At 48.3% G+C, this 57,671-nt stretch carries 57 protein-coding genes and 1 other annotated feature (1 of these 58 only partly in view); of the genes, 11 read left to right on the top strand and 46 right to left on the bottom strand.

Annotation, left to right across the window (positions count from 1 at the left end; all coding sequences use genetic code 11):
- Positions 1–949: the 5' end (the start) of an endonuclease MutS2 gene (locus C7R91_RS27510; protein ID WP_047070998.1), read on the bottom strand. The gene continues 1,409 nt to the left of window position 1, outside the view; the window shows 949 of its 2,358 coding nt (coding positions 1–949); its start codon is at positions 947–949; its stop codon lies off the left edge, out of view.
- A gap of 243 nt (positions 950–1,192) precedes the next feature.
- On the opposite strand from C7R91_RS27510, the gene C7R91_RS27505 reads away from it, so the two are divergent.
- On the top strand, positions 1,193–1,567 hold the full coding sequence (locus tag C7R91_RS27505) for a phage holin family protein (protein WP_047070996.1): 375 nt from the start codon (positions 1,193–1,195) through the stop codon (positions 1,565–1,567).
- A gap of 96 nt (positions 1,568–1,663) precedes the next feature.
- Here the strand turns inward: C7R91_RS27505 and zapA are convergent, their stop codons facing one another.
- From zapA to pheS, 3 genes are all read right to left on the bottom strand, one after another.
- Positions 1,664–1,939 carry a cell division protein ZapA gene (gene zapA / locus C7R91_RS27500; RefSeq protein WP_007728510.1) on the bottom strand — a complete coding sequence of 92 codons (276 nt, stop codon included), beginning with the start codon at positions 1,937–1,939 and terminating at the stop codon, positions 1,664–1,666.
- An 82-nt stretch (positions 1,940–2,021) separates the two neighbouring features.
- On the bottom strand, positions 2,022–4,445 hold the full coding sequence (gene pheT, locus C7R91_RS27495; protein ID WP_047070994.1) for a phenylalanine--tRNA ligase subunit beta: 2,424 nt from the start codon (positions 4,443–4,445) through the stop codon (positions 2,022–2,024).
- 15 nt (positions 4,446–4,460) lie between these two features.
- Positions 4,461–5,495, bottom strand: a complete 1,035-nt coding sequence (gene pheS, locus C7R91_RS27490) for a phenylalanine--tRNA ligase subunit alpha (protein WP_047070992.1) — start codon at positions 5,493–5,495, stop codon at positions 4,461–4,463.
- Between the two features lie 457 nt (positions 5,496–5,952).
- On the opposite strand from pheS, the gene C7R91_RS27485 reads away from it, so the two are divergent.
- A complete protein-coding gene (locus C7R91_RS27485; protein ID WP_047070990.1) occupies positions 5,953–6,672 on the top strand; it encodes a DUF2225 domain-containing protein in 720 nt (239 codons plus the stop codon).
- 87 nt (positions 6,673–6,759) lie between these two features.
- Complete coding sequence (locus C7R91_RS27480; RefSeq protein ID WP_047070989.1) at positions 6,760–7,110, top strand: hypothetical protein; 351 nt, start codon at positions 6,760–6,762, stop codon at positions 7,108–7,110.
- Between the two features lie 65 nt (positions 7,111–7,175).
- Here the strand turns inward: C7R91_RS27480 and C7R91_RS27475 are convergent, their stop codons facing one another.
- A complete protein-coding gene (locus C7R91_RS27475; protein WP_047070987.1) occupies positions 7,176–7,991 on the bottom strand; it encodes a TrmH family RNA methyltransferase in 816 nt (271 codons plus the stop codon).
- A gap of 4 nt (positions 7,992–7,995) precedes the next feature.
- On the bottom strand, positions 7,996–8,649 hold the full coding sequence (locus C7R91_RS27470; RefSeq protein WP_007728524.1) for a potassium channel family protein: 654 nt from the start codon (positions 8,647–8,649) through the stop codon (positions 7,996–7,998).
- A gap of 171 nt (positions 8,650–8,820) precedes the next feature.
- Here C7R91_RS27470 and sspI point away from each other — a divergent pair, with 171 nt between their 5' ends.
- Positions 8,821–9,057: a small acid-soluble spore protein SspI gene (gene sspI / locus C7R91_RS27465; protein WP_047070986.1), complete on the top strand. Its 237-nt coding sequence runs from the start codon at positions 8,821–8,823 to the stop codon at positions 9,055–9,057.
- Positions 9,058–9,105: 48 nt separating this feature from the next.
- Here the strand turns inward: sspI and C7R91_RS27460 are convergent, their stop codons facing one another.
- The 10 genes from C7R91_RS27460 to C7R91_RS27415 all read right to left on the bottom strand — a co-directional run bounded on the left by C7R91_RS27460 (position 9,106) and on the right by C7R91_RS27415 (position 19,309).
- Positions 9,106–10,236 (bottom strand): GerAB/ArcD/ProY family transporter, encoded by a 1,131-nt coding sequence (locus C7R91_RS27460; RefSeq protein ID WP_047070985.1) that lies wholly within the window; start codon positions 10,234–10,236, stop codon positions 9,106–9,108.
- A gap of 13 nt (positions 10,237–10,249) precedes the next feature.
- The gene (locus C7R91_RS27455; RefSeq protein ID WP_047070983.1) at positions 10,250–11,410 is read right to left on the bottom strand and encodes a Ger(x)C family spore germination protein; all 1,161 of its coding nucleotides are present in this window, start codon (positions 11,408–11,410) and stop codon (positions 10,250–10,252) included.
- Entirely contained in the window at positions 11,403–12,563 is a 1,161-nt protein-coding gene (locus C7R91_RS27450; RefSeq protein WP_047070981.1) for a GerAB/ArcD/ProY family transporter, read from the bottom strand. Before C7R91_RS27450 ends, C7R91_RS27455 begins: the two co-directional genes overlap by 8 nt.
- Positions 12,560–14,098, bottom strand: coding sequence for a spore germination protein (locus tag C7R91_RS27445; protein WP_047070980.1), 1,539 nt, complete (start codon positions 14,096–14,098; stop codon positions 12,560–12,562). Before C7R91_RS27445 ends, C7R91_RS27450 begins: the two co-directional genes overlap by 4 nt.
- Positions 14,099–14,223: 125 nt before the next feature.
- Entirely contained in the window at positions 14,224–15,504 is a 1,281-nt protein-coding gene (gene kynU / locus C7R91_RS27440; RefSeq protein WP_047070979.1) for a kynureninase, read from the bottom strand.
- 94 nt (positions 15,505–15,598) lie between these two features.
- Positions 15,599–15,982: a DUF1294 domain-containing protein gene (locus C7R91_RS27435; protein ID WP_047070978.1), complete on the bottom strand. Its 384-nt coding sequence runs from the start codon at positions 15,980–15,982 to the stop codon at positions 15,599–15,601.
- 3 nt (positions 15,983–15,985) lie between these two features.
- The gene (locus C7R91_RS27430; protein WP_047070977.1) at positions 15,986–16,603 is read right to left on the bottom strand and encodes a DedA family protein; all 618 of its coding nucleotides are present in this window, start codon (positions 16,601–16,603) and stop codon (positions 15,986–15,988) included.
- Positions 16,604–16,721: 118 nt separating this feature from the next.
- On the bottom strand, positions 16,722–16,862 hold the full coding sequence (locus C7R91_RS29855) for a hypothetical protein (RefSeq protein WP_236697898.1): 141 nt from the start codon (positions 16,860–16,862) through the stop codon (positions 16,722–16,724).
- 40 nt (positions 16,863–16,902) lie between these two features.
- Entirely contained in the window at positions 16,903–18,681 is a 1,779-nt protein-coding gene (locus tag C7R91_RS27420) for a B12-binding domain-containing radical SAM protein (RefSeq protein WP_047070976.1), read from the bottom strand.
- Positions 18,682–18,802: 121 nt separating this feature from the next.
- On the bottom strand, positions 18,803–19,309 hold the full coding sequence (locus C7R91_RS27415) for a MogA/MoaB family molybdenum cofactor biosynthesis protein (protein WP_047070975.1): 507 nt from the start codon (positions 19,307–19,309) through the stop codon (positions 18,803–18,805).
- Between the two features lie 176 nt (positions 19,310–19,485).
- Between C7R91_RS27415 and C7R91_RS27410 the strand changes: the two genes are divergently transcribed.
- Positions 19,486–20,928 carry an aminotransferase-like domain-containing protein gene (locus C7R91_RS27410; RefSeq protein ID WP_047070974.1) on the top strand — a complete coding sequence of 481 codons (1,443 nt, stop codon included), beginning with the start codon at positions 19,486–19,488 and terminating at the stop codon, positions 20,926–20,928.
- Between the two features lie 86 nt (positions 20,929–21,014).
- Positions 21,015–22,361: a TrkH family potassium uptake protein gene (locus C7R91_RS27405; RefSeq protein ID WP_047070973.1), complete on the top strand. Its 1,347-nt coding sequence runs from the start codon at positions 21,015–21,017 to the stop codon at positions 22,359–22,361.
- Between the two features lie 72 nt (positions 22,362–22,433).
- Here the strand turns inward: C7R91_RS27405 and leuB are convergent, their stop codons facing one another.
- The 10 genes from leuB to C7R91_RS27350 all read right to left on the bottom strand — a co-directional run bounded on the left by leuB (position 22,434) and on the right by C7R91_RS27350 (position 32,929).
- A complete protein-coding gene (leuB, locus tag C7R91_RS27400; protein WP_047070972.1) occupies positions 22,434–23,528 on the bottom strand; it encodes a 3-isopropylmalate dehydrogenase in 1,095 nt (364 codons plus the stop codon).
- A gap of 79 nt (positions 23,529–23,607) precedes the next feature.
- On the bottom strand, positions 23,608–25,146 hold the full coding sequence (locus C7R91_RS27395; RefSeq protein ID WP_047070971.1) for a 2-isopropylmalate synthase: 1,539 nt from the start codon (positions 25,144–25,146) through the stop codon (positions 23,608–23,610).
- A 57-nt stretch (positions 25,147–25,203) separates the two neighbouring features.
- Positions 25,204–26,226 (bottom strand): ketol-acid reductoisomerase, encoded by a 1,023-nt coding sequence (gene ilvC / locus C7R91_RS27390; RefSeq protein WP_047070969.1) that lies wholly within the window; start codon positions 26,224–26,226, stop codon positions 25,204–25,206.
- A gap of 56 nt (positions 26,227–26,282) precedes the next feature.
- Complete coding sequence (ilvN, locus tag C7R91_RS27385) at positions 26,283–26,789, bottom strand: acetolactate synthase small subunit (RefSeq protein WP_047070968.1); 507 nt, start codon at positions 26,787–26,789, stop codon at positions 26,283–26,285.
- Position 26,790: 1 nt separating this feature from the next.
- Positions 26,791–28,527: a biosynthetic-type acetolactate synthase large subunit gene (ilvB, locus tag C7R91_RS27380; protein WP_047070966.1), complete on the bottom strand. Its 1,737-nt coding sequence runs from the start codon at positions 28,525–28,527 to the stop codon at positions 26,791–26,793.
- A gap of 673 nt (positions 28,528–29,200) precedes the next feature.
- Positions 29,201–30,340, bottom strand: coding sequence for a sulfate adenylyltransferase (gene sat, locus C7R91_RS27370; RefSeq protein WP_047070965.1), 1,140 nt, complete (start codon positions 30,338–30,340; stop codon positions 29,201–29,203).
- Positions 30,322–31,023, bottom strand: coding sequence for a phosphoadenylyl-sulfate reductase (locus C7R91_RS27365; RefSeq protein WP_047070964.1), 702 nt, complete (start codon positions 31,021–31,023; stop codon positions 30,322–30,324). Before C7R91_RS27365 ends, sat begins: the two co-directional genes overlap by 19 nt.
- A 174-nt stretch (positions 31,024–31,197) precedes the next feature.
- Positions 31,198–31,431 carry a hypothetical protein gene (locus C7R91_RS27360; protein ID WP_047070962.1) on the bottom strand — a complete coding sequence of 78 codons (234 nt, stop codon included), beginning with the start codon at positions 31,429–31,431 and terminating at the stop codon, positions 31,198–31,200.
- 169 nt (positions 31,432–31,600) lie between these two features.
- Complete coding sequence (locus C7R91_RS27355; RefSeq protein ID WP_047070961.1) at positions 31,601–31,840, bottom strand: hypothetical protein; 240 nt, start codon at positions 31,838–31,840, stop codon at positions 31,601–31,603.
- Positions 31,841–32,014: 174 nt separating this feature from the next.
- Complete coding sequence (locus C7R91_RS27350) at positions 32,015–32,929, bottom strand: R2-like ligand-binding oxidase (protein WP_258183175.1); 915 nt, start codon at positions 32,927–32,929, stop codon at positions 32,015–32,017.
- A gap of 192 nt (positions 32,930–33,121) precedes the next feature.
- Between C7R91_RS27350 and C7R91_RS27345 the strand changes: the two genes are divergently transcribed.
- Positions 33,122–33,808, top strand: coding sequence for a helix-turn-helix transcriptional regulator (locus C7R91_RS27345; protein WP_047070960.1), 687 nt, complete (start codon positions 33,122–33,124; stop codon positions 33,806–33,808).
- A gap of 87 nt (positions 33,809–33,895) precedes the next feature.
- Here C7R91_RS27345 and rplT read toward each other — a convergent pair whose 3' ends face one another.
- From rplT to C7R91_RS27295, 10 genes are all read right to left on the bottom strand, one after another.
- Entirely contained in the window at positions 33,896–34,255 is a 360-nt protein-coding gene (gene rplT / locus C7R91_RS27340; protein WP_047070959.1) for a 50S ribosomal protein L20, read from the bottom strand.
- 91 nt (positions 34,256–34,346) lie between these two features.
- Positions 34,347–34,544 (bottom strand): 50S ribosomal protein L35, encoded by a 198-nt coding sequence (gene rpmI / locus C7R91_RS27335; protein ID WP_047070958.1) that lies wholly within the window; start codon positions 34,542–34,544, stop codon positions 34,347–34,349.
- Positions 34,545–34,574: 30 nt separating this feature from the next.
- Positions 34,575–35,078 carry a translation initiation factor IF-3 gene (infC, locus tag C7R91_RS27330; RefSeq protein ID WP_035291699.1) on the bottom strand — a complete coding sequence of 168 codons (504 nt, stop codon included), beginning with the start codon at positions 35,076–35,078 and terminating at the stop codon, positions 34,575–34,577.
- A 263-nt stretch (positions 35,079–35,341) separates the two neighbouring features.
- A complete protein-coding gene (gene moaA, locus C7R91_RS27325; protein WP_047070957.1) occupies positions 35,342–36,361 on the bottom strand; it encodes a GTP 3',8-cyclase MoaA in 1,020 nt (339 codons plus the stop codon).
- Between the two features lie 206 nt (positions 36,362–36,567).
- A complete protein-coding gene (locus tag C7R91_RS27320) occupies positions 36,568–38,622 on the bottom strand; it encodes a methyl-accepting chemotaxis protein (RefSeq protein ID WP_047070956.1) in 2,055 nt (684 codons plus the stop codon).
- A 147-nt stretch (positions 38,623–38,769) separates the two neighbouring features.
- Complete coding sequence (gene thrS, locus C7R91_RS27315; RefSeq protein WP_047070955.1) at positions 38,770–40,683, bottom strand: threonine--tRNA ligase; 1,914 nt, start codon at positions 40,681–40,683, stop codon at positions 38,770–38,772.
- Between the two features lie 60 nt (positions 40,684–40,743).
- Positions 40,744–40,980: a binding site (T-box leader), on the bottom strand.
- A 25-nt stretch (positions 40,981–41,005) separates the two neighbouring features.
- Entirely contained in the window at positions 41,006–41,926 is a 921-nt protein-coding gene (gene ytxC / locus C7R91_RS27310) for a putative sporulation protein YtxC (protein ID WP_047070953.1), read from the bottom strand.
- A gap of 179 nt (positions 41,927–42,105) precedes the next feature.
- Positions 42,106–43,212 carry a cyclic dehypoxanthinyl futalosine synthase gene (gene mqnC / locus C7R91_RS27305; RefSeq protein ID WP_047070951.1) on the bottom strand — a complete coding sequence of 369 codons (1,107 nt, stop codon included), beginning with the start codon at positions 43,210–43,212 and terminating at the stop codon, positions 42,106–42,108.
- Positions 43,213–43,358: 146 nt separating this feature from the next.
- The gene (locus tag C7R91_RS27300; protein ID WP_047070950.1) at positions 43,359–43,583 is read right to left on the bottom strand and encodes a hypothetical protein; all 225 of its coding nucleotides are present in this window, start codon (positions 43,581–43,583) and stop codon (positions 43,359–43,361) included.
- Between the two features lie 128 nt (positions 43,584–43,711).
- Complete coding sequence (locus C7R91_RS27295; protein WP_047070949.1) at positions 43,712–44,143, bottom strand: hypothetical protein; 432 nt, start codon at positions 44,141–44,143, stop codon at positions 43,712–43,714.
- Positions 44,144–44,332: 189 nt separating this feature from the next.
- On the opposite strand from C7R91_RS27295, the gene C7R91_RS27290 reads away from it, so the two are divergent.
- Positions 44,333–44,899 (top strand): YqaA family protein, encoded by a 567-nt coding sequence (locus C7R91_RS27290; protein WP_047070948.1) that lies wholly within the window; start codon positions 44,333–44,335, stop codon positions 44,897–44,899.
- 51 nt (positions 44,900–44,950) lie between these two features.
- On the opposite strand, the gene C7R91_RS27285 is transcribed toward C7R91_RS27290, so the two are convergent.
- From C7R91_RS27285 to C7R91_RS27275, 3 genes are read right to left on the bottom strand one after another with little or no spacing between them, the layout of a single operon-like run.
- The gene (locus C7R91_RS27285) at positions 44,951–46,762 is read right to left on the bottom strand and encodes an acyl-CoA dehydrogenase family protein (protein ID WP_047070947.1); all 1,812 of its coding nucleotides are present in this window, start codon (positions 46,760–46,762) and stop codon (positions 44,951–44,953) included.
- Complete coding sequence (locus tag C7R91_RS27280; RefSeq protein ID WP_047070946.1) at positions 46,759–48,330, bottom strand: class I adenylate-forming enzyme family protein; 1,572 nt, start codon at positions 48,328–48,330, stop codon at positions 46,759–46,761. Before C7R91_RS27280 ends, C7R91_RS27285 begins: the two co-directional genes overlap by 4 nt.
- Positions 48,327–48,743, bottom strand: a complete 417-nt coding sequence (locus C7R91_RS27275) for a MerR family transcriptional regulator (RefSeq protein ID WP_047070945.1) — start codon at positions 48,741–48,743, stop codon at positions 48,327–48,329. Before C7R91_RS27275 ends, C7R91_RS27280 begins: the two co-directional genes overlap by 4 nt.
- 168 nt (positions 48,744–48,911) lie before the next feature.
- On the opposite strand from C7R91_RS27275, the gene C7R91_RS27270 reads away from it, so the two are divergent.
- The 3 genes from C7R91_RS27270 (at position 48,912) to C7R91_RS27260 (ending at position 50,262) form a co-directional block, all read left to right on the top strand.
- Complete coding sequence (locus C7R91_RS27270) at positions 48,912–49,334, top strand: cell wall hydrolase (protein ID WP_047070944.1); 423 nt, start codon at positions 48,912–48,914, stop codon at positions 49,332–49,334.
- Positions 49,335–49,366: 32 nt separating this feature from the next.
- Complete coding sequence (gerQ, locus tag C7R91_RS27265; protein ID WP_047070942.1) at positions 49,367–49,819, top strand: spore coat protein GerQ; 453 nt, start codon at positions 49,367–49,369, stop codon at positions 49,817–49,819.
- Positions 49,820–49,944: 125 nt separating this feature from the next.
- Positions 49,945–50,262 carry a hypothetical protein gene (locus C7R91_RS27260; protein WP_047070940.1) on the top strand — a complete coding sequence of 106 codons (318 nt, stop codon included), beginning with the start codon at positions 49,945–49,947 and terminating at the stop codon, positions 50,260–50,262.
- On the opposite strand, the gene C7R91_RS27255 is transcribed toward C7R91_RS27260, so the two are convergent.
- The 7 genes from C7R91_RS27255 to C7R91_RS27230 all read right to left on the bottom strand — a co-directional run bounded on the left by C7R91_RS27255 (position 50,259) and on the right by C7R91_RS27230 (position 57,657).
- Positions 50,259–51,401, bottom strand: a complete 1,143-nt coding sequence (locus C7R91_RS27255) for a DUF2087 domain-containing protein (RefSeq protein ID WP_047070939.1) — start codon at positions 51,399–51,401, stop codon at positions 50,259–50,261. The genes C7R91_RS27260 and C7R91_RS27255 overlap by 4 nt on opposite strands.
- Before the next feature lie 116 nt (positions 51,402–51,517).
- Positions 51,518–51,994, bottom strand: coding sequence for a PilZ domain-containing protein (locus C7R91_RS27250; protein ID WP_047070938.1), 477 nt, complete (start codon positions 51,992–51,994; stop codon positions 51,518–51,520).
- A 77-nt stretch (positions 51,995–52,071) separates the two neighbouring features.
- On the bottom strand, positions 52,072–52,245 hold the full coding sequence (locus tag C7R91_RS29540; RefSeq protein ID WP_162837754.1) for a hypothetical protein: 174 nt from the start codon (positions 52,243–52,245) through the stop codon (positions 52,072–52,074).
- Between the two features lie 90 nt (positions 52,246–52,335).
- Positions 52,336–53,586 (bottom strand): GNAT family N-acetyltransferase, encoded by a 1,251-nt coding sequence (locus C7R91_RS27245; protein WP_047070937.1) that lies wholly within the window; start codon positions 53,584–53,586, stop codon positions 52,336–52,338.
- Between the two features lie 147 nt (positions 53,587–53,733).
- Positions 53,734–55,170 (bottom strand): MDR family MFS transporter, encoded by a 1,437-nt coding sequence (locus C7R91_RS27240; protein WP_047070936.1) that lies wholly within the window; start codon positions 55,168–55,170, stop codon positions 53,734–53,736.
- Positions 55,171–55,319: 149 nt separating this feature from the next.
- Positions 55,320–55,955, bottom strand: a complete 636-nt coding sequence (locus C7R91_RS27235) for an NUDIX hydrolase (protein WP_047070935.1) — start codon at positions 55,953–55,955, stop codon at positions 55,320–55,322.
- Positions 55,956–56,082: 127 nt separating this feature from the next.
- Positions 56,083–57,657 carry a glutathione ABC transporter substrate-binding protein gene (locus C7R91_RS27230; protein ID WP_047070933.1) on the bottom strand — a complete coding sequence of 525 codons (1,575 nt, stop codon included), beginning with the start codon at positions 57,655–57,657 and terminating at the stop codon, positions 56,083–56,085.
- Between the last annotated feature and the right edge of the window lie 14 nt (positions 57,658–57,671).

The raw sequence follows: 57,671 nt of genomic DNA, 5'->3' as shown, positions 1-57,671 counted from the left end.
CGACGACTTCTCGTGGAATGAGGGGATGACGCGCTTTTCGCATGTTTACGTATCCGCGATCATTGATGCGTGGACAAATCGCCTTCATGCTCCAGGCAAGCTGAGCTTTGGCAAACATAAAATCGAGCTCTGTCAGTGCTTCTGTATTCTCGACCAAAGCCTCTACCGCAAAGGATACTTGCTCCGTCAACACATACAGAATGCGCTCCACTTCACGTTCCTCACGCAGGCGAAGCTCGCGAAGTTTGTTGTTCATCTCGACGATTACTTCCGGCTCGATAAAGAGCGTCGCCCCAGATGCCGACTGATCGTGAACAATTCCACCAAAAACAGAACGATACTCTTGCTTTACCGGAATGACGAAACGATCCCCACGAATCGTAACGATGTTTTCCATCAGCATTTTTTGGTAAGTAGACGAGCGTGTCATTTGATCGAGCTTTTCGCGAATGCGCGACTCGAGTTGTCTAATCTCCTGACGTACCTGACGCAGTTCAAGACTCGCGCTGTCCAGAATATCGCCGTTTTCATCAATACAGCGGCGAATTTCGGTTTCCAACTCGCGCAGGCCTTCGATACGCTCTGCCTGCTGTTGCAATAATGGCAGCTCGTGATCTTCACACATGTCGAGCAAAAACGTTTTGAGCCTGCGTCCGGCCATTACGGTGCTTGCGATATCCAGCAATTCCATAGGGGCGAGCATGGCGTTCAATCTGGCGCGTTGTACGGGCCCGCGGATATCGCGAATGCCTCCGAGAGGCACGCTGCCTTTTAGGCGTAACACGGTTGCTGCTTGTTCTGTCCCTTGCTGAGCGGTTATCACTTCATCCAAGCGTAAATAAGGAACAAGCTCTGCCGCTTTTTCTTTTCCATATGTGCAAGATGCCTTGTCAATCAACAGGGCGACTATTTTATCGTATTCTAACGTCTTTAAAACCCGTTGTTCCACTGTGCTCCTCCTTCTTTATCCAGCGGCGACCGTTGTACCGTGCGGGCGGGAGCGACGGTCTATACCGGCAATCATTACGATCTCCCCATTATAGCATGGCAGCGGAGCTTAGAAAACTTGGGCACCAGATAGCACCGGACAGGCACCACCGGCGAAGGATAATTTTACACGTTTTCGTTTGGCATAGTCCGACTCTTAGCGTGAGAGAATGAAAGGTGAAACAACCCTAAAGGAGGAGTACACTTGACGATCATGCGCCATATCGTTCGCTTTATCGTCGCTGCCGTAGTCCTGATGTTTGTCGGCTTTCTGGTCCCCGGCTTTTCGGTTAGCAGTTTTTGGACTGCACTGCTCGCGGCCGTTGTCATCGCACTAATTGGCTGGGCCGTAGAAGCCATTTTCGGTGATCGAATTTCGCCGTACAATCGTGGTATTATCGGCTTCTTGGTCAGTGCCGTCGTGATTTATCTCACTCAGTTCATCGTCTCCGGCTTCCGCGTAACGATTCTTGGAGCGCTTCTGGCTTCCTTGGTGATCGGGATCATCGACTTGTTTATCCCGATCAAAACCCATATGGATTTGCGCAATGGAGATGCCAGGAACAAGCAGGAGACATAGGCTGAATACGCCAAAGAGCCATCCCATTAAAAACGGGGTGGCTCTTCTCATTTTACCCACAACGTGAAAAGAGAGGCATTTAAGCCCCTCTTTTCCTTAATCTATCGGTTTAGCCTTTGCCTCTTCCTGAATGATTTTCAGCAGTTCTTCGTACTCCTGACGCAAGCGGAAGTATTCATCCGCGATATTGACTGCAGAAAGCACGGCAATTTTGGCAGTATCCAGTCGATGGTTGCCGTTTGCGATTTCGTTCATCTTGTCATCAACGAAACCGGCCACCATGCGTATGTGATTGACACTTGCCTTGCCACTGAGCCGGTATTGTTGGCCAAAGATGTCCACCGTCAAACGATTTTTCCCATCACCTTGCACGAGAGGTACCTCCCTACTGCGACCTTTGCTCTACATTATCCTTTTTTAGGTTACTGAAAATGTCAGATTTCGTCAAGCTGTGTTACATGCGCAGTTCAGCACCTGTGTTGTTTTTCAGAGCTTCGATGACAGCAGTAGTCACTTGTTGAATCTCTTCGTCCTGCAAGGTACGCTCTGCGTGACGGAATACCAGGGCAAATGCCATGCTCTTCTTATCTTGGGCAATACGCTCACCCATGTATACATCGAACAAGGTTACGGACTCAAGCAGCTCGCCTGCCGCTTCACGAATCGTTGCTTCCAATGCACCAGCAGCTACACTGCGATCGACAACGAGAGCCAGGTCACGCGTTACCGCCGGGGACTTCGGCAACTGATTGTAATGGCCTACCTCGGCAGCGACATCAATCAAAGCAGCTACATCAAACTGGAATACGTACGTTTCGGACAGATCATACGCTTTTTCTGTACCCGGATGAACTTGCCCCAGATAGCCCAGACGTCTTTCTCCTACCCATACTTCTGCGGTACGACCCGGGTGCATACCTGCGATGTCCTGTACAGCTTTGTACTCGGTAGCTTGGATACCCAAACGAACGAGGAGTGATTCCACAATCCCTTTGGTTTGGAAGAAATCAACAGGCTGCTTAGCGCCCATCCAGTTTTGTGTGAGCAATTGTCCTGTCAATGCACCCGCTACATACAGACGCTCTTCCGGGAGCTGCGTGAGTGTTTCTTCCTGCGTCAAGAACACACGACCCAATTCGAAAATCGCGACATCGTGGTTTTGACGGTTTTTATTATATGCGACTGTTTCCAACAGGCTTGGAATCAAGCTTGTGCGCAGAACGCTATGGTCTTCACTCATTGGCATCATGAGCGCAACAGGGTTTACTTTTTCCTGATGTAGACCCGCTACTGCCTCGACACGATCTGGATGAACCAGCGCATAGGAAATCGCTTCATTCATACCAGTACCAATCAAATGATGACGGATGGTACGGCGCAATTGCTGTTCTTTTGTCAACTGTCCTTGTGTGGTCGAACCAGAAGGCAAGCTGGTCGGAATATTGTCGTAGCCATACAGACGTGCAACCTCTTCCACCAAATCCTCTGGCAGCGTAATATCGCCCCGTCTTGTTGGTACGGTTACTGTCCATTTGTCGCCCGCTACTTCATAAGGGAATTGCAGACGCTCAAAAATCGGCGATACATCAGAAGCCGACATGTCGGTTCCGAGATGCTGATTGATTTTTGCAAGCGTAACAGAAACAACAGCAGGCGCAGCTTCGCTTACAACAGCAGAGCTGATTCCTTTGGATACCGTTGCCCCAGACAATTGCTGAATCAGCGAAGCGGCGCGCTCTCCCGCTTCCTGTACACGCGCTTGGTCAACGCCTTTTTCCCAACGTACGCAGCCTTCTGTACGCATGCCGAGCATACGAGCTGTGCGGCGTACGGTTTTTGGCGTGAACCAAGCTGCTTCGAGAATGATTTCACTCGTCTCACCAGTGATTTCGGAGTTTGCTCCTCCCATTACACCGGCGATCGCCAAGCCTTTGGTCTGGTCGGCAATCAGCAAGGTTTGCTCATCCAGCGTGCGCTCTTGATCGTCCAATGTCACGAGCTTTTCGCCCTCATTTGCCAATCGAACGACAATAGAGCGATCAGCTACCTGCGTCGCATCGAAAGCATGCAGCGGCTGACCGTACTCGAGCAGGACGTAGTTTGTTACGTCTACCACGTTATTGATCGGACGAATTCCCGCTGCCATCAGGCGATTTTTCATCCATTGCGGCGATGTCCCGATTTTGGCGTTGGTGAAGTGACGACCGTGGTATTGATAGCTTTCATTCGTCGCTTCGATCTTGACTTGGATCGGGTTGTCGCCGCCGTTTTCGGTCAGCTCGATTTGTGGAAATACCACTTCTTTGCCCAAGATAGCGGCTACCTCGTAAGCAACCCCCAGCATGCTCAAGCAATCCGAACGATTCGGCGTCAATCCCAACTCCAGCACATAGTCATCCAAGCCGAGGTACGAAACGGCATCCATTCCGATTTCCGCATCCGCTGGCAGAACCATAATGCCCTCTTGCTGATCCTTTGCCAGAAGCTTGTCGTTTAAGCCCAATTCTTTTGCAGAGCAGATCATCCCTTGGGATTCTACACCGCGCAGCTTGGAACGCTTGATGTTCAGACCACCTGGGAGCTTTGCACCGATCAGGGCAACAAGAACTTTTTGTCCCTTGTCTACGTTTGCTGCTCCACAAACGATTTGCAGATCTTCTCCTTGTCCTGCATCAACGACGCATACGTTGAGACGGTCTGCATCTGGGTGTTTGCTGCGTTCTTTTACATAACCGATCACAACACCGGATACACCTGCGTTGCGCGATTCAACTGCGTCTACTTCAATCCCACTGCGAGTCAGCTTTTCAGCCAGCTCCTGGGGCGTCGTTCCACTCAGATCGACGTATTCAGATAACCATTGGTACGATACCTTCATCTTTGCCTCTCCTCTCTAGCCTCGATTGAACTGACGCAGGAAACGAACGTCGTTGGTATAAAAATGGCGGATGTCCTCTACCGCGTATTTGAGCATCGCAATTCGTTCTACACCCATACCGAATGCAAAGCCGCTGACTTCCTCAGGGTTGTAGCCGGCCATTTCCAGTACGCGCGGGTGTACCATACCAGCACCCAAAATCTCGATCCAGCCTGTTTGCTTACATACACGGCAACCTTGACCGCCGCAGTTGAAGCATTGCAGGTCTACTTCAACGGAAGGCTCCGTGAACGGGAAGAAGCTTGGGCGAAGACGAATTTGCTGGTTTTCCCCGAACATTTGACGGGCAAACGTCAAGAGGGTACCTTTCAAGTCACTCATCCCGATTTTTTTATCAATCACAAGACCCTCGATCTGCGTGAATTGGTGGGAATGTGTCGCATCGTCATCATCGCGGCGGTACACTTTACCCGGACAAATCATTTTGAGTGGGGTCTTGCCTTCTTTTTTCAACATCGTACGTGCTTGCACAGGAGATGTCTGCGTACGGAGCAGTAGTTCTTCTGTGACGTAAAACGTATCTTGCATATCGCGTGCCGGATGATCCTTCGGCAGGTTCAGCATCTCGAAGTTGAAGTGGTCCATTTCAACTTCAGGACCTTCTGCCACTTCAAAGCCCAGGCCGATGAAGATGTCTTCGATCTCTTCAATGATCCGAGAAAGCGGGTGCATGGTGCCTGCTGGTACTGGACGTCCTGGCAGTGTCACATCGATCGTTTGAGAAGAAAGCTTTGCATTCAGAGCCGCCTCTTCAAAAGCTTTTTGTTTGCCGGAGAACGCTGCTTCCAACGCTTCCCTTACTTCATTCACCAGTTGACCGACAACTGGACGCTCTTCTGGGGACAGGCTGCCCATGCCGCGCAGAAGTTCTGTCAACTCGCCCTTTTTCCCCAGGTATTTGACGCGCAAATCCTGAAGTTGTGCGGCTTCTGTCACTTGGCTGATTTGGCCCAGTGCGGACTCTTTCATTTCTTGCAACCGAGTTTGCACTTCGAATCGCTCCTTTATTTCTGTTTTGGAAAAAGAAAAACCCGCCCCTCAAAAAGGGACGAGTTACTTTTTTCTCGCGGTACCACCCTTGTTAGACAATTCACTCCCAGCCTGTGACAAATCCATGACAATATCACTAGTGGAAAGAGACATTTGTCTCACTTCAGATCATTGGTAACGGGTATGACCCGGCTGCTCCTACTGCGCGAAAAGCGGTTCAGAGTGCGGCTTTGGAGTGAATTCGGCAGCTATCATGTTAAAGATGCTCGCAGTCTGTGACATCTTCTCCCTGAAAAACAGATAGGTCCTGCGTACTAGTCTCCGTCATCGCTTTGCGTTATAATTGTGACGTAAGGAAAATTATAGCGCAACAGAAGAGAACTTTCAATTCTACAAATGTTACATATCAAGAGAGTGTTTTCATGTGTATGTTACCCATTCGAAAGGGGATTTTGACATGATTGATAATGTTTCCGCCCTTTACGATAAGACAAGCAGCTGCCGTCATTGCCAAGCGACCTTTTCGACCAAAAGAATCAGAAGCGGCACGTTGACGATGGTCCATCGCGACAGCGATTTTTATACCACTTTTAAAGAGCAATCTTTAAATCCCATTTTATATACCGTCAATGTCTGCCCTGAATGCGGCTTTGCTTTTACGGATCAATTCCGGGACAAGCTCGCCCCCTGGCAAAAACAAATTGTGGATGAACAAATCTCCTCGAAATGGAAGCCAAAAGATTTTGGCAAGGTTCGACATGTACCAGAAGCCATCGTCAGCTACAAGCTCGCCATTTACGCAGCTGAAATAACGGATCAGCCCCATTCCGTAAAAGCAGGTCTGTATTTGCGCCTTGCATGGCTTTATCGACTCGAGAAAAATGTCGCGGAAGAAATGCGCTTTATCGATATGGCCGTGGAAGAATATGAACAATCGTATATTCATTCTGACTATACACGCGGTGACAAGGAAATGACCGAAGTCCGCTTGCTGTACTTGATTGGTGAGCTCTATCGCAGACTCGAAAAGTTTGACTTAGCCATCAAGTATTTCGGCAAGGCACTCGCCTTTCGCAACCACACCATTGAGAGCGGCATTATCCGGATGGCGCAAGATCAATGGCAACTCGCGCGTGAAGAGTATAAAGAGAAAAAGAACGAGCAAAAGATCGGCTAGACATGCCGATCTTTTTTCTATGCGATAATTGCAAAAATATGGTAAAAATAGTATATTTTATCTATCTAATACAAGGGAGTGATTCTTGTGAAGAAATGGAATCTTATCGCTTCAAGTCTGCTGGCCATTCCGTTGCTTTTGGCAGGACAAGCTGGTGCCAGTGCTGCCGAAGTTTCGAACAAGCCATCGCAGGCAGTGGTTGCCATGTCAAGTGTTACAGAAGTCAACATTAACCTGGACATTTACCAAAATCCTATTTATGACAGACTCCCAGGCGGCAACCATACGAATCTCATCTCATACGAGTCGACACCGGGTGGGATCAGCATCGATTCCCGAGGCCGAGTAATTGCATCGTCTCCAGGCTACTATAGAGTTGATGTCTATTCCGGTGGCATTCAAGTGTATATATTCCATTTTAATGTAGGCCCTATGTAATCATTTCCGTGGGTCACACAAACAAAGCCGATCATCCTTATTCTCAAGGATGTCGGCTTTACCTATTATCTTCTTTTGCGCTGTGCCTCATAGACGAAAATTCCTGCCGCGACTGCCGCATTCAGTGACTCCGCACCGCCGTAGAGGGGAATGTGGACGAATTGATCGGCTTTGGCAAACATCTCTTTGGAAACGCCTCTACCTTCATTGCCGATGACCAATGCCGTCAGGCCAGCATAGTCAGCCTCGTCATAGGAAACACTGTTTTGCTCCAAAGAAGAGATCAGAACTCGCCCTCCCTTTGCCTTCCATTCATCTGCCGTCTCGACTAACGATTGCGTAAAGACCGGGATGCGGAACAGTGCCCCCATTGTGGCCCGTACTACTTTTCCATTGTAAATATCGACACTGCCACTCCCAAGTACGACACCATCGACTGCTGCCGCTTCTGCTGTGCGCAAAATCGTACCGAGATTGCCGGGGTCTTGTATTTCATCCAAAAAGAGGAGCAGCAAGCTTCCTTGTTCCTCTCTCTTCTTATCTACCCATTTCGCCCAATCTGCTGCTGTTTTTTTCACTTCGGCCACAATTCCTTGCGGTGACTTCGTTTCGGACAGCTTCGCCAGCACTGCCTCTGATGCAGCAATGACCTGAACAGCTTCCGGATGATTAGCCAGAGCACGTTGGCAGGCTGGGTCCATGTCACGCTGCTGATCGTAAATAACCGTGACGACCTCCGCCCCGCTTTTTAACGCCTCCTCTACCAGATGCGCCCCTTCCACGAGAAAACGCTGCTGCTCTTCCCGTCCTTTCCGGGACAGCAACTGGTGCAATCGCTTTACCAGAGGGTTTTGTACCGAAGAAATGATTTCATTTGTCATAAACCTATGCCCGCTCCTCAAATTCGCGTAAGTCTTTGTTGTTCCCGATCACCACAAGCACGTCGCCGTATTGGATGACTTCATCCGGGCTAGGAGCGATATTGAATTTATCTCCGCTTTTGATGGCAATAACGTTGACCTCGTATTTTTTCCGAATATCCAGTTGTCGCAGATTTTGACCGACCAGCTTGGACGACACTACTACCTCCGCCACACTGTAATCCTCTGCCAGCTCTATAAAGTCAAGTACGTTCGAAGAGATCAGATTGTGGGCGACCCGAACTCCCATGTCACGCTCAGGGAATACGACACGGTCAGCTCCCACCTTGTACAATACTTGTCCATGGCGCTCATTCTGTGCTTTTGCCACGATCTTTTTGACACCCAAGTCTTTCAGCGTCAATACCGTCAGGATGCTCGCCTGAATATCGACCCCAATGGCCACGACGACTACGTCAAAATTACGGATGCCGATTTCCTTCAAGGCACGTTCATCCGTAGAATCAGCTGCTACCGCGTGCGTTACATACTGAATATTTTCGTTAATACGCTCCTCGTTCTCATCTATTCCCATCACTTCATAATCCATCTCGTACAGCGTTCTCGCCACGCTAGAACCAAAACGTCCCATCCCGATAATGGCAAATTGCTTGGACATGTTAATCTTCTCCTTTACGGAACTTACCAATAACAAGCATTATAGCACAACCAAAACATCCCCCACAAAACGGTCATAAACGTTTTGTACGAAAAGCATGGTATGCACAAATCCACGTTTACAAATACTATCTCTTGAATTCATTCTCACAAGAGAGGTGCAAGCACGGTCATGAACATTGCCTCACTCAATTTACGTCAAGCGATCATGTACAAAATGCAAGGATCAGATCCAAACGCAGTGGAAGAGACCATCAGTGATGCCATCGCAAGCGGTCAGGAGAAGACTCTCCCGGGATTAGGCGTTTTGTTTGAAGTTCTGTGGCAAAACAGCGATGCTTCCTCACGCCAATCCATGATTACGACTATCGCGGAACACTTGCCTGAGCAAGCTGAAAAACCGATCTAACCACATCTTCTTCAAAAAAAGCAAGCTACAAAGGGAGGGACTCGTTACTTATGTCCCTCCCTTTTCATTGTTTACTTCTCGAACATTGTTGAACTGATTGCGTATGAATTGGGTAATTGCTAGCAAGATGGGAATGAAAATGGTTATCAAAAGCCCCACGGTAGTAAATTGCTGTGTAAAAGAAAACAACTCCACTATATTTTTCGGCACTAATGTTAGGAAAAATAGTGGCACCATGGTCACAATCGCGGTGATTTGCTGAAAACGAAGACCTTTGCGAAACAAACGTCGCAATGAAAAAATCGTCGCGTAAAGCATATTCCCGATCGTTGTAAATACGGAAGCAACCCAAATCGCAAGAAAAGCGGACTCAAAGCGCTCTAAAAACCAGCCGGTTTTCTGCGTTACCTTGATCAATTCAAGCGTAGGCCACACCAGCCTCTGCAATTCTTCATAGCCAAATACAGCAATGCCTGCAACAACTGTAATCACATAAACGATAAGGGCAAAGCTCATCCCTGTCATGCTAGCCACCCCTAACCTTGCCCCAGGAATAGCGAAAGCAAAGTAAACCATTAACAACTCATACCCGGTGTAGAGCGTATACGTATTTAGCCCCGTTTTCATAACGTTTGTCCATGACTCTATTTGGAATGGCAATAAATTGTACCAATCTGCGTTCATTAAAGAGACCAGCGGAATCAAGAGAGACGGCAACAGGAGGAAAGGAATCAATAGCTCATTTACTCTTGCCACAACTTCAATCTCATGACAACAAAGAAATACAACCAGCAATAGCAGCGTGATGATAACGGCCTCTAACGGGGTATTTGGCAATACAGAGGTCACGACAACTTCCCCGAACAATCTGGCTGTTATTCCCGCATTGAAAAACTGATAGAGTATGAATAAAAACACACAGATGGCACCTAAAACAGTACCAAATATCCGTGGCATAAATTCCACAAAGGTAGTACCTGGAAACTGCTTGCCTAAATACACAATAGCCGCCACTGCCAAGGATGCTAGCAAACAGCCTAAAATAGGACTGATCCACCCCATTTGATGGAGAAGAACAGTAGACGTTCTCGGGATAGTGAGTATGCTCACCCCAATCATCGAACTGATCATAATGCTCGTAAGTTGCCAGGTACCAAAATTTCGTTGCTGATTCTCCATAATGATCGCTCTCCTATTGCATTTCCATACCAAGGCGCCGCAGCTTAATTGTGTATTTAACGCGAACCGGAAAATCCCTGAAATCTTCCTTCCAGTTATGCTTCTTCCAGTATTCATGGTAATGCTTTGCACGAAGGGTGAGACCCAGCTTCAAAATGTCGCTATTGTACTGCTTTTGCAATTGGAGCAAGAGCTTTTTTGCGCGTTCTTCCATTTCTTTTTTGATAAGCGCCTGCATTTGGACAATGAATTGCTCTGGCGGGATTTTCAGGTCTTCTGTTAATTCGACGATATCCCCTTGAAGCTCGCAATGGTAGGTAGCTGAAAAGGACTCCGATCCCTTTGATTTCGTATCCCCCTGCTCTTGAATCATCAGCTTTTTTTTCACAAAGTGCGGACGGAAGCTCACATAACCCTTTTTGGTATTCGGTAACGGAATGACAATGTCTCCACCTGGTTTTTCATTGCGCAGTTGGATCAATGCCCATGACTGTACGCGATTCAGTATCCCCACCATCTTGTTTCCGCGAAACACTGCAACCCCCTTCCAGCTCACCTCTTTTTTGGTGGCCTCTACATAATTAAGAAACGGCTCCATGGTTACATTGGAGGTCTGATTGAAATAGTCACCCAACGTTTGGTCGGGGATTCTCCCTAATTTCATTCCATTCTCGATCAACCCCATCAAGAAGACGACCGGAATTTGCTCCAGCCCCGGCTTAATTTCCAGCAGAGTAGAGGCCTTGCCTTTTACGACGATCGGCCACAAGAGACGCCGTATTTGCGGTTCGCGGCGAAAACTGTCCATAATATCGTGAATCCCCTCCTTGGCGATCTCCTCACTCAAGGCGAGAACTCGCGTATGTCCAAGAAACAATCGTTGGTTCAATCGCATTTGCAGGTTGTTGGTAGCATCTGTTACCGTTCGTCCCGTGGCGCTCATGATTTTGACTGCATCCGCATTGCTTCCTCCCCCCTGCCCGCTGCTACCCGCGATTTTGATCGGAATTGGAATTTGGACGGTCATTTTAAACAAATTTTCATCCTCTTCTGCCTGATCGATCGCAATCGCCAATACTGATGCCCGCTCTTCCAATTCACGCCTGTCCCAACACCCGGTCAATAGGCACATACAGATGAAAAACAGAGTAAAGCACCTCAGATACTTACCCATCGACATCCTTCTCCTCCCGTTTGGACATCATGTCACGGATGAGTATGACTACCCAGTAAACGACAGGGATGAGCAAATTGATGAACAAGCTAGACAACCCCAACAACGAAGCTACTTGAAATACCTCTGGGATGTTTTGCGGTATAAGGGAAAAGTAGAACAAAGGGACGAGCAGGACAGCAGCCATGATTCTTTGAAACCAAATTCCTTTCCGAAACAACTGTCTCAGTGAGTAAACGACGACGTAAAACGCATTTGCTACCGTAGTGAAAACAGCCGAAACCCACACCGCCAAAAAGGCCGACTCCAGCCGTTCTAAAATAAATCCAGGTACCTGCGTCGTTTTGACCAATTCTAGCGTCGGCCACGTCACCCTTTGTAGTTCTTCGTATCCGAATACCGAGATACCAGCGACAACAATTAACATGTAGAGCAGTGCGGCAATTAAAAGACTGTAAAATCCAGCCAATTCCTTGTTCGTGTTTTTCTGTGCATAGGCGAAAAAAACGAACATAATTTCAAAACCGGAATAGGAATAGATCCCTTCGTATACCCCCTCCGCCATCGAACGAATCGACACATGATTGATTGGCAGGAGATTCCCAAATTCCGCTTTTTGGAACGACGCAAGCGCGATGAATAGCAGTGGCAAGATAATAAAGGGAAACAATAGCTCGTTTACGCGGGCGACCACTTCCACCTCATGCATGCACAAAAAGAAAATTAGCAAAAACATTGTCAAGAGCATGGCTTCCAACGGAGTCTGCCAAAGAACGGATGTCACAACCACTTCACCAAAAACCCGAGAAACGATTGCCGTGGAGAAGTACAGGTATACCAGATAGATACTAATCCAAGGAAGGCTGAATACTTTGCCCACCCAAGGCCGACTGGCGGAACCCCATACCTTGTGACTATATTCAATGAATGTTTCCCCCGGGTATCGCTTGCTCAATTTGACAATTAACCATAAGGAAACAAACGCACCTGCTGAGCCAATCAGAGGTGCTATCCAGCCTGCCTCGAATAATTTGGAGCTGGTGGTACGAGGAAGGGTCAAAACGCCGACACCGATCAAGGTACTTGTCATGAGACAAATTTGCTGCCACATCGATAGATTTTGGTGCCAGCTGTGCCCCTCGTTCCGGCTCATTTTCGGTTATCCTCCTCTCTCATTCGCGTTTTATCTTGAACATGAAACATCATCGGTCTTGTTTTCAAAAGATGATGAGGAGCCCTTATGAACATGTCCTTCATTCCCGTCAGGTTGAGCGGACTAAGTGGGGACATATAGGGTACTCCAAACGATTTCAGTGAAGACAAGTGAATGAGGATTACGATCAAAAACAGCATAATACCGTAAAGACCAAACATCCCCGCCAAGAACATAACCGGAAAGCGGAGCATGCGAATGGCGATTGCTGCACTGTAGCTAGGTGAAGCGAACGAACCTATAGTTGTTACAGCCACGATGATCACCATAACAGGACTGACAAGCCCAGCTGTTACCGCTGCTTCCCCTACGACGAGCGCCCCAACAATCCCGATCGTAGGACCTATTGGCCCCGGCAGCCTGACGCTTGCTTCCCGCAAAATCTCGATGGCTAACTCCATAAACAAGGCTTCGATTAAAGAAGGGAAGGGAACAGTGGATCGTCCTGCCGCCATCGCAATGACCAGCCGAGAAGGGATCATCTCCGGATGGAATGAACTAAAGGCGATATAGAGAGACGGGAGCAGCAAGGCGATGCTGATACTGATAATCCGAATCAAACGGATCAAGGTGGCAATGTAAAATCGCTCGTAATAATCCTCTGGACTCTGATAAAACTGTGAAAATACAGCCGGAGCAATCAATACGAACGGAGTCCCATCTACCAGAATGCCTACCTTCCCTTCCAAAAGATTAGCCACTACTTTGTCAGGGCGCTCCGTATTTTGAATCTGCGGGAATGGGGACCATCTCCGATCCTGGATCATTTGTTCGATATAGCCGCTTTCCAGTACAGAATCCACATGAACACTCTCTATTCGTGCAATCACTTCCTCCACCATCGGAGGATACGCAATGCCGTCGACGTACATAACGTAAATGTCAGTCTGTGTTCGTTCCCCAACAACCATATGACGCACTCTGAGATTGGGGTCCTTCAAGCGGAAGCGGATCAGCGCTGCATTCACGCACAGCGTCTCACAAAAACCATCGCGTGGCCCTCGAACGACTGATTCCGTCTGAGGCTCTTCCACTGAACGCCTGTCCCAGCCTCTCGTGTTATTCAAGTAAGCGTTTTGACATCCATCGATGATCAGTACCGCACATCCAGACAAAATATTTCGGACGATCTGCCTCAGTTTGTCTGTCAAATCCAGCTCATTTGTCGCCGGATCATGATAGGTGATATCGGGAGTCGTCATATAGCGAATAATAAAATCACTGATGACATTGCGATCCACCATGCCATCTATAAAAACGATAGCGGCTTGAGCCTTCGACTTTGTTTGAAAACGACGAACGACGAGATCGTCACACTTTCCGAACTGCGCTTCAATCAATTGAATGTTTTCTTCCACATTGGTCGTGAGCGTGACATCCGAGACGCTTTCCATGCTCTTGTTGGTATATTGCTCCAACGCTTTTGACTGAAGGGCTTCTTTTCTTTTTTGCCATGCTTGAAAAAACTGGCTCATCCTGCTCACCCTTCCATGGAATGTAGCCTGCCTACAGGTACGGATAGTGTGCCCAATAATGGAAAGGAAATCCCGTTAAAGAGCGTGTTCAAAAAGAAAAACAGGTCCAACCTAAGTCGGACCTGTTACGCAACTACCTCGCGCTTGTTTTCAAATTTCTCGTAGCTCTTCTCTAGCATGATCGTCTTTAAGATCTGGACACTTTCCCAAACCTCTGTGTAGGTCGTATAGAAAGCAACGGGGGCTAACCGGATGATGTTTGGCGCACGGAAGTCAGGAATAATGCCCGCTTCCTTCAAAGCCTTGCATATACGTATGGCCTCGTCGTGCTCAAGGCTGACATGCCCGCCTCGGCGTTCATCCTGCTGTGGGTTTGCAATCGTAAAGCCCATGTCTGCCAGCTCCACGTCGATCAAATCCATCATGAACCGCGTTAAGCCGAGCGACTTGGTACGAAGCTTTTCCACGGACACCTCCTGGAACATTTCCAAAGAACCAAGCAGAGGGGCGAGACTCAGCATATGTGGGGTACCAATCTGGTAAGCGCCCGCACTTTCACACGCATCAAGCGTATGGTCCATGTCAAATTGCTTATCCTTTTTCGAGCTGAACCATCCCGCCAATCCAGGTGTCCTGCCAAAATGCTTGCGGTTGACATATAGACTGCCCACACTTCCAGGCCCTGCATTTACGTATTTGTAGTTACACCAGTACGCAAAATCCACTCCCCATTTGCTGAAGGAATGTGGGATCGCTCCTACAGAATGACATCCGTCAAAACCAATTAAAATGCCTCGCTCATGTGCGGCTGCTGTCAACCGTTCGATATCGAGCAGCTGGCCGCTGCGATACAGGACGGTCGGGAGGACAAGCAGTGCTACTTCATCTGTCATTGCATCGATAATATCCTCTTCTTCGATCAAGCGACCATCTCTTGACGCTACCCGAACCAAATGCTCTTCCGGGTCCAGCCCATGGAGCTTCATTTGACTCTGGAGTGCGTATATATCGGTAGGGAAATCCAGTTCGGTAGCAACAACCTTCGTCCTCTTCCCAACCGGATGATAGAAGGTAGCTGCCAGCTGATGCAGGTTGATCGTCGTAGATCCCGTGACGATCACTTCCTCGGCGCTTGCCCCTACAAGTGCTGCGCTCATCTCTCCCAATTTCTCCGAAAAGAAAAACCACGGATGATTACCCGTTGTCCAGCCTTCCACACCCAGCTCCTTCCAAGCCTGCATCATATCCATGACGCTCTTTTCCGCTCTTTTTGACATGAGCCCAAGCGAGTTTCCATCCAAATACAGGCTCGAAAGCAGATAAAACTCTTCGCGATAGCTCGCGAGTTCGTCCTGTGCATCCAATTGCTGTGCGTACGTTTTCGTTAAGGGGCTTGATTGAGACATAGCTACCTCCTTAGCTCGTTCTATCGTTACCCCTATTATAGGCTGAATTTTCAAACAAGAGAATCACTTTCGCAAAAAGAAAATCCCGTGCCACCTACGACACGAGATTCTTATCCAAATATAGTTGTATTACCCAAATGACTAGGAAGATTTGCGCGATGCAAAAGAGTGGGAGCAGGATGCGAAAAGAGGTATGCTTGGTCTTATGCCGTTGAATGAGCATACCCTCAAGCGCACCAATCCCTCCTCCTAAAAATGCGACCAACAGAAGGCTCAGTTCCGGAACCCGAAAACCTTTTTCTTTAGCCAGACGCTTGTCTGCTTGCATCAGGTAATAAGCATAGCCATTCAGCAGTAAAGCTCCTGCCCCCAGCACCCAGACATTCGAATTGAAGTATCCTGCCAAGAGTAGGACCCAACTAATAACGAGGACCAACACGAAATTGCGGCGGTGGGCAGCTAATTGTTGATGGTACATTTCTTATTCTCCTTTTGCCCGATATGCCCGATTTCCCATAAACTGCTTGCGTACGAAGAATACCACAGCCAATACAACCACGATCACCAGCAAAGCGTAGAAACCGTATTTACGGATGACTTCGATAATGGCTTCCACATTATTACCGAATACATAGCCGAGAAAGTAAAAGGCGATGGTCCAAACCAACCCGATCGGATATGACAGCATCGCATAACGACGGAACGTCATACCGCCCAGCCCGACCAAATAAGGGACGACATGACGGACTACCGGAAATAAGTAGCTGATGCAAAGAGCAGTAGTTCCATACTTCTCCAGCAAGCCCGTTGATCGATTCACGGCGTTTCTCATTTTCTCGGTTTTGCACAGCCATTGCAATATCGGTTTCCCAAAGTACTTTCCAAGTAAAAAGCCAATCGTCAATCCGGAGGCAACCCCTAAATATCCGGCTAAAAAAGAATACCAAGGGTTTAACACGCCAATGGAGGCAAGAAATCCTCCTGTAGCGACAACCAGCTCATCGGGAATCGGCAAACCTACAATCCCCAGCCAAAGCATGAAAAAAATCGCTACGTAGCCGTATTGCTCTATGATGGACATTAGCAGGTCGACTTCCATGAGGCAAAATCCCCTATCCTTGCCACAGTGCGGTCATTTCTTGACATACTAGCAGCTATGGCATCGCACGATATCTGACTCTATGTATTACGTTATGAACCTCAAAAAAGGTACTTGTTTATTTTGCAATAGATTTACGTATTTTATCAAGTACAGATACTCTTTCATCCAAGGAAAAGGGGGGGAGACCAGCCACAATCGAATCACCATGTGCACGCAATCGTTCCTCGACAGCTTCCGTATACCCGCTTGCGTTCATCTGCGTCTCCTCCCCCCAACTCATTTGATCATCCGGTGGTTTAGCCTGCTGCTTGGACGTCCTGCTTGACGACAGCAAAAGCATTTTCCTCTTCATCTTTGTACGGATAATACACGACGAGTGTAAAATCTCCCTCGACAAGCTCACCGGTCTCCATCCATTTTTCAATGTCAAAGGTCACTTTGGCAGTCAGCGTGTGCTTGAAATAATCCTTTTCCAATGCAGCATGTGCCGCAAAATCATCGCGGAGTCGCTCACGCTGCTCGGTTAGGACAGCAAACGTCTGCTGCATCTCTTCCTTGTCCATGACATCCTCCCACCACAGCTTGCGCGGGCGATGCTTCTGGTTGCGCAGGAAATCGAATTTCATCATGCTGAGCACATGACCCATACCCTCCACTTGCTGGAATTGCAAAAACTTCTGCAAGCGCACGAACAAATCCTCTAATTGATGACCGATACGGCTCCAGCCTTGATTTTCCCAATAGTCGCCAAATGCCTGGAAGAAGTCAAAAGCCGTTTCGAACTGATTTGCCAACAGCCATTCCACTGTATAGTCCATTCGGTGCGCATTCCAGTACTTTTCCAAAATGTCTTCTACACGCTTGATTTTTTGCATGTCATCAAAGGAAAGGACGTTATTCCCCAAAATTTCGTAAGGAGCCTCATCCATAAAAACATAGCCGTGATTAGCCGCACGCGCACGAACACCTGTCCCACGCAGCATTTTCAAAAAACCGAGCTGAAGCTCTTCCGGGCGCAGACTAAACACGTCGTTGAAGGTTTTGCGGAAGGACGCGTAATCTTCCTCAGGCAAGCCAGCGATCAAGTCCAAATGCTGATCGATTTTTTTCGACTCCTTGATCTGTGTCACTGTACGCGCAAGGCGATCGAAGCGCTGAATCCGTTGAACAAGGCGGTTGGTCTCATCATTCGTGGACTGAACCCCAATCTCGAAGCGGAAAATGCCTGGAGGTGCGTTCTCGGTCAAGAAGTCGAGTACGTCCGCGCGCAAAATGTCTGCCGTGATCTCGAATTGAAAGATCGTGCCATTGTGGTTGTCGATCAAAAACTGAAAGATTTCCAACGCATATTTTTTATTGATGTTAAACGTGCGATCCACGAACTTGATCGTTTTGACGCCGTGATTGATCAAACGCATGAGATCTTCTTTCACTCGTTCCAGACTGAAATAGCGTACGCCGTCTTCAATCGAAGACAGACAGTATTGGCATTTGAACGGACAGCCACGAGATGCCTCAAAATAGACTACGCGGTTGTTCAGCTCGTCAAGATGATCCGCGTATGGGGAAGGAATGCTGTCCATCTCTTCAACCTGAGCACGCGGCATAGAAAAGCGCACGTACTCCTCTTCGCGATAAGCGATTCCGGCTACATCACGCAGGCGTGGAGGCTGCTTGGTTTGCAACGCTTCCTGATACACCTGCAAAAGCTCCAAGAAGGTCTGCTCCCCTTCACCAATGCAGATGACATCGATTTCAGGATGCTTCTTCATCCATTCATCCGCATCATAGGTCACTTCTGGTCCCCCGAGGATAATCGGAACATCCGGGCAAATCTTTTTCAGCGTGCGCATGACACTAAGGGTCTCGCGAATGTTCCAGATATAACAGGAAAATGCAACGACATCCGGCTTGCGCTTGTGTATATCTGCTACTATATTTAACGTCACATCGTTGATGGTATACTCCACCAGCTCAATCGAAGGAAATGCTTCCTGAGCATAGCTTCGCAAATAACGCAAAGCGAGTGAGGAGTGAATAAACTTGGCGTTTAAAGTCGATAGTAAAATCTTCATGGATGGGTCTACTCTCCTTGCAAAATTCGGCACCAAAAAACCATCTGCAATCGATGGTTCAGGTCTGACCGATCTTTTTCCTTTCGTAACAGTACCATACGAGGCTAGTAACGGCAAATCGTTAACGGTTTAATTCACGCACCACATGCCCCAGCTCCGGCACGATCAACCGATTCATCGCCAGTCGCACCGCACCTGTCGAGCCTGGCGTGGAAAAAATCATTTTCCCTTTCCGCGTCCCTGCAACCGCACGACTGAGCATCGCTGCCGAACCGATGTCTTCTGTAAAGCTCAACATCCGAAACAGCTCGCCAAATCCTGGCATTTCCTTATCGAGTAAGCCAGAAACAGCCTCAAAGGTATTGTCTCGGGGCGAAATGCCAGTACCGCCATTGAGAAGAATGACTTGAACGTCTTCATGTGCGATTCCCGCTTCGATCGCCGCAATGACCTGTACAGGCTCGTCCTTTACTATTTGATAAAGCGCAACGCTGTGTCCGGCTTCAATCAGTAGCTGCTTCATTAATTGTCCGCTTTTATCTGTATCCTCAGTCCGGGTATCGGAAACGGTAATGACCATGCATGTGACTTGCTTGGGCGATAGCGCCTTGTGTTCCTGCGTACTCATCCGTAACTTCCTCATTTCTTCTATTATATCTCTTCTTCTCATGATACCATGTTCGGGTTTCCAATACCTTCGTCGTTCCGGCAACAATTTCTTCACTACCTATACCCGAGATGCTTCGCTTTCCTATATAATGCTGATGACTGCTATTTTTTCGACAAACAAGGAGGCGTGCGGGAATGCCAGAGCGACCTTATTTTTCTTTTCATTTCCACAAACAATCGCACACACCGATCTATGTACAACTCGCTGAACAATTGAAAACAGCGATTCTGCGCGGTGCCTTTCTTGTAGATGGACAACAATTGATATCACTGCGAGATATGAAAACAATTAGCGGCTGTTCGTTGGAAACAGTCAAAAAAGCATACGATCATCTTGCGTTGGAAGGCTGGCTGGAAGCTGTACACGGCAAAGGCTATTACTTGACCCAGCTGGCCAAAGAAGCTCGTTTGGAAAATCGTCTCCCGCTCACAGATATTCCGATCGCTTCCCTAGCTGATTCCTCCCCTCGTCCAAGCGAAGAGCTGGTAAAGCGATTGCGTGGTGCTTTTTACGAGAGCCTGACTGTATTGGATGAACCATCAGCCAAAAAGAAAATTATGCGAACGCAGGCTGCCAAGGTTTTCGCTGATCACCTCAGCCGAAGGGGACTGCCTCACTCTCCAGAGCGCCTTCTGCTTTTTAACAGAAGCACGAGCGGCTTCGCCTTTCTAGCACAGCGCGTCATGAATGCGCGTGATGTCGTCTACGTGGAGGAGTATAGCTATCCCGTGTTCCTGCGCCTACTGAGCCAGTGCGGCATTACGGTTCGCCCGATTCGCATGGATGAGGAAGGCGTTTGTATTCAAGCCCTCAATGAAGAGCAGGAGCATTATCCTGCCAATTGGCTGTTGATTAATCCGCATTATCAATTCCCTACAGGCATCAGCTATTCGTTGAAACGAAAGGAAGAGCTGCTCGAATGGGCACAGAATCATAATGTGCGTCTTATTGAAAACGATCATTATGGCGACCTCTGGTTTGAAGAGCCGAGCGTTCCGCTGTACCAGATGGCTGCGCAGGCAAAAAGCACAATCGAGGTCTACTATTTGCATTCTTTGTCCAAAACACTGGCTCGTGATCTGCAATTGGGCGTGTTGATGCTCCCTTCTGGTTTATCGAATGATGAATTAGAGCGCTACAGCCAGCTTGTTTCCATGACCGGAGCGGAACCTTCCCTGCTCGTCGTAGAGGCAGCCGTTCAACTCCTTGATGATCCATGGTTTTACGAAGAGTTTTTGGCTGATCGTCGCGCCCTGTTCCAGACCCGCTTCCTGCGACTGTGGCAGGAAAAACGTCAGGCACTCCCTGATCATGCACGCATGTACCCCATTTCAGGGGGCTTAAATACGTGGATCAAATGGGGCACGCCAACCGCAAGAGCAACTGAACAAGAAGAGAGAGTCGTCGCTATTCTGCGTGAGGAAGGTCTCGAGCTGACAGGCGGTCATGCTTTTCGCGTAGCGGATGAGCCAGCCGATACTCTGCGCTGCCCGGCTGTCCGTTTCCCACTCGCTCCACTGGAGGAACGAGAGTTGAAACATTGGCTTCACCGATTGGGTGCTGCTCTTCTTCGGTAAGATTTCTAAGGGAAATGCCATACTAAGAGATGGATTTCCCTCCTTCCCATACACAAGACTCGAAAAAAGCCGAGGTATAACCTGCTATGATTAAAAAAATCGTAGAAAAGCTTCACCTTGACCCACCAAAAACGCTTGTTCTTGGGTTTGCCTTGATTATCTTCTTGGGAGCGCTGCTTTTGACACTCCCAGTCGCTACAGTTGATGGACTTGGTCTGCATTGGCTTGACGCACTGTTTACAGCCACCTCTGCTACGTGTGTAACAGGCTTGGTTGTCGTTGATACTGGAACGACTTTCACTACCTTTGGTCAACTCGTCATTTTGTCTCTCATCCAAATTGGCGGTCTCGGATTTATGACGTTCGCTACCTTTTTCGCACTGATTATGCGTAAAAAAATTTCATTGCGCGAACGGCTCATCCTTCAAGAATCGCTGAATCAGATGTCGATAGAAGGTGTCGTACGATTAGCCAAAATGATTCTGGTTTTTACTGCGATTACTGAGTTAATAGGTGGAGTGCTTCTCTCTATTCGTTTTGCCTTTGACTTTCCTCTGCAAAAAGCGATCTACTTCGGCTTTTTCCATGCGATTTCCAACTTTAACAACGCTGGTTTTGACCTGATGGGTGAATTCGCCAGCTTGACAGCCTATGTGGATGACCCAGTCGTCACACTTGTTGTCTGTCTGTTGATCATCCTTGGCGGAATCGGATTCATGGTTGTGAGTGAGCTGTACGATTACCGTCAACCGCGCCGCCTTTCTCTACATACGAAGGTCGTTTTGTCCACTACCGGGATATTAATTGTGGCAGGAACTGCTCTGATCTTTATTTTGGAGTACACGAATCCGAAGACCTTGCAGCCTTTGTCTATGATGGGCAAAGTGCTTGGCTCGCTTTATCAGTCAATCACAGCACGTACGGCAGGTTCGAACACCTTAAGTATCGGGGATATGTATCAGTCGTCGCTTTTCCTCATTATTATCCTGATGTTCATCGGTGCTTCTCCAGGATCGACGGGTGGCGGTATCAAGACGACGACATTCGCCACACTGATTGGTGCTGTTGTCGCCCAAATGAAAGGAAAAGAAGACGTGATCTTCTTCCGGCAACGCATCCTGCCTCACATGGTCTACAAATCGCTGACATTGACGATGATCTCCTTGTTCATTGTCCTTGTCATCACGATGGTGCTTTCTATTACAGAAACAAGTGCCCGATTCGAGATGATCCTGTTCGAGGTCACTTCCGCGTTTGCTACGACTGGACTATCCATGGGGCTGACCCCTCATCTGACTCCGATCGGGAAAACTCTGATCATATTGACGATGTTTGCCGGTCGTTTGGGACCTCTCACGATTGCCTTTGCCCTCGCACAGCGCAAACAGAAGGAGTACTTCCGCTATCCAAAAGGGAGGATCACCATCGGATAAACCGTATAAAAATGGAGAAAACCCTGCCAAAGCACCCGAAGGACTTTGGCAGGGTTTTGTTTTGTGCTTACGTTATTGTTTTTTCCACTGTTTGGACAGCTCGTCGCGAACCAGTTGGCCCATCTCGATTGTACCAATCGCTTTGCTTCTGTCTGCCGCGATATCGCCAGTGCGATGTCCTGCTTCCAGTACGGACCATACTGCGTTTTCCACTGCTGCTGCCGCTTCATCCATACCGAGCGAGAGACGAAGCATCATCGCTACAGACAAAATGGTTGCCAGCGGATTGGCAATGCCTTTTCCAGCAATGTCAGGGGCAGAGCCATGAACCGGTTCATACAAGCCAAAGCTGCCTGCTGCCAGACTCGCCGAGGACAGCATCCCAATCGAACCAGTCAGCATCGCTGCCTGATCACTCAGGATGTCGCCAAACATGTTTTCCGTCACGATGACGTCAAACTGTTTTGGTTCACGTACGAGCTGCATCGCGCAGGAGTCTACCAACTGGTGGGACAGCTCTACATCTGGATAGTCAGCCGCTACTCGCTCAGCTACCTTGCGCCAGAGGCGGGAGCTTTCGAGGACGTTTGCCTTATCTACAGATACGAGACGCTTTTGGCGTTTGCGTGCAATGTCGAAGCCTACTCGAATGATTCGCTCGACTTCCGCTTCATGATAGATGCACTGATCTTCTGCGACTTCACCGTTTGGACCGTCATAACGTTTTTTCTCACCGAAATAAATCCCCCCGGTCAATTCACGTACAACGATCAGGTCAACGCCAGAAACGACTTCTGGCTTGAGGGTGGACGCATCCACCAGTGAGCTGTGCATAGTAGCTGGGCGAATGTTCGCAAACAAACCGAGTGCTTTGCGAATGCCGAGCAGCCCTGTTTCCGGGCGAAGATGCCCAGGATTCTGATCCCACTTCGGTCCGCCAACGGCTCCCAAGAGCACAGCATCCGCTTGCTTTGCCAGCGTTACCGTTTCTTCTGGCAACGGTGTTCCATCCGTATCGATTGCGATACCACCGATCCGGCCTTCTTCACATGTAAAAGTAACACCTTCAAGTTCCCCTACGAGTGTAAGGACTTTGACCGCTTCCTGCATGATTTCTGGTCCAATACCGTCTCCAGGAAGAACGGCGATGCGATAGTTTTTCTTCATCGTTTATCCCGCTTTTCTATACGTAATGGTTTCCGAACGCTGCTGGTTCCTATGATCCTATCCACTTTTGATCCTATCTTTATATTGTTACACTGACAGGCGTAGGCTCGCCTCGCCGCTCCATGATCTTGTTGACTGCCCGTACATAGGCAATGGCGCTTGCTTCCAGCACATCCGTACTCACACCGCGTCCTGTTACGATCAGATCGCCCTGTTGAAGGCGTACGAACACTTCACCCAATGCATCTTGCCCATGGGTAACAGAAAGGATTTTGTAATCGACGAGGGAGACTTCTTCTCCGGTAGCGCGGTCAATCGCTTTGTAGATAGAATCAACCGATCCATTTCCACATGCGGCTTCTTCGCATACCGATCCGTCGGCACGAACCAGTCGCACACTCGCTGTCGGAACGGAAATGTTGCCGTAAGCGAGCTGCACGGATTCCAGCTGGAACGCTTCAGGTCCGCGAACCATCTTGGAGTCGACCAATGCGAGGATGTCGTCATCCGTGATTTCTTTCTTCTTGTCGCACAATACTTTGAATGCTGCAAACGCTGCGTTTACCTCTTCTTGCTCCAAGTGATAGCCCAGATCAACCAGCTTTTCCTTGAAGGCATGGCGGCCAGAATGCTTGCCGAGAACCAGTTTGTTTGACTTGAAGCCGACCGATTCCGGACGGATAATTTCGTACGTAGTGACCTCTTTTAACACACCATCCTGGTGAATACCGGATTCGTGCGCAAAAGCATTTGCACCCACGACTGCTTTATTTCCTGGCACGATCATCCCTGTCAAACGGCTCACCAGCTGGCTGGTCCGTGCGATTTCTTTCAAGTTCAGCTTGGTCGTCGCCTGGTAGTAATCCTTGCGCGTCTCCAACGCAAGCGCCACTTCTTCCAGAGCAGCATTTCCAGCGCGCTCTCCGATTCCATTGATGGTGCCCTCCACTTGTGTAGCTCCACCCTCGACAGCAGCGAGACTGTTGGCGACTGCCATCCCGAGGTCATCGTGGCAATGGCAGCTCAAGCGAATCAGATCAGTAGAAGGCACGCGTTTTTTCAGCTCGCGGAAAATGTTTCCGTATTGATACGGCGTCATGTAGCCAACCGTATCTGGAATATTTACCGTGGTAGCCCCTGCCTTAATAACTGCCTCTACAACCTCTGCCAAAAAGTCGATCTCGGTACGCGCCGCATCCTCTGCGGAAAACTGAACTTCCGTAAAGTACTTTTTCGCATAGGTGACCGCTTCCACCGCCCGAGCAAGGACTTCTTCCTTGCTCATGTTCAGCTTGAACTGACGGTGAATCGGAGATGTTGCGAGAAAGACGTGGAGGGAAGCGTTTTGTGCGTTGCGAAGCGCTTCGTATGCCTTATCCATGTCGTCTTTTACGGCACGAGCCAGACTGACGACGGTTGCATTCTTCACCCGTTTTGCAACTTCGGCCACAGACTTTTGGTCACCAGGGGAGGCAGCAGCGAAGCCCGCCTCAATTTTGTTTACGCCCAGCTTCTCGAGTTGAAGGGCGATCTCCACCTTTTCGTTCGTGCTAATATTGACGCCCGGAGACTGCTCCCCATCGCGCAGTGTCGTATCAAAAATCTCAATGGTCCGCATGAACTTTTCACCTCCACATTTTTCCCTACATTATATATGCGTTTTTTGCACACCTATTTATTGACCGATTTTTACTTCTTCTTTTTTCGCATCTTTGTTGATCCAAGACATCATGCTGCGCAGCTGCTCCCCTACTACCTCGATGCCATGCTCGGATTCCAGACGGCGGCGGGAAGTGAAGCCAGGACGGTTTGCTTGGTTTTCCAAGATCCAATTGCGAGCGAATGTACCGTCTTGGATTTCCGCCAGTACTTTTTTCATTTCTTTGCGAGTTTCGTCTGTGATGATGCGACGACCTGTGCTGTAGTCACCGTACTCAGCAGTGTCACTGATGGAGTAGCGCATACGAGCCAAGCCACCTTCGTACATCAGGTCAACGATCAGCTTCAGCTCATGCAAGCACTCGAAGTAGGCGATCTCAGGAGCATAACCAGCTTCCACCAATGTATCGAAGCCTGCTTTTACCAGCTCGCTTGCGCCACCGCACAATACTGCTTGCTCACCGAACAAGTCTGTTTCTGTCTCTTCACGGAAAGAGGTTTCGATTACGCCTGCTTTTGTGCAGCCAATACCGCTGGAGTAGGCGAGTGCGAGATCTTTCGCGTTGCCAGTTGCATCTTGATACACGGCGATCAAGCCAGGCACGCCGAAGCCTTCTTGGTATACGCGGCGAACCAGGTGGCCCGGGCTTTTTGGAGCTGCCATGATTACGTCTACATCAGCTGGCGGCACGATTTGCGCGTAGTGGATGTTGAAGCCGTGAGAGAAGCACAGTGCAGCGCCGGATTTCAGGTTTGGAGCAATCTCGTCGCGGTATACTTGTGCTTGACGCTCATCTGGCATCAAGATTTGAACCACGTCAGCGCGTTTGGTTGCTTCTGCTACAGTCAAAACTTCAAAACCGTCTTTTGCTGCGACATCCCAAGATTTTCCTGGACGCAGACCGACAACTACTTTATAACCGCTGTCTCGCAGGTTTTGTGCTTGTGCATGACCTTGGCTACCATAACCGATGATTGCGATTGTTTTCCCACGCAGTACCTCTTGTTTTACGTCTGCTTCATAATACATTTTTACCATTTGTATAGCCTCCTTAAAAATGTTTAGTTTGAATTTTTATTCTGAAATTTGGCAATTTAAACCGTTGCTGCGGCTGTTGCTGGAACAATACTGCGGGCCATCGCTACGGAACCTGTTCTTGTCAGTTCAATAACGCCGTAGCTTTGTAATAGTACGAGCAGCGCATCAATCTTTTCGGTGTCACCCGTTACTTGCACGATCAGTGAGCTAGGACCCACATCGACGATCGCGGCTCGGAACGGCTCGACAATTCCGTTTAACTCTGCCAGCTGGCTGGGCGATGCCGTCACTTTAATCAGCGCCAGTTCCCTTGATACAAAAGGGTTCTCGCTGAGATTCGTGACCGAGATGACATCGATCAGCTTGTGCAATTGCTTCATGAGCTGATTGATTTGGCGATCATCTCCCCCGGTTGTAATGATCATCCGGGACAACCCCTGTTCTTCCGTCCCCCCCACCGTAATACTGTCGATGTTGAAGCCGCGTTGGCCGAACAGTGTCGCCACTCTGGTCAAAACGCCTGGTTGGTCGTTGACGAGTACGGAAATGGTATGTTGCTGCATCCTAATCGTCCCCCAATTCCATCTGATCTAATGTGTCGCCTGATGCAACCATCGGATATACGTTTTCTCCCTGTGCTACTCGGAAGTCCACCACGACTGGTCCATCATGCGCAAGTGCCTCTGCCCAGACTGCTTCGGCTTCCTCCGGCGTCCTTGCTCGCAAGCCTTTTACGCCATATGCTTCCGCCAGCTTGACAAAATCCGGACTGCAGGTCAGATCGATTTGGCTGTAGCGATTATCGTAGAAGAGCTCCTGCCATTGACGAACCATTCCCAAGCACTGATTGTTCACAATCGCTACTTTAACCGGAATGTTGTATTGGGAGACGATTGCCAGCTCCTGGTTTGTCATCTGGAATCCACCATCCCCAACGACGGAGATTACCGTGCGATCCGGGTGAGCGATCTGTGCGCCAATTGCTGCCGGGAAGCCGAAGCCCATCGTGCCGAGACCACCGGAAGAGATAAAGGAGCGCGGGTGCTTGAACTTGTAGTATTGAGCTGTCCACATCTGGTGTTGTCCAACGTCTGTTGTGACGATCGCTTCCCCATCTGTGGAGTTGTACAAGAGTTCAATGACGGCTTGTGGCTTCAATACGTCGCCATCTTTTTTGTACTTGTACGGATATTGCTTTTGCCACTCTTTCAACTGGCTGATCCACGCTTCCGAATCACAGGTTTTTGCGAGCGGAATTGCTTTTGCCAGCGTGCTCTTCACGTCGCCCGCTACTGTGACGGCTGTGTCTACGTTTTTCCCCAGCTCTGCTGGATCGATGTCGACGTGTACGATGCGGGCTTTTGGTGCGAACTCTTTCGTGCGTCCCATCGTGATCCGGTCATCAAAGCGTGCTCCCAGACCAATTACACAATCCGCATTCAAGAGTGCTTGGTTCGCTGTGTAATTTCCGTGCATCCCTGGCATTGCCAGTGACAACTCGTGTGTTCCAGGGAAACCGCCCAATCCCATGAAGGTGTTGATCACCGGGATGCGTGTTTTTTCAGCAAAGTCGCGCAATTCTTTCTCTGCTTGAGCTGCAATGATTCCCCCGCCCGCCAAAATGACTGGGCGCTTCGCTTCGCCAACGGCTTTTACAAACTCTTGTACTTCTTCGTCGCTTGGTACGAGTGAAGCGCGGTAGCCGCGAATCTCCACTTGATCCGGGTAGGTAAATGGTGCCTTCGCATTGGCGACGTCTTTCGGAATATCGATCAATACTGGGCCCGGACGACCGGTCGTCGCGATGTGGAAAGCTTCCTTTACAATCCGCGGAAGATCGCGAATGTCGCGGACAAAGTAGCTGTGCTTCGTAATCGGGATGGTAATGCCCGTAATGTTCGCCTCTTGGAATGCGTCGGTACCAATCAGGGACTGTGCCACGTTACCCGTGATGCAGACCAGCGGAACCGAGTCCATCTGAGCGGTTGCAATCCCCGTTACGAGGTTTGTTGCTCCCGGACCAGAAGTGGCGATACATACACCCGGTTTGCCTGTCGCTCGGGCATATCCGTCAGCAGCGTGGATAGCGCCTTGCTCGTGGCGAGTCAAAATGTGCTTGAAGTAGCTCCCGTACAGGGAGTCATAAATAGGGAGAACCGCCCCGCCTGGATAGCCGAAAATGTATTCAACTTCCTCCAGGATCAAACAGCGCAGCAAAGTTTCTGCTCCTGTCACTTCTTCCCCGAACTGAATCGGTGGAATGCCGTTCTTTTTCTGCAATTCGGCCATTTCAACACTCATTGATCTCTCCTCCTCCCAATTCCAACAGGTATTGAAAATAACTATAGACACATAGAAAAACCCTTTCGCCCCGACACGGTTTTATTTCCATGTCTTTTGGGGCGAAAGGGTTCGCGGTACCACCCAACTTTATCGGAGCCTCACGGTCAGCCGATCTCAGCCAGTCACAGCAAATGTGGACTGTAACACGTTAACGGGTGTTAAGCGGTTCGACCTACTACCTGCAAAGCAAGTTTCAGCTAAACGGCTCGGAGGTGAGCAATGCGACGTACCCTATACCCATTTCTCAGCATCAGGGCTCTCTGTAAAAGGGGAAACGTGCACCATCCTCGTCATAGCCTGCTATTTAAACAATATTTTAAATATTGTTGTTGTCAGAATAAAGTGTTACGTCTGATTATAGCTAGGCACCTAGGGGGTGTCAACGAAAACAAAAAGATTTTACTGGACTTTCGTCCGAACGAATGCTCAGTTGGAAATGGCTATATAGCGCGGTTTTTGCGTGAAAGCGGATACAACAAAACGGCCAAAACCGTTTTGTTGACCGCAAGCGGTCGCGTATACTTTTATGAAAAACGTCGAGACGTTTTTCACCAAAAACAAAACTTGTCCAGTTTTTTGCAATGGAAAAAGAACGGCTTTGCCGTCCCTCTCCTGCTTTTCGGTTTTCGTTTTATTGCGGGGCTTTCAATCCCTCTATCAAAATCGTCGCGACTTCCGGACGTGTAAATTCCGGAGGTGGCGTGATCCCGTTTCTCAACATTTCCCTCACTTTTGTTCCCGATAAGGTCATATGAGAGTCTTTGTCATGCGGACACGTCTTGGTCGTTGCCATCCCTTGGCATACCTTGCAGTAAAAGCTGTGTTCAAAAAAGAGCAACTGGATACCGAGCTCGCCTGGCGCAAACTCGGAAAAGATGTGCTGCGCATCATACGTGCCGTAGTAATCGCCTACCCCTGCGTGATCGCGGCCGACGATAAAATGAGTGCAACCGTAATTTTTTCTTACCAATGCGTGGAAGACCGCCTCACGCGGACCCGCATATCGCATGGCAGCCGGAAAAGCTCCGAGCAGTACACGGTTGTGCGGATAGTAATTTTCCAGAAGGGCGAGATAGCTTTTCATACGCACTTGTGCAGGAACATCGTCAGACTTCGTTTCCCCCATCAGTGGGTTGAGAAAAAGGCCATCGACAATCTCCAATGCCGTCTTTTGAATATACTCATGTGCCCGGTGAACGGGATTGCGGGTTTGGAAACCAACCACCGTTTTCCAGCCTTTTTCCCGAAATATTTTTCTGGTTTCTGCTGGCGTCAAATAAAAATCAGAAAAGCGCTCAGGCTGTGGCTTTTGCAGGATTTCTACAGGCCCACCCACGTAAAGGTTTGGCTTTTCAAACAGCTTTTTCACACCGGGGTGAGCGAGATCGACCGTACGAAAAACGCGCTCTGCCTCCCGCATTTTATCCGGCACAAAGCAGCTTTTCACCTGTAAAATCGCATAATCCACTCCATCTTCCCCACGTAACAGAATCCTGTCGTCAGGCACAAGATCGTCGTGCTCATCTGCATCGACAGCCAATGTCACCGGCAACGGCCATACCGTTCCATTGGCTAGACGCATCGCTTCCACGACAGTGTGATAATCCGCCTCTTCCATGAATCCAGTCAACGGCGAAAATGCTCCGATGGCAAGACATTCGATGTCCGACAAGGTCCATTTGTCCACGATAATGGCTTTTTTGATCCCATGCGGAATGATCGTTTGCTTCACATCTTTCCCTCCTGCGCTGTTCATTTGTGCAGACCGCATTCGGTCTTTTCGAAGCCAGCCCACCGTCCCGACCGAGGATCTTGGCCAGGCAGGACAGCGCGCGTGCATACTCGGCAGCCAATGCTCGGATAATTCCGGTCGTGCAATGGATTGTAAGGGACATCATGTGCATGGATATATTCCCACACCTGGGCCTCCGTCCAATCTGCTAGCGGATTGAATTTAACCAGGTTGAATTTTTCGTCCCACTCCACTTTTTTGGTATTCGCCCGGGTAGGTGATTGCTCGCGGCGAATGCCTGTAATCCACGCCTGATAGTTGGACAGGACGCGCTTTAACGGCTCTACCTTCCGAATCTCGCAGCAAAGATTCGGTTCTCGCTCCCACAGTTTTTCTCCGTGTTTTTCTGCCTGCTCGGCTAACGACAACTGTGGCTGTACTTGAATAAATGTTGTGCCGTATCTGACTTGCAGCTTGTCACGCGTATCATACGTTTCAGCAAAATGAATGTTGGTATCGAGGTAAAAAACAGGAATCGTGGGAGCCAATTTGTGCAGCATGTCGATTAAAACGACATCTTCAGCGCCAAAGCTGGCAGCTAGGATCAGACTCGCTGCATAGTTTTCTACGGCGTTCACAAGCACGTCCTGGGGCGCTTGAGCTTCCAGTCGTCTTGCCCATTCCTGTAATTCCTCATCCGCCATTTTCTGGCGATTGCTCATCAGCGAAACTCCTCTCTTGCTAGGATTCACCCACCATCATATGCCTAGTGACTGGAAGTGGCGCATCGTCCACCTATATCCACCTCGCCCAAACCAAACATTCATAACCGTTTGGCTGAGGTGCTTTTTACAGGAAAAAAGCTGCCAGACAGGGTCTGACAGCTTTTGGCTGCTTTATTTTTCCTCTTTTTCGTTTACTGTGGGGGCGAAAATAAAAGAGGCACCGATTTGTTGCGTGTTTTTGGCCTCGGTTTTTTGAACCGTTGGTACGGCGTATGAACCAGGGGTTATCAAGGAAGGTGTCACGGTGTAAGAATCATCCTTGTCTTTTGCAAACGCTCCTGGCACGAGCAATGCTGAACAGACAACTGCTGTTACACCCATCATCATCCATTTTTGTTTTCTCATCTATGTCTCTCTCCCTATCCAATGTTTTCCTGTAACGCTTTTTATTGTATGGCAGTAGGGAGTCTGCTCGACACAGACGAAAGATTGTTTTTTTCTCAGACCTGAGACGGAATCGTTTTTTACAAAAGAAAAAGCATCCTGTACGGATGCTTGGACGGGACTGACCCCATTAGTTTTCTTCTTTTTCGTTTACATTTGGAGCGAAAATAAATGCACTTCCTGCTGTTTTCGTGTCTGTCACGGCATCTGTTTTTTGGGCTGCTGGAGCCGCCGTGTACGGACCAGGGGCGAAGAAAGCATTCGTCACGGAATGTGCGTCATCTTTCTCTTTGGCAAACGCCCCTGGCACGACCATCGCTGAACAAACAACTGCTGTAATACCCATCATCATCCACTTTTGTTTTTTCATTTTGATCTCTCTCCCTATCCAATGTTTTCCTCTTATGGCTTTATTGTAAGGGATCAGCCAAGCTGTCTAACACGGACGGGAGGTTGTTTTTTACTCAGACCTTGGGCGGATTCCGCTTTAGGACTATAGCCTAGTTCTGTAAGCAACGACTCGAATGTGTTCGATCGTTTTTTCTTACACATCGATTGTGGTTCTTGTATGCTTATACAGCTCTTCAATCGTCTGCCCTTTTGCTCGGGCGAGTACCTCCATACGCACACTCAGTTGCTTTTTCGCAAACTGCTGCAAATCAGCGACCTTCACCCCGAATGCACTCACCCCTTGTGGGTCATCCATCCAGTCATACAGATGACTTGCCATTGGAGCCAGCTCCTCCATCTTTTTGGCAATGACATCGTAAATATGGGGATGCTCACAGATCAATCGCTGCAACAAGAATGTTCCGTAGCTAATGTGCCGCGATTCGTCTGTCTTCAAATACCCAATTCCTTGCATTAAACCAGGCATCAGCCCCGTTTTGCTGAGTGCTTCGTAAAACGCATAGTAGCCTGTCTCTGCGAGCACGCCTTCCACAAACATGTTGTAAACAGTAGATGCTTCTGCGATGGCTTCGGGGGATTTATCCGTCAGCAAACGATTGAGTGCATTCGGCAAGATCTCATGGAAAATTCGCTTGTACACATCATCGTGAAAATGATGCAAGTCTCCTGACTCGCCGATGTTGTCGAGAACCAACCGGAAAAACTCCGTATGCTTGGCCTCTTCAAACAGGAAGGTCGTCAAATACATTTCTTCCTCCAATCGCCCTTCCTCTGCAATAACCATGATCAAAGGCAAAAGATCGAGGGTGACTGCTTCTTCCCCACCAAGAAAACCAGCAATCCTTCCCAAAGTTTCTTCCTTCTGCTCCGGATTCATCTTCGCGTAATCTTCGCGGTCTTGCGTAAAATCAATGTCCTGCGGGTTCCAAATGCCGTATCTCTTCGCTTTTTGATACAATTGGTACGGCAGAAGCTCCTGATCCAATCCTTTTTGGCTGGTCGAAACAAAACCATTCCTCATCCCCATCCAACCTTTCTTTTTTCTCATACGCCTTCTATTTCGAACGAATGAAAAAAGTCACGAAATTGTTAATTTATACCATTCCCATTCTTTACGCTCCGATCAGCGGTTTGATAAAATGAAGGCGCTGTAGGTTGATTATAGGTCAGGCTGAACGGTCGTTCATATCCCCAAAAATCAGGGGGTGTTCATCACTTAAATGGAGGTGGCAATCACTCCATGGTCAGTCCAGAGCTGAACATGTACATCGATCGAATCAAAGAAACGGCATATTACGAGGAGAAACTGGTGCTTGCTGTACGAGGCTTCGTGGATCTCTTTCCTTTCATGGGAGCCATTCTGTGCAATTACTCCACGCTCAGTCAAATGGGCGAGGGACTTTGGTCGATCCTTGACCAAGAGTTATGCTCCATCCGCGATATACGGGTGGACATGCGCAATATGCCCCTTATCCAGCAAGCGATCCGTGAACAGAGAGCCGTACTACTAGATTCTGAGGCGATTCGTCAGTTCCCGCCCCATTTAGTGTACGGCGCCCCTTATGCTCTCATTCTCCCTATCAGCTATGGGCCTAACGTACTCGGCTACGCCGGTATTTCCTGGCATCAGGATGGCTGTTCTGGCATCAACCATCAATTGGTACAATCTCTGAGCGCATACTGTTCGATGCTGGGCAAAGTATTGGCAACCGACTCCCTTCGCCCTAACACCGTCAAGCTCTCACGCCGGGAAGTCGAAGTCATGCAGCGGATGTCATGGGGTGAAAGCGTAAAGGAGATGGCGAACTGGATGGGAATCAGTGAGTTTACCGTGCAGGATTACATCAAGTCCGCCTTAAAAAAGCTCGGTGTTCAAAATCGCGCACAAGGTGTGGCGGACGCCATTCGACAGCGAATTATTTGTTGAATAGACAAGGAGATTAATAGCCTGTGGACCACAACAAAAAAGCCGACCTTGCCCTTAATCGGGAAGATCGGCTCTTCTTTGCAAAAATTAAGCGTTCAGTTTGCCTTTTGCAACTGTTGCCAGTTCGTTGAACGCAGCTTTGTCGTTAACAGCCAAGTCAGCCAGCATTTTGCGGTTAACTTCGATGCCAGCAACTTTCAGGCCGTGCATCAAACGGCTGTAGGACAGACCGTTCATGCGAGCTTGCGCGTTGATACGAGTGATCCACAGTTTGCGGAAATCACGTTTCTTTTGACGACGGTCACGGTATGCATACAACAGGGATTTCATTACCTGCGCATTAGCGGATTTAAACAGGCGATGTTTGGAACCGAAGTATCCTTTCGCCAGCTTCAGGATTTTCTTATGACGACGGCGTGTAACAATGCCACCTTTTACTCTTGGCATACTAAACTCCTCCTGGTCTTTCCAGCATGGCGGCCTACTGCTAGGCGCTTAGGGAGCTCATGCTGCGTAATGGTGTGTAATAAAGAAAAACTTACAGGTAAGTGAGCATTTGCTCCATACGTTTTTGATCGCCTTTGGAAACGAGTGCAGCTTTGCGCAGGTGGCGCTTTTGCTTAGTCGATTTGTTAGCGAACAAGTGGCTACCAAATGCGCGGTCGCGCTTCAATTGGCCGCTTCCAGTCTTTTTGAAACGTTTCGCAGCAGCCTTGTTGGTTTTCATTTTAGGCATCTGAAAAATCCTCCTGTCTAAACTACTATCTTACTTTTCCGCTTTCGGAGCCAGAATCATGATCATGCTGCGGCCCTCGATCTTCGGCTTGCGCTCAGGCGTAGCGAGATCTTCACACTGGGCAGCTACACGTTCCATAACGCCTAGTCCAATTTCGGAGTGGGTGATTTCACGTCCACGGAAACGGATCGTACACTTCACCTTGTGTTGATCCTCCAAGAACTTGCGGACGTTGCGAAGCTTTGTTTGAAAATCGTGTTCCTCGATGTTAGAAGAAAAACGCACTTCTTTCAGCTCGATGATCTTCTGGTTTTTACGTGCTTCTTTTTCCTTTTTCGCCTGCTCGTATTTGAACTTTCCATAGTCCATGATACGGCATACAGGCGGCTTGGCTGTAGGAGCAACGTTTACCAGATCCAATTCAGCTTCCTGGGCAATGCGCAATGCTTCCCTAAAAGGTACGACTCCCAATTGGCTCCCGTCAGCACCGATTAAACGGACTTCACGGGCACGGATCGCTTCGTTAATTAACATTTGATCCTTGCTAATACTTGCCACCCCCGTCAATTTCGAGAAGGAACAAAAATGTGCGAACGCAATCTGCGCCCGCACATATCTCACCTAAGCAATTTCATCAGATCCGAGGATCTTTGCGTAAGAGTTACCTGTCAACAGTCGTATACGACGTCGACCCAGGTGAGAAGCTGGGCGCCTCTGCTTGTTCTCGAAGTATGAAGTGTTTATACACGCAATTTATATTACTAGGAAGCTTGGTTTTTGTCAAGGCTAATACCTAATTATCCCCCGATATGGGACATTTCGACCTTTTCACGCTTGGCGAGACCAGGTGTTTCACTTAGTCGTTCCTCCGAGTAGCGCACGTCACGCCGCTCCCAGATCGCACGTATCAACTCGCGAATTTCCTCATCCGTACGTCCATCACGGACTGGTTCGCGCAAATCATCTCCGGATGAAGCGAAGAGACAATTGTACAATTTCCCTTCTGCCGACAGTCGAGCCCGCGTACAAGTGGAGCAAAAAGCTTGGGTCACCGATGAGATCAACCCGATCTCCTGGTCCGATCCCTCATAACGATAGCGGGAAGCCACCTCTCCATAATAGTTCGCTTCGGTCGCTACCAACGGCATCTCTTCATGGATCATGCGCACAATTTCACGGGAAGGTACGACTTGATCCAGCCGCCAGCCGTTACTGTTTCCCACATCCATGAATTCAATAAATCGAAGGGTGTGCCCTTGCTCACGGAAGTACCGTGCCATCGGCAAAATATCTTGATCATTGACTCCGCGCTGTACCACCATGTTGATCTTGATCGAAAGCCCGGCATCTGCTGCAACACGAATCCCATCCAGTACGGCATCGACCTGATAACCTCTTCCATTCAACATCCCAAAGCGCTCATTATCCAAGCTGTCCAAGCTGACCGTGACCCGATCCAGACCTGCTTCTTTCAGTGCTTGCCCATGGCGGGACAAGAGAGAACCGTTGGTCGTCATCGCAATATCCTGGACGCCTTCTACTTCCCGTATCATTCGAATCAATTCAGGCAAATTTCTGCGCATTAATGGCTCTCCGCCGGTAATGCGGATTTTCCCCACTCCAAGCGAAGTAAAGATCCGGGTCAAACGGGTAATCTCCTCAAAGGTCAGCAACTTGCTTTGCGGCAAAAACTCAAAATCTGGCCCAAAAATTTCGGAAGGCATACAATAACGGCAACGAAAATTACATTTATCGGTGACAGATATTCGTAAATCTCGGAGAGGACGGTTCCGTAAATCAAGCACTTTATCTGGCATAGATGTTCACTCTCCTTTTATCTATAGGACGACTTGTTCCCTTATCTTCATCATACCGTATTTCGACTTCGTATCAGTCTATTATCTTAAATCGAAATCGCCAAATTTTCAAACGCAAACAGCACATTGTGTCATAAATGGGACCGCTTTGCAAAAAAAAGAGTACGAATTCCTCCTGACATTCGTACTCTTCCCGCTATGCATTCTTATATCTTAAACTTGCTAATCATTCTTTCCAGTTCGCGAGCCATCTGATTCAAGGATTCAAATGAAACGGCAAACTCTTCCATAGTGGCCAATTGACCTTTGGAGGAAGCAGCCAGATTTTCAGCATTGTGCGCTGAAACCCTTGCAATTTGGGCAGTTTCGTCCACAGATGCTGCTACTTGTTCCGATCCGGCGGACATCTGTTCAGAGACAGCAGATACCTCCTGAATTTGATCGGTTATCTGTTGAATTTCTTGTAAGATGCGTTGGAAAGCTTCTCCTGACTCCAGTACAGTAGACAATCCAACCTGAACATCTTGATTGACTGAATCCATCGAGTTGACCGCCTTGTTCGTATCTGTTTGGATCTCCTGAATGAGGTTGGCGATTTGACGAGCAGATTCATCGGATTGTTCAGCGAGTTTTCTCACTTCATCTGCTACGACAGCAAAACCTCGTCCATGCTCTCCCGCACGAGCAGCTTCGATAGCTGCGTTGAGAGCAAGCAGATTTGTTTGGGAAGCAATTCCCGTAATCACGTCAATGATTTGTACAATTTCTTTGGAACGTTCACCCAATTGCTTGACGACGGTTACAGAATGTTCCACAGAGCCACGGATGGAGTCCATTTGCTGGATAGCCTTTTGGATGGACTGGTTTCCTAGCTGCGCTTCATCCGCTGTACTTGTAGATGATTCCGAGATGATAGAGGTTGTTTCAGCCACGCGTTGGATGCCGATCGACATTTCTTCCATCGCTCTTGCGGATTCTTCCGTACCTCTGAGCTGATTTTGCGCCCCACTCGCTACTTCCTGTATCGTAGTAGAAATCTTGTTCGTGGTATCTACATTGTCCGCCAAGCGCACCGATATGTTGTCTGACGAAGTAGAGAGGGTGTTAACCGCTTTTTGAACTTCCCGAATGAGTCCTTGGATGGATACCTGCATCACCTGAATGCTCTGACCAAGCATGCCGATTTCGTCTTTTCTTTCCAAAAGGTTTTTGGGCAATTCTCCGGTAAAGTCACCACGACCAATCTGCGCAATCTGGTCAACGATGGCAAGCAATGGCTTGGTGAATTTGTGCGAGAAAAGAACAGAAGCGACAACCGCTAGTACGGCAAACAAAATGCTCAATGCGCCGATGATGAAACCGATTTGATTGGCTTCAGCCGAGAGTTCAGCTTTTTCAATAAACGAAATATATTTCCAGCCAGTTTTTTCTGAAGTAAAGACGTTCGCCAAATACTCAGTATCGTTCATCGTGACTGCAAAGCTGCTGGAGGTATTCTCAGTGATAGCAGCCAATTCAGGAATTTGCGTATCTTTCAGGTTTTTCGAATTGAGTTCGGGGTTCTTGGGATTAGCCAAAATCGTTCCGTCTTTGCCAACCAGCATGAGATAACCCGTTTTCCCAATCTTAATTTCTTTCAAAATGTCGGTTAACCCTTTTAAACTCACATCCAGTCCAACAACGCCCAGTGGTTCACCCTTGTTATCCTTTAGCATCGTTACGTTACTGATTACGATACTGTTGTCGCCCAAATAGAGATAAGGATCTGTCGTAATCACTTTTCCGGGATTCCCCATTGGGTTTTTGTACCAATCTCTTGTACGCGGATCGTAATTCGCAATGACATCATCTGTCGGCCACTGTATGTATCCTCCGTATTTGGTCGCTAAATAAATAAATGCAGTATTCGGATGAGAATCGACAAATCGCAGGAAATCTTGAAAAATAGCAGCCTCTACCCCGCCATTTTGCAGTGGGGTATGCTTGGTTTTGGTTGGTTTGTCCATGTACGTCGTGATGGTGTTATCTGCACTCTTCAGTAAGGGACTGCTTGCTATCAGGTTGACGTTTTCACGAATCGAGTCGAAATACAAGTTAATCGCGTTGTCTACCTGAGCCACTTCTTTTGTCGAGGATTCAATAAAATAAGTCTGGATTCGCTCCTCCATACTGACATATACAAATGAGCTGATCACCCCAATCGGGATTAAAATAATGGCAAGAAATGCTGCTATCAGTCTTTGCTTAATGCTTACCCGCATGCGAATCCCCCGCTGTTCTTCTTGATGTCGATAAGTATACTTACTCTACATCCTTTTCCCGTTCTTTTTTCCAAGTAAACGTATCAAGTAAGCATATATTAAAAAAAGCCGCCCGAAACTTCAGGACGGCTCTACTTCTATGCGCTATTACTTCATTTCATTGATTTCAGCGCGGATTTTTTCTACAAACGCATCCACTGTCATCGCGCCTTCATCGCCCACTCCGCGTTTGCGGACGGACAGTGTACCGTCAGCCACCTCTTTTTCACCGATGACCAGCATGTACGGGATTTTTTCAACTTGTGCTTCACGGATTTTGTAGCCGATTTTCTCATTGCGGCCATCCAGCTCTACACGAATGCCAGCTTGTTGCAGTTTTTCTCTTACTTGTTCTGCATATGGCATGTGCACTTCGCTGATGTTCATGATGCGTGCTTGGATTGGTGTCAGCCAAATCGGGAATGCACCTGCGTAGTGCTCGATCAGGATACCAATAAAGCGCTCCATGGAGCCGTACATCGCACGGTGCAAAACAACTGGACGATGCTTCTCGTTGTCTTGACCAACATAAGTCAGGTCAAATTTCTCTGGCATTTGGAAGTCCAGCTGGATCGTTCCACATTGGTGACGGCGTTTCAGCGCGTCGGTAATTTGGAAGTCGATCTTCGGTCCGTAGAACGCACCGTCTCCATCTTTGATTTCATATGCCATGCCGAGCTCTTCCAACACTGTTTTCAGAGAGCTTTCTGCTGCTTCCCACAGCTCATCAGAGCCCATGGAATCTTCTGGACGAGTGGACAGAGCCACACTGTATTCGAAACCAAATACTTTGTAGATGCTGTCAATCAAAGTGATCATGCCTTTGATTTCGCTCGCGATCTGATCAGGACGGACAAATACGTGAGCGTCATCCTGACAGAAGGTGCGCACCCGCAGCATTCCATTCAATGCCCCGGAGTACTCATGGCGGTGAACTTGCCCGAACTCGGAGTAACGAATCGGCAGGTCGCGGTAAGAATGCATCTCGTTTTTATAGATCAGCATGTGACCTGGGCAGTTCATTGGCTTCAAGGCGTAAGTCGCATTGTCAACTTCAGAGAAGTACATGTTCTCTTTGTAGTGATCCCAGTGACCGGATTCTTTCCAAAGACGCTCGTTCATGAGGAACGGAGAGCGCACTTCAGTGTATTGTGCCAATTGCTGCAGACGGCGGGAGAATTGCTCCAGCTCGTTGCGAACAGTGAAGCCTTTTGGCAGATAGAACGGCATACCTGGTGCTTCCTCGGAGAACATGAACAGGCCCAGCTCTTTACCCAATTTGCGGTGATCGCGCTTTTTCGCTTCTTCGATGAAGTGCAGATATTCATCCATGTCTGCTTTTTTCGGCCAAGCTGTACCGTATACGCGTTGCAGAACTTGGTTTTCTGCTTTTCCGCGCCAGTATGCACCTGCCACGCTCATCAGCTTGAATGCTTTGATGTAGCCAGTAGACGGCAAGTGCGGTCCGCGACAGAGGTCGAAAAATTCGCCTTGCTCATACAGTGTGATAGTCGCATCCTCTGGCAGGTCGCGAATCAGCTCCAGCTTCAGGTGATCGTTCAGTTCTTGGAAAATCGCAGTTGCTTCTTCGCGGCTTACGACTTTGCGACGAATTGGCAGGTCTTCCTTCACGATTTTTTCCATTTCTGCTTCGATTTTGCCCAAATCCTCTGGGGAAAGGGAAACCGGAATATCCATGTCGTAGTAGAAGCCATCTTCGATCACAGGACCGATTCCGAACTTCACTTCAGCGCCGTAAATGCGTTTTACCGCTTGAGCGAGCAAGTGAGCTGTACTGTGGCGGTATACTTCCAACCCATCGGCAGAATCGAGCGTAACGATTTCAATCGCTGCGTCATCTGTGAGTTCTGTGTACAGATCGACAACCTTGCCATCTTTTTTACCAGCTACTGCCTTTTTCTTCAGGCTAGAGCTAATGGAGCCTGCGATGTCTTCAATAGTAATCCCAGCGTCGTATTGACGAACGGCTCCATCTGGGAAAGTAACATGAATTTGTGCCACTGCGGATTCTTCCTTCCTGTATCTTGTTTGGTTGAGAAAATAAAAAAACACTCATCCCCAAAAAGGGACGAGTGTGTTCTCGCGGTACCACCCTACTTCAAGTCTGTTCACAAAAACAGACTCCTTCATTCCATGTAACGGTATTTAACCGGCATACCGATAGTAAAAGCCTACGCTTCGTTCCCGGCAGCTACTCGAAGGTGGTAGATCAATAACAGTTCGCAGCGAGCTTCCAGCCTGTGGCCCGCCTCTCTATAGCGCCCTTACTATTGTCCGTGTCCTTCTCATCGTATTTATAAGCGATGTAAAGTTGTTGTTGCTATTATAGTTTAGAGGGATTATTCCCGTCAAGTACACGTCGCTCGGATAGGCAAAGCGAGCAAGAGTGGCAAGTAATGAGCCGACCGTCAAAAATACTGCGGATCGTCTGTACAAGCCCAGGCTTTTCCGAAGCCATATGGAGCACGATACTCTCAGGAGCCAGTGTAACCAAAGCACTGACCAAATAATCCTCGTCCCTGCATTTTTGTTCGTCCATGCTTAGAACGGTATCTAACTGTTCAAGCCAAAGACGATCCCCTTTTTTATCATAAAGATGGAAAGGTTTGTCCACACTAGGAACGACATGAACGATTTCCTGCTTGGTTTCCTGTACAGCAATGAAATAGCGCAACAGCTCGACAAACTCTTGGTATTGCTTGTCTTCCAGATATTCATCAATACCAGTTTCCACGAGTTCGAACAGCTCGTTCCAATGCTCCTGCAATCGAAACCGGACGAAGCCCAAGACGTTGATCGTTCGCTCCGATTCCAGATAGGTGAAAACTTTGCGATATACGTTTGCCTTGCGTGTTGTAGCCGTTAACAGTTCCCTGCCATCTAGCTCGACTTCTTGACACATGCGTTGAATATAAGGAAATATCTCCGCCCACTCGGTTTCCATCTGTTCGGCAGCGAGTAAGTCAGCGGCCATTTCTTCCATAATTCTCGGTTCCCTCACCTGAATGACCCATTCGGCTAATGTAAGAGCAACGAAGGCTCTCGCCCACTCGATGGTCTGCGCGTCATACTCACTCTCACACCAACTTTGAAAGTAGAACAAGAGGTATCCATTCTCTTCTTGCTCCCTGTATGTAATGCGCACCGGTGCAGTGTTGACCCGCTCCGTCATCTCATTTACGATAGCCCGATACGTGTCACAATGCTCAGGGACATTCTCCAGCAATACGCGAAACGTCTGCATAACCATCCCCCCAACCGCCATTGTAGTTACAGTATATGTCCCGTCAGGAGCGATATACTTTTAAACGGTTGGAAACTCAGGGAAGGTTGCAGGTAAAAAGTTCCTGATTAAAAAACCAAAAAACGCTTCCCTGCCGATTTCCCTTTGTTAGGAGGGGCAGAGAAGCGTTAAGAGTTTTTTTAGTTTTGCATGACAAAATCACGTTCTGCCATCTCGCCGTCTTTGAAAACGCGCAGAATGTCATACTGTGTGTTGCGCTGTGCAGGAATTTTACCTGCGCCGCGAATGAGCTCCAAAATTTGGTTCGTGTTGACCTTGTACGTACATGCCGCTGCGGAAACAACGTTTTCTTCCATCATCGTTTGGCCGAAATCGTTCGCTCCGTAAGAGAGAGAAAGCTGACCATAATGCGGGCCCATCGTCACCCAGGAAGATTGGAAGTTTTCGATATTATCCAGCATCAGGCGACTAATTGCCAGTGTTTTCAAGTATTCCTCTGGCGTGTTGTTGACAGCCTTCATATTGGTGTTGTCCGGTTGGAATGTCCAGACGATGAACGCTTTGAATCCGCCTGTCTCATCTTGTGCATCGCGAATGCGCAACAGAGAAAGTACGCGCTCCTCCATCTCTTCCCCAAAACCAATGACCATCGTAGCTGTACCAGGCAAGCCTGCACGGTGTGCGGCTTTTTGGGTATCAATCCAGTCAGTCCAAGAGCCCTTCAATCGGGAAATCTTCCGGCGTGTGCGATCATCGAGGATTTCGCCACCCGCTCCCGGCAAGGAATCCAGACCCGCTGCCTTCAGTTCTTTCAGCACTTCCTCGACAGACATGTTGGAAACTTCCGCAATTTTCATCACTTCCGCTACAGACAGAGAGTGCATCGTAATCTGCGGGAAGCGTTCTTTGATCGCGCGCAAGAGGTCGGTGTAATAATCCAGCTTCAGATCTGGATTGGTACCGCCTTGCATCAAGATTTCCGTACCGCCAACGTCCACAGTCTCCTGAATTTTTTGGAAAATAGTCTCTCTGGGAAGAACGTATCCTTCAGAAGAGCCTGGGCGGCGATAAAAGGCACAAAAACGGCAATACGTGTCACATACGTTCGTGTAATTGACGTTGCGACTGATGACAAAGGTCGCAATCGGTTCTGGATGATGCTTCTGCATGACCAGATTGGCGTAATGTCCGATCTTTTCGATTTCATTGCTCGCAAACAAAGCCAGACCGTCTTCGAGACCCAGTCGTTCACCTGCGAGAGCACGTTCCAATATAGAATCGATCATAAGGATCACTCCTTGTACCATACGTAAATTCCATCCCACATCATAACACAATACCGGGACATCGGCTATAGCTCGAGGTGCTGACAGATACGCTGCCATACGCGAAAAAACCCTGCAAGAGACAGGGTTTGGAATCGCAATAATTCTTATTGTTCTTCATATCCGATCTGTTCGTACACTTCTGGCTCCCAGTAAATCACGGTTTGTGCGAGTGGCAAATTCGTTTCGCGCGCTCCGTTTGGCTGGCCATTAAAATAGATGATTTCTGTTATGGATACCCGATCACCACGTACGTCAATTTCCCCTGATAATTGCAAGCTAGTCCCGTTTGGTGCATAGAAAACGACTTTTCCCGAACCCAATGTTTTCATTGGTTCCTCCCATGATGTTTGTCCTGTTTCCCTACATTTTAGTGGATAATCTTTCCTAGCGTCAATGAAAAACAAGGACTTCATTACCAATATTCGACCTAGGATAAGCTCATTGGAACACTCATTTTTTATTTTGAAACCGTCTGCGTAACTTCATGATGCTCCCGATTAAAATATATCTTCGATTGTTTGTTGTGGGTCACCACCAAAAGAAGGGTTACATACACGATGGCGATCAAGAAAGTTCCATTGCTTATATCCAGTAAAATCGCCAAACTTATGCAGACAATCGACGATTTTAGTAACCTCATCTGTATGAAGATGAACAATGAAGTGGTGATGATCAGTGGAAACATTAATCTTCCTTGCATTCTTCCTAACACGTAGCTTTGATCCAACATATCTTCTGGCATCGTCACCACGTTGAAAACCATTTTACTGGCCCAGTGGCTCAAGTTCATCGGATCTGCCTGTGAAACCACAAAATAGAGGCCTCCCAATACGATGACTTGTAACAGCATAAACCCTTGAATGACTTTGATAGATAATGGCATTTTCATTTAACAAATATCCCTTTCGTCATGACATTCCACACCCACTTATGATCGGGATATTTTGGAAACTACTTAATGAGTCAATCGTCCTATTTCCTCATTTTTCCTTCCGGCATCTTACTTCCGTTGTGGTCTTTCTTTGGACAAACTGGCATAAGATGGCTACAATAGAAAAAACCTCGTAAGGAGATGCTCATGCTCGAACATATCACACAGCTATTTATGCAATATGGGATGTGGGGACTCGCAGCCATGGCATTTTTGGACTCATTTATTAGTCCGATTCCTCCGTTTTTTATGCAAATTGGGATGAGTCTGCTCGATCCGGACTCAGCGATTCAGTTTGCAACAGTAGCTTTTACTGCTTCCGTCCTCGGCGCCCCCATCGGATTTTTGTTGGGGAAATGGCTGGGAAAACCACTTTTGCACAAGATTCTCCCTGAAAAATGGGTTATCGTAGCGACGGAAAAATTCGCAAAAAACGGGGATGCTGCCGTATTGATTGGAGCTTTTACCCCCATTCCTTTCAAGGTTTTCACTGTGCTCTCTGGCGTATTCAATTACTCGCTGACCAAGCTCATGTTTTATGCGATCATTGGGCGCGGATTGAAGTTTTATCTGATTGGCACCTTGTTTTATTTATACGGAAAACACGCAAAAGTTCTGATCGACGAATACTTTGAGATCACGCTGCTGGCGGTCGCAAGCGTAGTTGCTGCGATCTGGTTTATTTGGAGCATTCGCCGCAAACGGTATGCGTAAAAATCAAAAGCGCCTTAGCCACCCAATAAGTGGTCTAACGGCGCTTTTTGATTATCGGGTCGGAACAATACCGGACTGTTGGGCCCACTCTTCTACGCTGACAGACTGATACTCCACCAGTTGGGTGAAGAATTGTACATCCAGCAAAGAATCAGCTTGAATCCCCCGCTTTTCCTGTGAATGGAAATGCTTTTTTGCATACAGCTTTGCCAAAATGTATTTTCGGGCATTTCCCTCACGTGTCACCTGTTCCTCTGCTTCACTGACGATGCATGATAAGGTGTACAAATCTACCATATGATCCGCGAGCGTTTTTAATTTGTACGTTACATAATCATGGGTCTGTTGCATGAGATAGGCGATATTTTCCTCCAGGATAGCCAGTTGCGTCCGAATCAACTCGGCGTACGGCTGTGAAAAGGCATGCTTCCAGCCAGCTATGCGCTCCCGAAGCAATCGGCTAAACACTTCGTGGCTGTTTTCTTTTTGCATCACACGCAAAATATCGAGTGCGAGTATATTCGAGGTGCCTTCCCATACGGTCAAAACTTGCGCATCACGCAACAGACGCGGCGTCACGTATTCCTCGATATAGCCGTTACCGCCATGAATTTCAATCGCGGTATGGGTCGATTCGACAGCCTCTTCCCCTGTACGGTATTTCAGCAAAGGAATCAGCAGGCGGGCAAGCGCGTTATCCTCTTTGCTCGCAGAATGAGACTGCAAGCGATCATAGACAGCAATCATATCAAACACCGCACCCGTGCTGACCTCCGTATCCAATAAGAGGCTCACCAGCATTTCTTTTACCATCGGGTACTGATCGATTGGCTTCCCGAATGCACGACGTTGCTCAGCATAATACCTCGCCTCGTAAAAAGCTCGACGCATGATCCCAATCGAAGCAATCGCGTTGCAAATCCGCGAGAGATTCAGGGCTTCTGCCATGTACTTGAAGCCGTTCTGTGGCTCCCCAATTAAATAACCCTCTGCCCCGTTCAACAGTATCTCCGCAGATGGTACGGCGTTGACTCCCAGCTTATCTTTCAAACGGCGTACCTGGATATGGTTGCGTTCGTTGTCAGGCTTTATCCAAGGCACCAAAAACAGTCCGAGTCCTTTTGTCCCCGGTTTCTCCTCATCGATTCTCGCCAAAACAGTGGCAACAAATGCTCCAGCATTGCTCGCAAAAAACTTTTCTCCTGTCAGTCGATACACACCCGGCCGACCTGCTACTGGCTCTGCTACAGTCAAATTCGCACCCACATCAGAACCGCCCTGTCTCTCCGTCAGCCAAGTAGCTCCTTCATACAAGCGAGTGCGATCGCGAGAGATCAATCCTGACAGGTACTGCTCCTTTTGTTCTTCGCTGCCATAACGATCAATTAAATAAGCGGCTGACATTGACAAAGTCACAGGGCAATAGAAGCCCGGCTCAGACTGGCTCACGAGATAGCCCATGAAAAAGGAATAGCTGTACGGCGCTTTTCTCCCCAACTCAGGAATGTCTTGATACAAATAGCTGACGATGCCTGCTCCGTAAACCTCTGCTACTGTTTCCTTGTAGCCTTCATTGGTAATAATCTCGGAAATATCCTCGCCCAGCCGATTGTACTTTCTCAATCTTGGCTTGCCTTCTCTGTCTGTATAGGCGGCACGCTCATCGATGGGTCCTGCCACTTGGGCGCCTAGCCAGCTCAACTGCTGTCTGGCCCATTCTTGCATGGAGGCAGGGAGATAACGTTCCAGCAAGTAATCGAGGTTGGGATCTGCTTTGAAAAAGTTTTGTTCCTGTGGCGTACGCGGGTGCGGGATGTTGTCGCTGTAAGTTCGCTGATCAATGCTCGTTTGCAAATCACTCATCGCAGCTCCACTTCCTTTTGGTAGCTGACATCACGCAATACATGCTTCAGGACTTTGCCGCTCGTGTTCCGAGGCAAAGCAGGAACGATATTCACCTGTCGGGGGAGCTTGTAATCGGCGAGTTGACCACGCAAAAAGCCCTGGATTTCCTCTAGCCAATCTCGGTTGGTATCGAGTCCTGATTTCAGCACCACATACGCCGTAACCGTCTCGCCCCACTCAGGATGCGGCAAACCAACAACAGCTACCTCGCCAATCGACGGATGACGCTCTAACAACTGCTCGATTTCCTTAGGGTAGACGTTTACCCCACCCGTGATCATCACATCTTTTTTGCGATCAATCATCCACAGAAATCCATCCTCATCCACTCGTACAATATCGCCAGTGTACACCCAACCATCGCGTATGGTTTCAGCTGTAGCCTCCGGATTGTTGTAGTATCCTTTCATTGTTCCTTCCCCGCGCAAGCGAATTTCGCCCACTTCGCCACTGGCGCATCGCTCTCCTTGCTCGTCTACGACCTCCATTTCAACGAACAATACACCACGATTGCCTATACTGCCGATTTTGTCCGGATACTCTCGGTGCAAGAGACACATTCCGGTCGGCCCTGCCTCTGTCAAGCCGTAGACGCACGCCAGTTTATCGCGTCCATAAGCTTCTTCCATGAGCGAAGCCATCTCTTTGGACAGCGGAGCCCCGCCATACATCCAATATTCAATGGAAGACAAATCGTACGACGCAAACTCGGGATGCTTCATCGTCAGCAAATACGCCACTGGCGCTCCGAAGAAATGCGTAATCCGATGCTGCTGCACCAACTCCAAAAGAAGCTGCGGGGAGAAGGCCAGGGCCATTACCTGGGTGGCGCCAAGCATGAGCCCTGCAATGAAAAAGAGGTGGAGGGGAGCCGAATGACTCAGTGGCATCAAATGCAAAATGCGAGAACGATGTGTCATCGTCAATTCAATCGACATCATTTTCGCGACAGTCAATAAGCATCTATGTGTATAAAGCACCCCTTTTGGGCGTCCAGTCGTGCCAGATGTATAGAGGATGCTGACCTCGCTGTCTTCGTTCATGTTCACCAAATACGGCTGAGATGAAAGCGCATTCACACTATCGAAAGACATGTCATTGGCATCCCAGTCAGCAATGCCATGCCAATTCCCTTGACTCGTTCCTGTTTTGATTGCTACAAGCTGCGGCGTTTGGAAGACCCACTCATTCACGATAGGCACGAGGGCATCATGAACAAGAAGTGCCTTTGCTCCGGCATGTTCACATATATGTCGTACTTCTTCTTGGGTTGAGCGTGCATTGACCGGCACGACGAGGGCACCACTGCGAATGACGGCAACGTAAAAAATGGCAAACTCCGGACAATTGGGCATTAGCATGACGACCCGATCCCCTTGCTCGATGCCAAGCTCTCGCAAATAGCAAGCCCACTGCGTAGAGCGTGTATCCCACTGGGAATAGCTGACCTCTACATCTCCTGCAACCAGAGCGGGCTTGTCAGGGTATTTCCTTCCGTTTGCTGCGAGCAGAGCTGATACGTTCATCGTTTCTCCTCCTCATTTTCTTCAAGCAATTTTTGTTCAAAGTTTTGCTTGTAGACGAGAATGTCTTCTCTCAGTTGTCGGAGTTCCATGATTTTCTCGTCGATCTCAGCCAGCTTTTGGTTGCCGTACTCAATCGTTCGCAAAAGCTGCGCCCGACCTGTACGGTCCTCGTCGAACAGCTCAATCATCTCGCGAATCTGATCCAACGAAAATCCGAAGCGCTTCCCTCGCAGAATGAGTCGCAGCCTGGCACGATCCTTGCGCTTATAGTGCCTGCTTCCCTTCTCTGTCCGACTGGGAAAAATCAAGCCGAGCTCTTCGTAATATCGAATCGTTCTGGTGCTGACATCTAATTGTTGAGCAAGATCAGAGATGGTCCACGATTCTTCCTCCTGTATTCCTTCTCTGCTCATGTCCAGCGCCCCTTACTTACATTTATAAAATTCAAAATTTACCGAATAGAATGATTGTAACTGCCGTTTACGTAAACGTCAACTTGATGAAAAATTTATCGGGCCAATCACCAATCTATTATTCGCCCATATATTGTTATTGTGATTTTTGGGGAAGGAGGTGAAGCAATGGCCGTCATCAAAGCGAACTCCAGAGATGTCGATATGCTTGCCAGACTGATTCGAGCTGAGGCTGAGGGTGAAGGTGAGTTGGGCATGCTGATGGTTGGCAACGTTGGGGTAAATCGGATTTTAGGTAACTGCCTTGACTTCAAAAACATTCGCAGCATGCGTGACATGGTCTATCAATCACCGGGAGGATTCGAAGCGGTCCAGAAGCCGTATTTCTATCAACGCACCAGGGAAAAAGAAAGACGATTGGCACAGCGCGCAGTCAATGGCGAAAAGACCCGTCCGGCTAGCAACGCATTATGGTTCTACCGGCCTGCCGGAAACTGTCCGGCTACCTGGTGGGATCAACAAAACTCCGGTCGCTATAAGGCACACTGCTTCTTCGTTCCAACACCAGCAGATTGTCCACGCGTCTATTAAAAGAATGAGATAGATAAAGGAGCGAGTTCATCATGAGTCAACAAATGCCTTACACTGGTTACCCTCAACAACAATACGGCTACGACATGTACCCATCCGCACAGTACCCATACGGCATACCTCAGCAACAGCAGCAGATGATTCAGCAGCAGCAACCTCAACTGGTTCCGATGCAACCAAGCGGATCCTTGATTCCTGGAATGCCCATTACTCCTGGGCAAGTAATGGAAGAATCGTACATCGAAAACATCCTTCGCCTGAATCGAGGCAAAGTCATTACAGTGTACCAAACATTTGAAAACAACAGCCAATGGAACGCTAAAATTTTCCGTGGCGTCCTCGAAACAGCTGGCCGCGACCACATCATTATCAGCGATCCGCAAACCGGCAAACGCTATTTGCTCCTCATGGTCAACACCGATTACATCACCGCGGACGAAGAGTTGAATTACGTTCCGCCTCAGCTTCCAACAGGAGTTCGGTAAGTAACCAAGCACAAAAAGACAGTTTCCTTCGGCTATCCCGAAGGAGACCTGTCTTTTTGACGTTTATACCATTCCATGCTATTAATGAATGAGAAACACGACCGCTTTGAAAAGGATGAGGAAGAGTGGCATTCGGGATTACACGAGACGAACTGAACCGTTGGAAGCAAGCCGTTAGTCGAGGCGAATTGGCATTTCTCACGCATTATTGGCTGGACCCACGTTTTCCTGGAATCAAAACCGTTACAAAAGTAGGCTGTGCCAATTATTCGTTACTGACAGACTGGTGCCTTGCCAACGGACTCGATCCTGTCTACATTCATAACCGGGCACCCTTCCCGCATTTTGATTTGCTTGGCGAAAAACAAATCCAGATCTTGCAAAAGGAAGGCCTGTGGGATCACTTGGAGCGCTTCCGCATGCTGGATGATAGACGAGACTAGGACGGATCTTTTTGCATGTGATAGCCCCGATCACCATATGGGGCCAGCTTTTTCATCCATTTATCTTCGAGCTTTTCCAAGGCATCCTTCAGATCAAAATACGGATGGTCTTTCTTCTCAACCTTCTCTAGCACTTCGATTTCGAAAGCGTCCGGACCGTATTTATCCCAGTCTTTTTGCAGCTCACGATTAGGATGCGAGCCATGCTGAAGCATGAACTTTCTACCGTTGATCGTTTTTAGGTTATTCGTGCTGGCGATGAATACTTTGTCATTTTGCTTGTTCTTAATTTGATAAACGCCTGCATCGGTTTGAACTTCCTTATACATCTGCTTGAGCTCTTGCTTGCGATTCATCTGCTGCGCCCCTCGTTCCTCTCCTTCATTTTCCACAGCGATCCGCCAATATTGACTGCCGTCCGCCTGTCTATCCATCAAACCCACATCCACTAAATATCTCCGCAGGGTCACATAATCGTCGTAGAGACCTTCCAAAATCTCATTCACTTCCCGCTCGGTGTAGAAACGGTCGATCTCAAATTTTTTAGAAATCTCTTCGAGTAGGATGAGTTTATGCTTTTGCTTGCGCGGGAAGCGGTCCAATCGACCTGATAGTCCATTCGGCAAGAATTTCTTTACGATCGCGTCATACTCAGCGGCATCGTCATCTTTCGAGGTATTCTTTTGCTTGCTTGATTTGGCATCGTTGGACGATTGATTTTTATCCGCTTCGTGCAATAACTCCATCATGACCAGAAACACCTTGGCCTGACGTTCTTTTTCCTTGAGTGCAAAGCGGTGATTACGGATCGTCGATGCACTGCCAATTCCCATTTCATTTTGAACCTCGGCGTCTGTCTTGCCCTGGTAAAAGAGGCGAAGCAAATTAACCTGATGATCGGACAAGCCCGTCAATCGTTTATCCAACTGGCTCAAGTGGGTAAAGACAGAACCGTGCGCAGCCTCGATGTGATGGCGCATAAAGCGGGAAGCTTCGTACAGGACACCCTCCACTGGATAAATAATTCCTTTTTCCACCTGTTCCCCACAGAGCAGACACATAAAATGTTCGTCTTGTTCGATGTAACCTTGCTTCCATTCTTGAAGAGAAGCGCTCCAAAATGCTTCATGAAGACTCATATATAAACACAACCTTTATTCGTTTGATTTATTATAGATAACTTATCATCGCGTTTATTTTATGTCAAACAAAAAAGCTCTCCGTTGTGTATTCGCACAACAGAAAGCCTTTTTGTCTATGCTTCACTGGCTCGCATCGCAAGACTAGCTTGAGCCAACTCTTTTAAAAATGCCAGGCGATCACCTTTAAAGAAACGTCCCTCTGTTGCTGTCCGTTTCTGCCGATAGCGGATCGCCAGCCGGTTTACCAAGCGATTAATCTCCAGATGTTGTTCCTCTTCCATAGTAAACCGTACAGCGTATTCGTAATAGTCCGTTTCCCACGGAATCGTGCGGACCACATGGCCGTACATTTTCAGAGCCTGTCCACACAATTCCGTCGCAAACTGCAGAACGAGCTGGTCATTTGCCGGCATTTTGAGATGAGAGAGAAAACGAAGTCCACCTGCCCCGATATCCTCGATCAAAACCTGCGTGCTCCCAATCTCCATGGTTTTCCCTTTGACCAGCACAATGGTCATGTCTGCACAGAGGGCGTATTCTAGGCGTAAGCGAAAAAATTCACGTTGATGCCCCTCTGATCTACCTGGCATTATTTTCTCCTTCTTTCTCTTCTCATAGTGGGTAACGCGCAAAAGAAAGAGCGCCTGTCACCTTGGCGCCTTTCTTTTTATTTTTTGGGCTTTCGGTATCTGATCTCCTGCTCTTTCACCTGAAAGCGATTCCATAATTCTCTCTCATCATGTTTGATGGAATCATGCTTTTCCAGCCGGAAGAGGAGTCTAACGACCGCCCAAACAATCAAAAGAAACGCAAAAAAGATAACCAGTGTTAGAAAGATCATAAAACCTGCCTCCTCCCATTTACTAACAACATATGGGAGGAAGCAAAATAAGATAACCAAATGTGTCAAAAACGTGACAAACCTTTTTTTCTAAAAGGTCGTCACACTTCTTGGCTTTTCGGAAACAGCAAACAGTCTATCTAAAATGGGAAGCTTTTCTGGTGCATCCAGCTCCAACTGGCCGTATTGATACAGCTTGCGGGCAGTTACTACCCCCATCACGAGTGAGGAAAAATCCGAAATATCAAGCTGCACCGAAACGTCAGACTCCGCTGCCTCTCCTACTTCCGGACGTCCATCGACAAACTTGATGAGCCATGTTCCTTCATTCTCAGGCAGGAACGAATCGCGAATCGTCAGCTTTACATTCACCGTTTCTGAACCAAAACGGTGGTGGGATAGCTGACGGAAAAATCCCGGCACATCAATGATCCGATACATCAGACCGATTCCAGATACATGGCTCTCATGATAAATGCTCCACAGCAACGAATCCGTTCCATTGCCCGGATCAGATAGCAGCAAGTGAAAATCTTCATCCGGCGTCGTAAACTCGATCCGTTGAATCTGATCGGCCTGACTCCGCAGGAAAGAAAGTAGTTGTGCAAGTGCTTCGCGGCTCTCATACTGAAGCTCTCTCACTTCTATGTTGTTGACAAGTTTGTTTTTTTCATGAGCGCTCTGGAACTGGAAAGCAAGGTAGCCTCCTATTCTCCCTTCCTTTTTGTAGCCGACGGTAATCATTTCAGGACTATCGAGGAGTCTGTCCCACTCTCGGTCTGTTCGCTTGATCATGCCATGGGTGTGACGGGCGATTCGATGATAGCAAGCAGACAGTTCTTCTTTGTCCTCTTTCCCTATATAGACAATTTTGTCCTTGCCTACAAACGGCAGGCTGGACGGCTTGAACTTGTATTGGTGAACCTTGGTCCCTATTCCAAAACCCATTTGCTTGTAAAAATCTACACGAAACGGATAGAGAGAGACCAGCGAGATTCCCCGCTCCCGATAGCTGGAAAGAAAACCTTGAAGCATCGACATGGCCACTTTTTCCTTTTTATGCAAAAGGTCTACGGCGACTAACCCAATCCCGCCAGTCAAAAGCGGTGTACCGTGAACATTCATAGGAAAATCATACCACTTCATTATACCCACTAGTTGTCCATCCCGATAGCAGCCGTGATAGCTGACGTGTGGGTCGTTTTCGATCGTCTCCCTTACACGTTCCGCAAATCGCTGTCTGCTCTCTGTACCCAGAAGATTGCTTCCAGGGTAGCTCATCGCTGCAATCCTAACGACCTCATCGATATCGTCAATAGAAACCGGGCGAATCTCCTCCATCGTCTCATGCACTCCTGTCTGCAAGAAATTGGGCATCTAGGAAAATAGTATCGGATGAATGTAACCGCTGGCAATATGAAGTTTGTATTTTTTGGAAAACTGTAACCAAATATTGAAAAACGCCCGCACTCGGCGGACGTCTTCGAATTAGTGTGTCTGCTTGACTCGGTTTCCTTTTGCGATCAAAAGTGTCAGAACAAAGCTGCCTATCGCAAGCACTAAGGTGCCTGTGAAGACCACATGAACTCCGCTAGCCAATAAGTCTCGGATCTGTGCCAACTGTGCCACAGGGATCGATCCGTGTTCAAACGAGGCCCCTAAATTCGTATGACCACTTGCTACAGTCACCATGTTGAACAACATTCCGAATACGGCTGCCCCGAAGGTTTGGCTAAATGTACCCGTGAATGTATTGAGGGCAATGGCAGTCCCCCTCTTGTCGACTGCAACAGACGATTGAATTTTTACCATAACGATCGGGGAAATGAGTCCCATGCCCAAACCAATTGAGCCCACAGCCACATAAATGAGGTATCCAGCTGAGTCAGCGGACAGGAAGCTCAACAATGTTGTCGCTACTGTCAGAACGGCTGTCCCTGCGATAAACAATTGTTCCGCTCGCAGCCTGCCTAACAAGTTCCCGGCAAGGATAGAGCCGATCGTCCAGCAGACCGGCATCGGTGTCAGGACAAAGCCAGCCATCGTCGCACTTTCTCCCAAAACTCCCTGGCTCCAGATCGGCAAGTAAACCACCATGCTAATGACAATTCCATTGGTCAAGAGCGTCAGCAGATTGATCATGGTTACATTTCGATTGGTAAAAAGCGAAAGCGGAATCAGCGGCTCAGGAGATTTCTTCTCCACCGATACAAACACCAGATAGGTCACCAAAGCAAATACGATCAAGGAAATCGTCACTGGACTTGTCCAGGATTGATTCTGGCTACCTGTTAACAAGGCATACAACAAGGCGATGGTACCGACCGAAAAAATAAGCGCACCCGGATAATCGATATGGCGCTTTTCTTTGACGGCAAGCTTCTCCTTGTACAAAAAGATGAGCATGAAAAACGATACAAGTCCAAAAGGCAAGTTAAGAAAAAAGATATAACGCCACGTCAGTGTATCGACCAAAAATCCTCCGACCAACGGACCCACCACACCGGAAAGTCCCCATACAGCGCTAATCCAGCCCTGCGCTTTTGCTCTGGCAGTCTGCTCCGTGTACAAATCACCGATGATGGTCATCGTAATCGGCATGACTGAACCTGCACCCAAGCCTTGAATGGCACGGAAAACAATGAGCTGCCACATCGACGTCGCCACTCCACAGAGCGTTGAACCTAACAAAAAGATGCCGATACCGACTAACAAGACGTTTTTTCGGCCAAATAAATCAGCCAGCTTGCCGTAAATAGGGGCAGATACGGCAGTGGCAAGCATGTAGATGGCGTATACCCAGCTAACCTGTTCAAAGCCTGCCAAATCACTCGTAATGCGTGGTACGGCTGTACTCACAATCGTTCCTTCCATCGCAGCAAGGAATGTCGAGAGCATTAGGGCAATCATAATCTGAAGTCTCATCTCGATCTCCTCTCTCTATCTACGCATGATCGCGAGCAGTGAAAAAGCATTGTCTAGTATATCACATTAGAGAACGTGTCTTCGCACTCTTTCTCGACCAACGAAAAACCTCGTCTTGTCGATGACAAAGCGAGGCCTAGTTTTTCCGATCAGGGCTTTCGATTGGCTGCCCGTAGTTTCACTGCTGCAAACACCTGCTGGTAATAATGCACCTCATGTGGAACAAAGTCAGCTTTGGCCGCGATCATCGTTGTATCCTTCTGCTCTCCATTTTCCGTTAGCAAAAATCCATTCACCTTCATCTGCCCGATCACACCAGCAAACAACCGCTCTAGCTCATGCAGACTGACCCAAAACAGCCCCGTGACTTCTTCTTCCTGTACACGGTACTCGCGTAGGGGTTGATCGCATTCATACAAGAATGTATGGCACATTTCCTTATCAATGATGGAGGGGGCAACCATTACATCACGAATAACGCCTAGCTCGTCCAATTCCTCAAAGCGCACGGACAAGCCCAGCTCCTCCTCCAATTCCCGCACGCCGTCACATGGCTGTTCCGAAGCAAGAAGATGACCGGCAGCGGTAATGTCGAGCAAGTTCGGACAAGTATCCTTTTGTGGATGTCTTTTTTGGAATAGCAATTCGATTTGGTTATCTGCTACGCGATAAATCCAGCAGTGAAAGGTTTGGTGCCACAGCCCCAAGCGGTGTACTTCGCTACGCGCTTCTACCCCGATGTGCTGTCCTGTTTCGTCAAATATATCTAGCTGCTCTTCCTGCATAATTTCCACCCCATGACTTGTCTCTTGAGCATTTCTCTTCCCCAAGTTACATTCCCGGTCCAGAGCGTGAATTCCTCTCTATGGACGAAAGAAGGGACAGCGACAAACGCCATCCCTTCTATCACCGTTAGTTGATCGATACTTCATCCAGCATCAAGTAGCCAACAGGACTCAGCCAGAAGCCATTTACATTCTTGGATGTAACCGCCACATGGTTAATCGTGCGGATTGGAAGGATCGGTACTTCCTTCAGCTCGATTTCTTGCAGCTTGGCGTAAATTTCATTGCGTTTTTGCGCATCTTTTTCGCGACGTCCTTCTTCAATCAGCTTGTCTACCTCTGGGTTATTGTAGAACGCCATGTTACCTGCGCTGCCTTTCGAAGTGCTGTGGAAGACGTTGTACTGGTTGTAGTCGCCATCCCCTGTTGCATTGCCCCAGCCCCCGATGAACATCGCATGTTCACCATTGTCAGTGTGCTCCAGATACGCACCGTATTCCATTACTTTGATCTCCAAATCAATACCGATACCTTTCAGCTGTGACTGGATGACTTCTGCTACGTTCATGCGCTCTTTACGGTCGTCTGTCACGATGGACGTCTTGAAGCCGTTCGGGTAACCTGCTTCTGCGAGCAATGCTTTTGCCGCATTGACGTCATACGCGTAATCCTGAAGATTCGGATTGTAGCCGATGACTTTTGGCGACATCGAGGAAACAGCTTGTGTTCCTACATTGTTGTATACCCCTTGTACAATGGCTTGCTTTTCGATAGCATGCGCGACAGCTTGGCGTACGCGTACATCATCAAATGGTTTCTTCTGCACATTAAAGCCAATGTAATCCACACCCAAGCCTTCTGCACGAACCATGTTCATGCCAGGAGATGCCTGTGCACGCTCTACTTCCGTTACCGGAAGCTGGTCGCCGATGTGCGCTTCTCCTGCTTCGATCATCGCTACACGGGTCGTATCTTCTGGAACAACCTTATACAACACTTCATCTACCTTTGGCTTTTCACCCCAGTAGGTATCACTTTTCGTAAGCTTCATATCTTGACCCGGTGCCCACGATGTAAATTTGAAAGGTCCGGTTCCCACAGGTTGCTTCGCCAATGTATCGGAATGCTCAGCAATTGCTTTCGGGCTAATAATGCTTCCTTCTGAGCTAGCCAAGATGGAGAGCAGCGGTGCAAAAGGATATTCCAGCACGAAATGTACAGTCTTGTCATCTACGATCTTGATTTCTTTGATCATGGAGAAGCTGGAGGCACGCGGAGATGCAACCTTTGGATCGAGTACACGTTCGAACGTCTTTTTTACAGCGTCTGCTGTAAAGGGTGTACCATCATGGAACGTAACGCCCTCACGGAGCTTAAACTCCCATGTCAAGTCGTCGAGCTGTTTCCATTCAGTAGCTAGTGTAGGCTTGTACTCGCCGTTTTTATCGCGAGACACCAAGCTCTCATACACTTTTCCATACACATAGTTTGCCGAAGGAATATTGGAGATGAAGTGCGGGTCCAAATTGTTGGCGTCTGCCTTACGAGCGACAATCAGGGTTCCGCCTTCTTTCGGAGCTTCAGCAGCAGTTGTATTCGTCGAACCGGATTGCTCCGAGCTCGCACCACCACATCCAGTCAGCGCAACACTAACCGTCAATGTCAGAGCCAACAAGGAACCGACCATGCGCGTTTTCTTCATTTGTGTCTACCCCC

The organism is Brevibacillus formosus, assembly GCF_003013405.1.
Taxonomy (GTDB): domain Bacteria; phylum Bacillota; class Bacilli; order Brevibacillales; family Brevibacillaceae; genus Brevibacillus; species Brevibacillus formosus.
Note: the sequence above shows the minus strand (reverse complement) of the source record. Positions and strands in the feature narration are given on the sequence as shown.

Coding starts and splice junctions, on each gene's coding strand:
- pheT (WP_047070994.1), bottom strand. CDS start 4,445: ATGAAGGTATCGTACCAATGGTTATCTGAATACGTCGATCTGAGTGGA.
- C7R91_RS27485 (WP_047070990.1), top strand. CDS start 5,953: ATGATTGATAATGTTTCCGCCCTTTACGATAAGACAAGCAGCTGCCGT.
- C7R91_RS27475 (WP_047070987.1), bottom strand. CDS start 7,991: ATGACAAATGAAATCATTTCTTCGGTACAAAACCCTCTGGTAAAGCGA.
- C7R91_RS27470 (WP_007728524.1), bottom strand. CDS start 8,649: ATGTCCAAGCAATTTGCCATTATCGGGATGGGACGTTTTGGTTCTAGC.
- sspI (WP_047070986.1), top strand. CDS start 8,821: ATGAACATTGCCTCACTCAATTTACGTCAAGCGATCATGTACAAAATG.
- C7R91_RS27460 (WP_047070985.1), bottom strand. CDS start 10,236: ATGGAGAATCAGCAACGAAATTTTGGTACCTGGCAACTTACGAGCATT.
- C7R91_RS27455 (WP_047070983.1), bottom strand. CDS start 11,410: ATGGGTAAGTATCTGAGGTGCTTTACTCTGTTTTTCATCTGTATGTGC.
- C7R91_RS27450 (WP_047070981.1), bottom strand. CDS start 12,563: ATGAGCCGGAACGAGGGGCACAGCTGGCACCAAAATCTATCGATGTGG.
- C7R91_RS27445 (WP_047070980.1), bottom strand. CDS start 14,098: ATGAGCCAGTTTTTTCAAGCATGGCAAAAAAGAAAAGAAGCCCTTCAG.
- kynU (WP_047070979.1), bottom strand. CDS start 15,504: ATGTCTCAATCAAGCCCCTTAACGAAAACGTACGCACAGCAATTGGAT.
- C7R91_RS27435 (WP_047070978.1), bottom strand. CDS start 15,982: ATGTACCATCAACAATTAGCTGCCCACCGCCGCAATTTCGTGTTGGTC.
- C7R91_RS27430 (WP_047070977.1), bottom strand. CDS start 16,603: ATGGAAGTCGACCTGCTAATGTCCATCATAGAGCAATACGGCTACGTA.
- C7R91_RS29855 (WP_236697898.1), bottom strand. CDS start 16,862: ATGAACGCAAGCGGGTATACGGAAGCTGTCGAGGAACGATTGCGTGCA.
- C7R91_RS27420 (WP_047070976.1), bottom strand. CDS start 18,681: ATGAAGATTTTACTATCGACTTTAAACGCCAAGTTTATTCACTCCTCA.
- C7R91_RS27415 (WP_047070975.1), bottom strand. CDS start 19,309: ATGAGTACGCAGGAACACAAGGCGCTATCGCCCAAGCAAGTCACATGC.
- C7R91_RS27410 (WP_047070974.1), top strand. CDS start 19,486: ATGCCAGAGCGACCTTATTTTTCTTTTCATTTCCACAAACAATCGCAC.
- C7R91_RS27405 (WP_047070973.1), top strand. CDS start 21,015: ATGATTAAAAAAATCGTAGAAAAGCTTCACCTTGACCCACCAAAAACG.
- leuB (WP_047070972.1), bottom strand. CDS start 23,528: ATGAAGAAAAACTATCGCATCGCCGTTCTTCCTGGAGACGGTATTGGA.
- C7R91_RS27395 (WP_047070971.1), bottom strand. CDS start 25,146: ATGCGGACCATTGAGATTTTTGATACGACACTGCGCGATGGGGAGCAG.
- ilvC (WP_047070969.1), bottom strand. CDS start 26,226: ATGGTAAAAATGTATTATGAAGCAGACGTAAAACAAGAGGTACTGCGT.
- ilvN (WP_047070968.1), bottom strand. CDS start 26,789: ATGCAGCAACATACCATTTCCGTACTCGTCAACGACCAACCAGGCGTT.
- ilvB (WP_047070966.1), bottom strand. CDS start 28,527: ATGAGTGTTGAAATGGCCGAATTGCAGAAAAAGAACGGCATTCCACCG.
- sat (WP_047070965.1), bottom strand. CDS start 30,340: ATGCGGTCTGCACAAATGAACAGCGCAGGAGGGAAAGATGTGAAGCAA.
- C7R91_RS27365 (WP_047070964.1), bottom strand. CDS start 31,023: ATGAGCAATCGCCAGAAAATGGCGGATGAGGAATTACAGGAATGGGCA.
- C7R91_RS27360 (WP_047070962.1), bottom strand. CDS start 31,431: ATGAGAAAACAAAAATGGATGATGATGGGTGTAACAGCAGTTGTCTGT.
- C7R91_RS27355 (WP_047070961.1), bottom strand. CDS start 31,840: ATGAAAAAACAAAAGTGGATGATGATGGGTATTACAGCAGTTGTTTGT.
- C7R91_RS27350 (WP_258183175.1), bottom strand. CDS start 32,929: ATGAGAAAAAAGAAAGGTTGGATGGGGATGAGGAATGGTTTTGTTTCG.
- C7R91_RS27345 (WP_047070960.1), top strand. CDS start 33,122: ATGGTCAGTCCAGAGCTGAACATGTACATCGATCGAATCAAAGAAACG.
- rplT (WP_047070959.1), bottom strand. CDS start 34,255: ATGCCAAGAGTAAAAGGTGGCATTGTTACACGCCGTCGTCATAAGAAA.
- rpmI (WP_047070958.1), bottom strand. CDS start 34,544: ATGCCTAAAATGAAAACCAACAAGGCTGCTGCGAAACGTTTCAAAAAG.
- infC (WP_035291699.1), bottom strand. CDS start 35,078: ATGTTAATTAACGAAGCGATCCGTGCCCGTGAAGTCCGTTTAATCGGT.
- moaA (WP_047070957.1), bottom strand. CDS start 36,361: ATGCCAGATAAAGTGCTTGATTTACGGAACCGTCCTCTCCGAGATTTA.
- C7R91_RS27320 (WP_047070956.1), bottom strand. CDS start 38,622: ATGCGGGTAAGCATTAAGCAAAGACTGATAGCAGCATTTCTTGCCATT.
- ytxC (WP_047070953.1), bottom strand. CDS start 41,926: ATGCAGACGTTTCGCGTATTGCTGGAGAATGTCCCTGAGCATTGTGAC.
- mqnC (WP_047070951.1), bottom strand. CDS start 43,212: ATGATCGATTCTATATTGGAACGTGCTCTCGCAGGTGAACGACTGGGT.
- C7R91_RS27300 (WP_047070950.1), bottom strand. CDS start 43,583: ATGAAAACATTGGGTTCGGGAAAAGTCGTTTTCTATGCACCAAACGGG.
- C7R91_RS27295 (WP_047070949.1), bottom strand. CDS start 44,143: ATGAAAATGCCATTATCTATCAAAGTCATTCAAGGGTTTATGCTGTTA.
- C7R91_RS27290 (WP_047070948.1), top strand. CDS start 44,333: ATGCTCGAACATATCACACAGCTATTTATGCAATATGGGATGTGGGGA.
- C7R91_RS27285 (WP_047070947.1), bottom strand. CDS start 46,762: ATGAGTGATTTGCAAACGAGCATTGATCAGCGAACTTACAGCGACAAC.
- C7R91_RS27280 (WP_047070946.1), bottom strand. CDS start 48,330: ATGAACGTATCAGCTCTGCTCGCAGCAAACGGAAGGAAATACCCTGAC.
- C7R91_RS27275 (WP_047070945.1), bottom strand. CDS start 48,743: ATGAGCAGAGAAGGAATACAGGAGGAAGAATCGTGGACCATCTCTGAT.
- C7R91_RS27270 (WP_047070944.1), top strand. CDS start 48,912: ATGGCCGTCATCAAAGCGAACTCCAGAGATGTCGATATGCTTGCCAGA.
- gerQ (WP_047070942.1), top strand. CDS start 49,367: ATGAGTCAACAAATGCCTTACACTGGTTACCCTCAACAACAATACGGC.
- C7R91_RS27255 (WP_047070939.1), bottom strand. CDS start 51,401: ATGAGTCTTCATGAAGCATTTTGGAGCGCTTCTCTTCAAGAATGGAAG.
- C7R91_RS27250 (WP_047070938.1), bottom strand. CDS start 51,994: ATGCCAGGTAGATCAGAGGGGCATCAACGTGAATTTTTTCGCTTACGC.
- C7R91_RS29540 (WP_162837754.1), bottom strand. CDS start 52,245: ATGATCTTTCTAACACTGGTTATCTTTTTTGCGTTTCTTTTGATTGTT.
- C7R91_RS27245 (WP_047070937.1), bottom strand. CDS start 53,586: ATGGAGGAGATTCGCCCGGTTTCTATTGACGATATCGATGAGGTCGTT.
- C7R91_RS27240 (WP_047070936.1), bottom strand. CDS start 55,170: ATGAGACTTCAGATTATGATTGCCCTAATGCTCTCGACATTCCTTGCT.
- C7R91_RS27235 (WP_047070935.1), bottom strand. CDS start 55,955: ATGCAGGAAGAGCAGCTAGATATATTTGACGAAACAGGACAGCACATC.
- C7R91_RS27230 (WP_047070933.1), bottom strand. CDS start 57,657: ATGAAGAAAACGCGCATGGTCGGTTCCTTGTTGGCTCTGACATTGACG.